The 46633-nt window shown below is 74.4% G+C and carries 31 protein-coding genes, 3 tRNA genes and 2 pseudogenes; 14 read left to right on the top strand and 22 right to left on the bottom strand.

Going from position 1 to position 46633, the window contains the following annotated elements; all coding sequences use genetic code 11:
- Positions 1–20 precede the first annotated feature (20 nt).
- Both ABT263_RS29435 and ABT263_RS29440 read right to left on the bottom strand, forming a co-directional pair.
- Positions 21–94: transfer RNA gene (locus ABT263_RS29435), tRNA-Lys, on the bottom strand.
- Positions 95–241: 147 nt separating this feature from the next.
- Positions 242–1150, bottom strand: a complete 909-nt coding sequence (locus ABT263_RS29440; RefSeq protein ID WP_352294932.1) for an NADP-dependent oxidoreductase — start codon at positions 1148–1150, stop codon at positions 242–244.
- Positions 1151–1407: 257 nt separating this feature from the next.
- Here ABT263_RS29440 and ABT263_RS29445 point away from each other — a divergent pair, with 257 nt between their 5' ends.
- Together ABT263_RS29445 and pgi are read left to right on the top strand one after the other, a co-directional pair.
- On the top strand, positions 1408–2991 hold the full coding sequence (locus tag ABT263_RS29445) for a Na+/H+ antiporter (protein WP_329487767.1): 1584 nt from the start codon (positions 1408–1410) through the stop codon (positions 2989–2991).
- A 257-nt stretch (positions 2992–3248) separates the two neighbouring features.
- On the top strand, positions 3249–4910 hold the full coding sequence (gene pgi / locus ABT263_RS29450) for a glucose-6-phosphate isomerase (protein WP_352294934.1): 1662 nt from the start codon (positions 3249–3251) through the stop codon (positions 4908–4910).
- A 110-nt stretch (positions 4911–5020) separates the two neighbouring features.
- On the opposite strand, the gene ABT263_RS29455 is transcribed toward pgi, so the two are convergent.
- The 6 genes from ABT263_RS29455 to ABT263_RS29480 all read right to left on the bottom strand — a co-directional run bounded on the left by ABT263_RS29455 (position 5021) and on the right by ABT263_RS29480 (position 10930).
- Positions 5021–5094, bottom strand: a tRNA-Lys gene (locus tag ABT263_RS29455).
- Positions 5095–5238: 144 nt separating this feature from the next.
- Positions 5239–5892, bottom strand: a complete 654-nt coding sequence (locus ABT263_RS29460) for a bifunctional DNA primase/polymerase (RefSeq protein WP_465606359.1) — start codon at positions 5890–5892, stop codon at positions 5239–5241.
- Between the two features lie 78 nt (positions 5893–5970).
- Positions 5971–6378, bottom strand: coding sequence for a DUF8844 domain-containing protein (locus ABT263_RS29465; RefSeq protein ID WP_329487764.1), 408 nt, complete (start codon positions 6376–6378; stop codon positions 5971–5973).
- A gap of 213 nt (positions 6379–6591) precedes the next feature.
- Entirely contained in the window at positions 6592–7947 is a 1356-nt protein-coding gene (locus tag ABT263_RS29470; RefSeq protein ID WP_352294981.1) for an AAA family ATPase, read from the bottom strand.
- A gap of 8 nt (positions 7948–7955) precedes the next feature.
- A complete protein-coding gene (locus ABT263_RS29475; RefSeq protein ID WP_352294936.1) occupies positions 7956–9605 on the bottom strand; it encodes an ATP synthase subunit B family protein in 1650 nt (549 codons plus the stop codon).
- The gene (locus ABT263_RS29480) at positions 9602–10930 is read right to left on the bottom strand and encodes a hypothetical protein (RefSeq protein ID WP_352294938.1); all 1329 of its coding nucleotides are present in this window, start codon (positions 10928–10930) and stop codon (positions 9602–9604) included. Before ABT263_RS29480 ends, ABT263_RS29475 begins: the two co-directional genes overlap by 4 nt.
- A 236-nt stretch (positions 10931–11166) precedes the next feature.
- Here ABT263_RS29480 and ABT263_RS29485 point away from each other — a divergent pair, with 236 nt between their 5' ends.
- Entirely contained in the window at positions 11167–11817 is a 651-nt protein-coding gene (locus ABT263_RS29485) for a histidine phosphatase family protein (RefSeq protein WP_352294940.1), read from the top strand.
- A gap of 81 nt (positions 11818–11898) precedes the next feature.
- Here the strand turns inward: ABT263_RS29485 and ABT263_RS29490 are convergent, their stop codons facing one another.
- Positions 11899–13506, bottom strand: coding sequence for an NsdA family TPR-like regulatory protein (locus ABT263_RS29490; RefSeq protein WP_352294942.1), 1608 nt, complete (start codon positions 13504–13506; stop codon positions 11899–11901).
- A 477-nt stretch (positions 13507–13983) separates the two neighbouring features.
- Between ABT263_RS29490 and ABT263_RS29495 the strand changes: the two genes are divergently transcribed.
- Both ABT263_RS29495 and ABT263_RS29500 read left to right on the top strand, forming a co-directional pair.
- Positions 13984–14505 (top strand): hypothetical protein, encoded by a 522-nt coding sequence (locus ABT263_RS29495; protein WP_352294944.1) that lies wholly within the window; start codon positions 13984–13986, stop codon positions 14503–14505.
- A gap of 195 nt (positions 14506–14700) precedes the next feature.
- On the top strand, positions 14701–15645 hold the full coding sequence (locus tag ABT263_RS29500; protein ID WP_502885884.1) for a spermidine synthase: 945 nt from the start codon (positions 14701–14703) through the stop codon (positions 15643–15645).
- Positions 15646–15786: 141 nt separating this feature from the next.
- On the opposite strand, the gene ABT263_RS29505 is transcribed toward ABT263_RS29500, so the two are convergent.
- The 5 genes and pseudogenes from ABT263_RS29505 to ABT263_RS29525 all read right to left on the bottom strand — a co-directional run.
- Complete coding sequence (locus tag ABT263_RS29505) at positions 15787–16815, bottom strand: hypothetical protein (RefSeq protein WP_352294948.1); 1029 nt, start codon at positions 16813–16815, stop codon at positions 15787–15789.
- A 132-nt stretch (positions 16816–16947) separates the two neighbouring features.
- Positions 16948–17394 carry a DUF4442 domain-containing protein gene (locus ABT263_RS29510; RefSeq protein WP_329487756.1) on the bottom strand — a complete coding sequence of 149 codons (447 nt, stop codon included), beginning with the start codon at positions 17392–17394 and terminating at the stop codon, positions 16948–16950.
- 142 nt (positions 17395–17536) lie between these two features.
- Positions 17537–17612, bottom strand: a tRNA-His gene (locus tag ABT263_RS29515).
- Between the two features lie 183 nt (positions 17613–17795).
- The gene (gene orn, locus ABT263_RS29520; protein WP_352294950.1) at positions 17796–18398 is read right to left on the bottom strand and encodes an oligoribonuclease; all 603 of its coding nucleotides are present in this window, start codon (positions 18396–18398) and stop codon (positions 17796–17798) included.
- Between the two features lie 799 nt (positions 18399–19197).
- Positions 19198–20197 (bottom strand): annotated as a pseudogene (locus ABT263_RS29525) (helix-turn-helix domain-containing protein); the annotation flags it as partial.
- A gap of 1149 nt (positions 20198–21346) precedes the next feature.
- Between ABT263_RS29525 and ABT263_RS29530 the strand changes: the two are divergent.
- Positions 21347–22165 carry a GNAT family N-acetyltransferase gene (locus ABT263_RS29530; protein WP_352294952.1) on the top strand — a complete coding sequence of 273 codons (819 nt, stop codon included), beginning with the start codon at positions 21347–21349 and terminating at the stop codon, positions 22163–22165.
- A 236-nt stretch (positions 22166–22401) separates the two neighbouring features.
- Here ABT263_RS29530 and ABT263_RS29535 read toward each other — a convergent pair whose 3' ends face one another.
- On the bottom strand, positions 22402–23313 hold the full coding sequence (locus ABT263_RS29535; protein ID WP_352294954.1) for an HAD family hydrolase: 912 nt from the start codon (positions 23311–23313) through the stop codon (positions 22402–22404).
- Between the two features lie 1117 nt (positions 23314–24430).
- Here ABT263_RS29535 and ABT263_RS29540 point away from each other — a divergent pair.
- A pseudogene (locus tag ABT263_RS29540) lies at positions 24431–24865 on the top strand (universal stress protein); the annotation flags it as partial.
- A gap of 300 nt (positions 24866–25165) precedes the next feature.
- Here the strand turns inward: ABT263_RS29540 and ABT263_RS29545 are convergent.
- The 4 genes from ABT263_RS29545 to ABT263_RS29560 all read right to left on the bottom strand — a co-directional run bounded on the left by ABT263_RS29545 (position 25166) and on the right by ABT263_RS29560 (position 31924).
- On the bottom strand, positions 25166–26356 hold the full coding sequence (locus ABT263_RS29545) for an acyl-CoA dehydrogenase family protein (RefSeq protein WP_352294956.1): 1191 nt from the start codon (positions 26354–26356) through the stop codon (positions 25166–25168).
- 179 nt (positions 26357–26535) lie between these two features.
- Positions 26536–27522, bottom strand: a complete 987-nt coding sequence (locus tag ABT263_RS29550) for a hydroxymethylglutaryl-CoA lyase (protein ID WP_352294958.1) — start codon at positions 27520–27522, stop codon at positions 26536–26538.
- A complete protein-coding gene (locus ABT263_RS29555) occupies positions 27519–29918 on the bottom strand; it encodes an ATP-binding protein (RefSeq protein ID WP_352294960.1) in 2400 nt (799 codons plus the stop codon). Before ABT263_RS29555 ends, ABT263_RS29550 begins: the two co-directional genes overlap by 4 nt.
- A gap of 272 nt (positions 29919–30190) precedes the next feature.
- A complete protein-coding gene (locus ABT263_RS29560; protein ID WP_352294962.1) occupies positions 30191–31924 on the bottom strand; it encodes a carboxyl transferase domain-containing protein in 1734 nt (577 codons plus the stop codon).
- 133 nt (positions 31925–32057) lie between these two features.
- Between ABT263_RS29560 and ABT263_RS29565 the strand changes: the two genes are divergently transcribed.
- Together ABT263_RS29565 and ABT263_RS29570 are read left to right on the top strand one after the other, a co-directional pair.
- Complete coding sequence (locus tag ABT263_RS29565) at positions 32058–32714, top strand: TetR/AcrR family transcriptional regulator (RefSeq protein ID WP_352294963.1); 657 nt, start codon at positions 32058–32060, stop codon at positions 32712–32714.
- A 605-nt stretch (positions 32715–33319) separates the two neighbouring features.
- Entirely contained in the window at positions 33320–37183 is a 3864-nt protein-coding gene (locus tag ABT263_RS29570; protein WP_352294985.1) for an ABC transporter ATP-binding protein, read from the top strand.
- 48 nt (positions 37184–37231) lie between these two features.
- On the opposite strand, the gene ABT263_RS29575 is transcribed toward ABT263_RS29570, so the two are convergent.
- Positions 37232–38236, bottom strand: coding sequence for an ATP-grasp domain-containing protein (locus ABT263_RS29575; protein ID WP_352294965.1), 1005 nt, complete (start codon positions 38234–38236; stop codon positions 37232–37234).
- A gap of 162 nt (positions 38237–38398) precedes the next feature.
- Here ABT263_RS29575 and ABT263_RS29580 point away from each other — a divergent pair, with 162 nt between their 5' ends.
- Positions 38399–38929: an NUDIX hydrolase gene (locus ABT263_RS29580; protein ID WP_352294967.1), complete on the top strand. Its 531-nt coding sequence runs from the start codon at positions 38399–38401 to the stop codon at positions 38927–38929.
- A gap of 83 nt (positions 38930–39012) precedes the next feature.
- On the opposite strand, the gene ABT263_RS29585 is transcribed toward ABT263_RS29580, so the two are convergent.
- The gene (locus ABT263_RS29585) at positions 39013–40293 is read right to left on the bottom strand and encodes a hypothetical protein (protein WP_352294969.1); all 1281 of its coding nucleotides are present in this window, start codon (positions 40291–40293) and stop codon (positions 39013–39015) included.
- Between the two features lie 142 nt (positions 40294–40435).
- Positions 40436–41536, bottom strand: coding sequence for an ABC transporter substrate-binding protein (locus tag ABT263_RS29590; protein ID WP_352294971.1), 1101 nt, complete (start codon positions 41534–41536; stop codon positions 40436–40438).
- A gap of 440 nt (positions 41537–41976) precedes the next feature.
- Between ABT263_RS29590 and ABT263_RS29595 the strand changes: the two genes are divergently transcribed.
- From ABT263_RS29595 to ABT263_RS29610, 4 genes are all read left to right on the top strand, one after another.
- Positions 41977–43434 (top strand): APC family permease, encoded by a 1458-nt coding sequence (locus ABT263_RS29595; RefSeq protein ID WP_352294986.1) that lies wholly within the window; start codon positions 41977–41979, stop codon positions 43432–43434.
- A gap of 175 nt (positions 43435–43609) precedes the next feature.
- Complete coding sequence (gene trpS / locus ABT263_RS29600; RefSeq protein ID WP_352294973.1) at positions 43610–44725, top strand: tryptophan--tRNA ligase; 1116 nt, start codon at positions 43610–43612, stop codon at positions 44723–44725.
- A gap of 98 nt (positions 44726–44823) precedes the next feature.
- On the top strand, positions 44824–45780 hold the full coding sequence (locus tag ABT263_RS29605; RefSeq protein WP_352294975.1) for a S66 peptidase family protein: 957 nt from the start codon (positions 44824–44826) through the stop codon (positions 45778–45780).
- A gap of 33 nt (positions 45781–45813) precedes the next feature.
- Positions 45814–46488 (top strand): nucleoside/nucleotide kinase family protein, encoded by a 675-nt coding sequence (locus ABT263_RS29610; protein ID WP_352294977.1) that lies wholly within the window; start codon positions 45814–45816, stop codon positions 46486–46488.
- Positions 46489–46633: the final 145 nt, after the last annotated feature.

Here is a 46633-nt window from a genome sequence, read left to right on the forward strand (position 1 = left end):
AGGGGCCTTCCGGCTGTCTGTGCGCCGCCAGGGACTCGAACCCCGGACCCGCTGATTAAGAGTCAGCTGCTCTAACCAACTGAGCTAGCGGCGCCTGCTGACGCGGAGAACATTACCTGGTCAGCAGCCGAAACTCACAATCGGGGGGCCGAACGGCCCCGCGCCCGGCCCGCCGCCGGGGATCGGGGGCCGGGGATCGGGGGCCGGGGCGCGGCGTCCGGGGATCGGGGGCGCGCCGGGATCACGGGGTGAGCACCACCTTGCCCCGGACGTGGCCGGTGCCGACCATCCGGTGCGCCTCGGCCGCGCGCTCCAGCGGGAAGGTGTCGGCGATCTCCAGCCGCAGACCGCCCGCCTCCCAGAGTTCGACCAGCTCGGCCAGCCGGGCCGCCGTCCGCGGCCCCCGCAGCATGCGCAGGCCGAGCCGCGCGGCGGTCGGGAAGTCCACGATGGTGCCGATCCGGTCCCGGTCGGCGACCAGCTCCACGGAGGCCTCCAGGGCGCCGCGCCCGGCCGCGTCGAAGGCCGCGTCCACCCCCTGCGGCGCCACCGCCCGCACCCGCTCGACCAGCCCGTCCCCGTACCCGACCGGGATCGCGCCCAGCTCACGCAGATAGGCGTGGTTGCGCTCGCTCGCGGTGCCGATCACGGTGGCGCCCCAGGCGCGGGCGAGCTGGACGGCGACCGTGCCGACTCCGCCGGAGGCGCCGTGGACCAGGACGGTGTTGCCCCGGCCGACCTCCAGCAGGGTCAGCGCGACATGGGCGGTCTGCCCGGAGGCGGACAGCGAGCCCGCCTGCTCCCACGGCATCCCGGCCGGCTTGGGGACCAGCTGGGAGCCGTCGACGGTGACGAACTCGGCGTGGCTGTTCAGCGGCCGGAAGCCCAGCACCTGGTCGCCGACCGCCCAGCCCCGGCTGTCGGGGCCGAGCTGGTCGACCACCCCGGCGAACTCGTTGCCCGGGACGGCCGGCAGCTCGACCCGCACGCCCGGCGGCGCCCAGCCCTCCCGGACGGCGAGGTCGGCGGGCTGCACCCCGGCCGCGTAGACCCGGACCCGCACCTCGCCCGGTCCGGCGGCGGGGGTGGGTACCTCGGTCACCCGCAGTACCTCTGGGCCGCCGAACCGGGGGACGGTCACAGCCTTCATCTGGAGCTCCTGCCTCGTGGTCTGCGCTCTCGGTCCTGCCTGCGCCCCGATCATCGAAGGTGAAGCGGACTTGAGGTCAAGGGCCCTCCGGCGTGTTGCGTCAACTGAGCGCATTGTCGGATTTATCCTCGACGGCGGCCCGAGTCGCGCCCGGCCGCCCCCGTCGTCCGCCACCCGCCCGTCGCCACCCGCTCTCCGCCAGCCACCCTCCGCCACCCGCTCCCCGCCACCGATCCGCCGTCGAGAGGAACCTCCCCGTGGGCCAGCTGCCCCTGCTCTTCGTGGTGCTGCTCGCCTCCGTCGTGACCATGCCGCTCGCCCGGCGGACGGGCGTGCCGCAGCCCGTGCTGATGACCCTGCTGGGCATCGTCATGGCGCTGGTCCCGCAGATCCCGGACGTCACCCTCGACCCGGACCTGATCCTCCCACTGGTCCTGCCGCCGCTGATCTTCGCCGTCGCCCGGCGTTCCTCGGTCCGCTACTTCCGGGCCAACATCCGTTCCATCCTGCTGCTCGCGGTCGCGCTGGTGGTGGTCACCACCACCGCGGTCGCCGGCACCGTGCACGCCCTGCTCCCCGCGCTGCCGGTCGCGGCCGCCGTCGCGGTCGGCGCGCTGGTCTCCCCGCCGGACCCGGTCGCCGCCGTCGCGGTGGCCGGCAGCATCGGCCTGCCGCGCCGGCTGGTGTCGATCCTGGAGAGCGAGGGCCTGTTCAACGACGTCACCGCGATCGTCATCTACTCGCTGGCCATCGACGCGGTGGTCAGCGGCGACTTCTCGCCCGGCCACGCGGTGCTGCGCTTCGTGCTCTCGGCCGTCCTCGCCGTCATCATCGGCGTCGGCCTCGGCTGGCTCAACGCCAAGCTCGCCTCCTTCCTGGAGGACCCCACCCAGCAGGTCGCGCTCAACCTGCTGGTGCCGTTCGCCGCCTACACCCTGGCCGAGGAGATCCACGGCTCCGGTGTGCTCGCCGTCGTGGTCTGCGCGCTCTACCTGGCGGAACGCGCCGCGGAGGCCGACGCCGTCTCCTACCGGCTGGTCGGCAACGCCTTCTGGGAGATCGTCGAGATCCTGATCACCGGGGTCGCCTTCGGCCTGATCGGCCTGGAGCTGGCCACCGTCCTGAAGGAGGCCGGCACCGGCTGGACGAGCATGCTCGGCGACGCGGCCGCCGTCATCGCCGTCGTGGTCGTGACCCGGCTGCTCTGGCTGCTGCCGGCCGGCTGGCTCTCCCGGAAGCTGCGGGCCGACGTGGAGGAGGACACCCCGATCAGCTGGCAGGAGAGCGTGGTGCTCTGGTGGTCCGGGATGCGCGGGGTGGCCACCGTCGCGCTCGCCCTGGCCGTCCCGCTGACCGTCGACTCCGGCGAGGGCTTCCCCGAACGCGGCCGGCTGGTCTTCATCGCCTTCAGCGTCGTCCTCTTCACCCTGCTGGTCCAGGGGCTCACCCTGCCGTGGCTGGCCAAGCGGCTGCACCTGGACATCGACCAGGACAAGCACGAGCAGGCGGTGCGCGAGCTCTGGTGGCGGGCCGCCCGGGCCGGGCTCGAACGGCTCGGCGAACTGGAGGAGCAGGACAAGCTGCCCGCCGAGGTCGCCGACCGCCTGCGGGACCGTCAGCACGACCGGCTGGCCCGGCTCTGCCCGGAGAAGTACGCCGAGGAGGAGGCCAGCGAGGCCAAGCTGCGGCTGAGCCAGTGGCGCGCCGCGTACAGCGTCGAGCAGGAGATGATCGCCGCCTCCCGGCGCGAGATGCTGGCCGCCCGCAGCGAGCTCGGCGCCGACCCGGAGCTGGTCGACCGGGTGCTGCGCGGGCTCGACCTCCGCTCCGAACGGAAGTGACGCGCCGTCCGGGGGCGCCGGCGGCGCCCGCGCAGGCGGCCCGGGGGCACCCCGGCGGCGGCCCGCCGGGCCGGTGGGCCGCCGGGCCACGGAGCGTCCCCGAACGGAATGTGCGCAGGTGGTCCCGACGTTGCATAGGCTGGCCCCGGGCAGGCCGTCAACGGAGTCGGCGCACCATCAGTACCCGCACGACCTCGCGAAAACCCTCCCGCCTGGCCCTGCCGGTATCTGCACCCAGATGAAACGAGGAGCCACCGATGTCGGAGACCCGTGCCGACTCCCGCACCCCCCTGGACCGCACCCCGCAGTGGGCCGCCCTCGGCAAGCACCGCGCGGAGCTGGGCGAGACGCACCTGCGCGAGCTGTTCGCCGCCGACCCGGAGCGCGGCCGCCGCTACACCCTCCAGGTCGGCGACCTGCACGTGGACTACGCCAAGCAGCTGGTCACGGACGAGACGCTGACCCTGCTGCGCGAGCTCGCCGAGGCCACCGGCGTCGCCCGGCTGCGGGACGCGATGTTCCGCGGCGAGAAGATCAACAACACCGAGCACCGCGCCGTCCTGCACACCGCGCTGCGCGCCCCGCGCGGCGCCGTCGTCGAGGTGGACGGCGAGAACGTGGTGCCGGCCGTGCACGCCGTCCTCGACAAGATGGCGGCCTTCGCCGAGCAGGTCCGCGCCGGCGACTGGCGCGGCCACACCGGCAAGCGGATCCGCACGGTCGTCAACATCGGCATCGGCGGCTCCGACCTCGGCCCCGCGATGGCCTACGAGGCGCTGCGCTCCTTCGCCGACCGCGACCTCGACGTCCGCTTCGTCTCCAACGTGGACGGCGCCGACCTGCACGAGGCCGTCCGCGACCTCGACCCGGCGGAGACGCTCTTCATCGTCGCCTCCAAGACCTTCACCACCATCGAGACCATCACCAACGCGGTCTCCGCCCGCGGCTGGCTGCTCGCGGGCCTGGACGCCGGCACCGAGGCGGTGGCGAAGCACTTCGTCGCCCTCTCCACCAACGCCGAGGGCGTCGCGGACTTCGGCATCGACACCGCCAACATGTTCGAGTTCTGGGACTGGGTGGGCGGCCGCTACTCCTACGACTCGGCGATCGGCCTCTCGCTGATGATCGCCATCGGCCCGGACGCCTTCCGCGAGATGCTGGACGGCTTCCACCTGGTCGACGAGCACTTCCGCACCGCTCCCGCCGAGGAGAACGTCCCGCTGCTGCTCGGCCTGCTCGGCGTCTGGTACGGGGCCTTCTTCGACGCCCAGGCGCACGCGGTGCTGCCGTACTCGCACTACCTGTCGAAGTTCACCGCCTACCTCCAGCAGCTGGACATGGAGTCCAACGGCAAGTCGGTGGACCGCGAGGGCAACCCGGTGAGCTGGCAGACCGGCCCGGTGGTCTGGGGCACGCCCGGCACCAACGGCCAGCACGCCTACTACCAGCTGCTGCACCAGGGCACCAAGGTCATCCCGGCCGACTTCATCGGCTTCGCCCGGCCGGTCGCCGACCTGCCCGACGGCCTGGTCGCCCAGCACGACCTGCTGCTCGCCAACTTCTTCGCCCAGACCCAGGCGCTGGCCTTCGGCAAGACGCCGGAGGAGGTCGCGGCCGAGGGCGTGCCGGCCGAGCTGGTCCCGCACAAGACCTTCAAGGGCAACCACCCGACCACCACCATCCTGGCCGGGGAGCTGACCCCGTCGGTGCTCGGCCAGCTGGTCGCGCTGTACGAGCACAAGGTGTTCGTCCAGGGCGCGATCTGGAACATCGACTCCTTCGACCAGTGGGGCGTCGAGCTCGGCAAGGTGCTCGCCAAGCGGATCGAGCCGGTGCTGCTGACCGGTGAGGGCGCCGACGCGCTGGACAGCTCCACCGCGGAGCTGGTCGCGCGCTACCGCTCGCTGCGCGGCCGCTGAGCCCGCGGGGTGCCGGGCGGGATCGACCCGTCCGGCACCCCGTACCTGCCCCAGGGACCGGAAAACGCCGGAAGGCCCCTCGCTCTCGCAAGGGGCCTTCCGGCTGTCTGTGCGCCGCCAGGGACTCGAACCCCGGACCCGCTGATTAAGAGTCAGCTGCTCTAACCAACTGAGCTAGCGGCGCCTGCTGACAGAGAAGACTTTAGCAGCGGCGCGCGGCCCGGCCAAAATCGAATACCCGGGGCCGGGGGCGGCCGCGCTCGGCCCACCGGCAGTGCCGGGCTCAACCCACCGGCCGACCGGGCTGAGCCCACCCGCGAGGCCGGGCTCAGCCCACCGGCAGGGCCGTCGAACCGGCCCGCTCGGCCGACTCCCGGGCCGCCCGGACGCAGGCCCAGAGCACCACCGAGGCGCCCGGCAGCCACGGCTCCCTGGCCTCCGGGGCGACGATCCACCGCCCGGCACCCAGACCGGGCGAGTCCGGGCTGTGCAGCATCCGCTGCACCGGCGGGACGGTCACCGCGTCGCCGCGGCCGTGGCAGAGCAGCGGCGGGACGTCCCGGGCCCACTCCTCCCAGGCGAGCAGCCGCCGCAGCCGGGCCGCCGCCCCGGGCCGGACGAACAGCAGCGTGCGCCCCCGGTACACGGCGACCGGGCCGCAGCCGGGGCCGGAGGTCCACAGCTCGTCCAGCACCCGTCGGCCGAACAGGGACGGCATGCTGATCACGTCGAAGGCGCGGCCGCAGGGCAGCACCGAGGGCGCCCACGGGCGCGACTCCCAGAGGGCGCGCATGCTGCGGGGGTACTCGCTGGCGGAGGCGAGCCAGGCCTCCCCGGCCACCGTGACGTACTCCACCGACTGATAGGTCCAGATGTCCACGGACAGCAGAGTGGGGTGTCCGCCGGGTGTCCGGGAGGGAAAGCGTGGTTCGCCGGACAGCACGGCGGGGAGCGGCGTACCCTGCCGCGCCGCATATGCCACTGGCGAGGTTGCCGCCCCGATCGCGGTCCCGCCCCGATCGCGGTCCCGCCCCGATCGCGGTCCGGCCCCCGGGAGGGGTCAGCCCTCGTGGCGGCGGGGCTGGAGCAGGCCGCGGCCGTACTCGATCATCTTGGTCGCGTAGTCCGGCGTCCAGTCCGCCCGCTCGGCGATCTCGGCCTCGGAGAGCGCGTCGAACCGGCGGGTGTCCGCGAGCTGCGCGGCGGCGACGGCCTGGAAGTCGGTGGCCCGCTCGGCGGCCGCGCGGAAGGCCAGCGCCAGCTCGGTGGAACGGCGCAGCAGCTCGGCCGGGTCCTCTATCGACTCCAGGTCGAAGAACCGCTCCGGCTCCGGCTCGGCGAGGTTCGGCTCGAACAGCAGCTGGACCGGGCGCCGGCGGCGGGCGGGCGCTTCACCGGCGCCTGCGCCCGGACCGGCCGGCACGGTCGAACGGCTCGGGTCGGACGCCTGGGCGTGGGAGTCGGGCATGGACGGACACCTCCGGGGGCTCGGTGGGGGCGGACGGCGGCGGCCGGGGAGGACGCCGCCCGGTCCTGGCCGCCGTCCATTGTCTCGCGGCGACTGCCGGTAACGGAACGGTGCGAGTCCGGGCGCTATTCCCTCCCGGCGCGCCGGGGGCGTGCACCCGGCGGGAGGCGCCGCCGACCTGCGGGAGCCGGCCACCGCCCGCGGCCGGCCCGCTCAGCGCGCCAGCCGTACCCGGTGCCCGGCGAGGTGCTGCAGCACCTGGTGGTTGGCCTCCCAGCCGTCGGGGAACTTGACCGAGACGCCCAGCTGGACGGGTTCGGTGGCCGGGTGCTCGTCCAGCAGCTCGGCGATGCCGGCCCGGGCCACCACGATGCACGCGTGCCGGTGCCGGGAGGCGAGCACGCAGAGCCGGCCCGTCTCCAGGTGGAAGGCGGTCGCGTCCGGCCGCCCGGAGAGCGGGTGCAGCACCACCGTGACGTCGTACTCCCGGCCCTGCAGCCGGTTGGCGGTGTCCACCGTGACGGCCGGGCCGGTCGTCGGGTCGACCGGGACACCGGCCTTGACCAGCGCCGCCCGGACGGCCGCCGCCTGGTCCCGGTGGGCCGTGCCGACCGCGATCCGGCCGGGGGCGAGCGGGACGGCGCCCTGCTCGGAGTGGGCCGTCAGACCGCGCTCCAGCAGCCGGCGGACGGTCGCCGCCACGGCGGCCACCGCCTGCGGATCGGTCCGGACGGTGTGCCGGGCGGGCAGCTCCAGCAGCGCCCACCCGTGCTCGGCCGCCCGGTCGATCGCCGCGTCCAGCGCGGAGCCGTCCGGCCGCACCGAGGCGGTGAGCAGCCGGTCGCCGGGCCCGGTGCCGGACCGGAACGGCGTGTACGGGTAGAACGCGTCGGAGATCAGCGGCGCCGCGCTGGCCGGCAGCCGCCAGGAGACCGGCAGCCGGTGCGGCTCGATCTGCGGGTTGTGCGCGAGCAGCGTGACCACGGCGCTGCTCGACGGGTCGTACGACAGCCCCGCCCACTGCTCGGTGCCGACCACCGTGAACGGGTCCAGCTGGCCCGGGTCCCCCACGAACAGGGCCCGCTCGAACAGCCGGGCCACCGCGAGCAGGGCGTCCGAGCGCATCTGGTACGCCTCGTCGACGATCGCGTGCCGCCACGGCGCCTCGGTCCTCACCCACTGCCACTTGGCGGCCGTCGAGACCACCACGTCGTGCTCGGCCAGCTCCGCCACCTTGTCGGAGGGCGTGACGTTGGGGTGCCGCAGCACCTCGGGGCCGGGCCGGGAGTCCGCCGCGTGCAGCCGGCCGATCGTCAGCCCGGGCGCCTTCTCGGCCAGTCGGTCGACCAGGTCGTCCACCTGTCCGTTGGTCTGCGCGACGATCATGAGGCGCTCACCGGCCTCGACCAGCTCCCGGGCGGCCCGCACCACCAGGGTGGACTTCCCGGCGCCGGGCGGGGAGTCGACCACCACACCGCGCGGGGCGCCGACGGCCGGGCGGACGGTGGCCTCCAGGATCCTGGCCACCGCGGCGTCGGCGGCCGCCCCGGGGGCCTGCTCGCTGTTCATCGGCCGGGTCACTCCCACTCCTCGACGGCGGTGGCGGCTGCGGCGCCGGCGGCGGCCGGCCCGGGGGTGGCGGCGGCGCCGGGCGGGCCGCCGTGCGTCCACGGCGTGTCGTCCGGCTCGGGCAGCGGCGCGGACTGGCGGACGGTCAGTTCGAACAGGGTGAAGGTGATCCGCTCGCCGGGCTCGGGCAGGCTGCCCGGCTCCGGCTCCTTCCGGCGCCCCATGCCGGACAGCACCCGCAGGGTGATGGTGCCCGCCACCGGGTCGACCGCGGTGATCACCGCCTTCTGCGGGCTCGGCGCGGCACCGGAGTCCGCGAGGGGGGAGGCCCGGACCCGGTGCGCCTCCCGGCCGAGGTCCGCGTGCGGGCGGTCGGCGGTCCGGACGGTCACCAGCGGACGCGGCTTGGGCGAGCGCCCCGAGGTGTCGTAGTCCGGGACCACCTCGGTGACCACACCCGCGAAGGCCTCGCCGGCCAGCCGGTGCTCGGCCATCGCCAGCGGGTCGTCCAGGGCCTCCTGGACGTCCAGCCGGGCCTGCTCGCGCTCGCGCTGCGCCAGCTTCCGGGCGGCCGTCACGGCGTCGTCCTGCCGGGGCTGCGGCGGCTCGCCGGCCGCCAGCCGGTCCCGGTGGCCGGTGTAGGACCAGCGGTCGCCCGTCCAGCGCTCCGCCAGGTGCCCGGCCGGCGGCAGCTCGCGGAGCAGGTCCAGGCCGTGCCACACGTCGTGCCAGGTGGGCAGCAGCACCCGGGAGAGCACCGCGCGCAGCTGCTCGACAGCCGTCCGGACGGCGGCCCGGGCCTGCTCCGCGTCGGTGCCGCCGGGCTCCTGGGCGGCGTGCGCCAGGGCGGCCGCGGCGGCGTCGTAGCGGGCGATGGCCGGGCCCAGCACCAGTTCGTCGAAGCGCGGGTCGGTGGCCGGGCCGGCGGGCGGGTGGAGCAACTGGCCGGCCCCGTCCCGCGCGGACTCGGCCAGCTCGGCGGCCTCGGCCCCGGTCAGGCCGGCCGGCGGCGCGTGCCAGGCCAGCCGGGCGGCGAGGTGCTGGTCCTCCAGGTGGCTCTGGCCGGTCGCCCAGTGCCGGGAGAGCAGGCCGGTCATCGCCAGCAGCAGGCTGGAGCCGGGCACCTGGGCCCGGTCGGTGAGGTGGGTCAGCCAGCGGCCGAGCAGCGGCACCCGGGCCGGCGCCGGGTAGGGGCCCGGCTCGTCGTCCTCCACGGTGCGGCGGAAGCGGGTGGAGCGGCCGAGCAGGGCGAGGTGGTGCACGCCCGCGGCGTTGGGCACGATCAGCTGCGGCGCGTCGGTGCACAGCTCCCGGAAGACCTGCGTCTTCTCGCCGGTCTCCGGATCCTTCTCGGAACCCTCGACCTGCTCCACCTCGTCGGCGAAGGACTCCAGGTAGGGCAGCAGGTCGGCGGCCAGTTCGGCCAGGAAGTCGAAGCGCAGGGTGCGGTTGAGCGGCTGCGGGACGATGTGCAGCCGGGGCGCCGAGCGGTCGGTGCCCAGCAGCACGGCCAGCGGCGCGCCCGCCTCGCCGGCGGCGGTCAGCGGGACGACCACCATCGGGCGTTCGGCGAGGTGCCGGTGGCGGACGGTGGCCAGCGGCTCGGCCCGGCCGCTGCGGACGGCCTCCAGCCGGGCGAGGGTGCCGAGCAGGCTCATCGGGCGGCTCCGGCCCCGGCGAACGCCTCCGCCGGCGGCTCGGCGAGCGGCCGGCCCAGCGCCTCGGCGCGCAGCGCGGCGGCGTACGCGAGCCGGGCAGCGGCCTCGTCGTTGCCGTCGCCGCTGTCGTCCTCGTGGTTGTCGTCGTGGCCGGCGTCGGCGGGGCTGGCGTCGGCGGCCGTGGTTTCGGGGTGGGCGGCCTCGGGGCGGGGGCCGGTCTCCTCGGCGGCGGCCAGTGCCTCGGTGACGGTCCGGATACTGCCCAACTCACCGCGCACGCCCCGGCCGAGCTGCTCGACCCGGTCCTCGCAGCGGGCCCGGGCACGGCAGTGGAAGCCCAGCTCGCAGGTGGAGAGGCAGTCCGGGCTGTACGCGGCCGGCACCGCCTCGACCGACTCCGCCAGCTGCTCGGCCGAGCGGGCGGGGGCCCCCGTCGGATCCGACGCGAGGTCGAAGCCGGCTCCCGGCGGCAGCGCGTCCAGCAGCCGGCCGATGCCGGTCATCCGGCTGAGCTGGCGGCGGGTGGTGGCCAGCTCGCGCCGGACGTCCACGGTCACCGCGGTCGGCCGGTTGCTGAAGTCCTTCGGGCAGACCAGCAGCACGCTCAGCCGGGGGCTGCCCGGCAGCCGCTGCTCCACGTACGGGTTGCGGTCCGGCTCCCGGCCGGCCAGCGCGGCGGCCGTCTCCTGGAGCGCCAGGACGTAGACGGCGGCCTGGCGGGCGGCGGCACCGACCTTGGCCGGGTCCGCACTGCCGTCCAGCACCGGGAAGGACTTGATCTCGATCACGGTGCACCGCCCGCCGTGCACCACGACCGCGTCCGGCTCCAGGTAGGCGGTGCTGCCGGCCACGGTGAGCCGCAGCAGCGGGTGGTCCAGCAGCGTCCAGGCCTGCGGATCGGCGGCGGCCTCGGCCAGTGCGGCGGTCGTCCGCTCGGCCCGGACCGCGGGGCCGGAGCGGCGCAGCAGATCGGGCACGGCGAGCGGGGCGCCGCCGTCGGCCGGCAGGCCGAGGTGGCGGCGCAGCGGCTCCAGCAGCGCCGTGTAGTCGTCCTCCTTCAGCCGTGACTCGAAGATCACGCCGCGGGCGAGGGCGAACGGGGACTGGCCGAACGGGGCGGGCCGGCCGAGCCGGGCGGCCAGCGCCGACTTGTCGACCCCGGCGGCGTCGAGCACGGCGCGGCGGTGACAGCCCGGATTGGCGGCGAGCGCGGCGAGCGCGCGGGCGTTCAGGCTGCGCTGCGGTGCGGGACCGCGCAGGTCGGCGAGCCGCTGGGCGAGCGGCTCAAAGTGCCCGTGGGACGGGACGTTCGTCGAGACGTTCATGGTGCGGCCCAGTGTCGCACCCGGGTCCGACAATCCGGTCCGGTCCGGCCATCCGCGGCCATCCGCGCCGATTCCGGGCGGCGGGCGGGCGGGTGTGCCGGTCGCCGCCCACCCGGGGGCCGACGCGCTGCGGCGGCGCCCGGGCTCGTAGGAGGTCCGCAGGTGAGGGATCATGGAGTGCCGGTGCTCAATGGTGAGACCGACCGTTGCCACCGCCCCGCTGCGAGGAGCCACTCATGCCCGCCCGAATCGTCCTGGTCCGCCACGGCGAGACCGAGTGGTCGGCCACCGGCCGCCACACCGGCCGGACCGACATCCCGCTGACCGAGGAGGGCCGCGCGATGGCCCGGGCGCTCGGCGCCCGCCTGGCCGAGGCCCCCTGGAACGGCCTGCCGGACGCCCTCGTCTACACCAGCCCGCTCGGCCGCGCCAAGGAGACCTGCGCCCTGGCGGGCTTCGGCGAGCGTGCCGTGGACCAGCCGGAGCTGCTGGAGTGGGACTACGGCCAGTACGAGGGCCGGACCGGCCCGGACATCCGCGCCACCGACCACCCCGGCTGGCTGATCTGGCGGGACGGCGTGCCCGGCGGCGAGAAGCTGTCCGAGGTCGCCGCCCGGGTGGACGGCTTCCTCGCCGGCCTCAACGACGAGCACGGCGTGCCGGACGAGGCGACCACGGTCATGCACGGCGCCGACCGCGACGTGGTGCTCTTCGCGCACGGCCACCTGCTGCGCATCCTGACCGCCCGCTGGCTCGGGCTGCCGCCCGAGTACGCCCAGCGCTTCAAGCTCGGGACGGCGGCGCTCTGCGTGCTGTCCTGGGAGTACGGCGCACCGGCGGTCGAGGTCTGGAACGACCTCAGCCACCTGGAGGGCCTGCAGCACTGACCGGCCGCCGCGCTCCGCGTCCGACGGTCGGTCAGGGGCGGGGCGCGGCCGCGGTACCGGCGATCGCCGGCCCCGGCCCGCTCAGGCGGCCGCCGCGAGGTCGTAGTCGGTCAGGAACCGGCCGACCTCCGGCACCGTCCGGTGCGGGCGCAGCCGCTCGGCGGTGTCCGCCAGCATGCTGCGGATCCGGGCCGAGCGGACCTCGCCGAACAGGGCCACGGCGGCCGTGCCGTGGCCGGCGGCGCCGGCCACGTCCCCCTGGCCGAGGCGGTCGTGCGCCAGCTCGGCGGTGTACAGCACGCGGTTGCGCACGAAGTGCGGCTCCTGGAGGGCTATGGCCAGCCCCGCCTGTTCGCTGGCCCGGTCCCAGTCGCCGAGCGCGGACCAGCACTGGGACTGCAGCCCGGCGATCTCGGCCTCGCCGAAGAAGGACATCCACTCGGGGTCGGCCTCGGAGGGGCCGCGGTCGAACAGCGTGTACGCCCGGCCGAGCGCCCGTTCGCAGGCGGCCCGGTCCTGCAGCAGCGCCCAGCCGCCGGCCTCGCGCATGGCCAGCAGGGAGAGCAGCCGGTCGGAGTCCAGCTGCCGGGCGGCGGCCTGCCCGGCCTGGGCGGCGCGGAGCGCCTCGCGGGGGCGTCCGGCGTCCCGGGCGAGGAAGGCGCTGTTGCAGAACACGTGCGCCTCCAGGGCGGAGTCGCCCGCCATCCGGGCGGTGGCGAGCGCCTCGGCGTAGAGCGACCGGGCGTCCGCCAAGCGGTTCGAGTCGTGCGCCAGCCAGCCCACCGAGATCGCGAGTTCGCCGGCACCGGCCTGAAGTCTTCGCTCCGTCTCGGCGCTGTACTCGCCCTCGTTGAGCAGCACGTAGGCGGTGCGCAGCGACTGCCCGGCCAACTCGAACAGGGCGTCGGCGCCGTACACGTCGTCGGCCAGCCGGATGTCCCGGACGGCCTGCTCGACGTCGAGCACCTCCGCGGCGCCGATCCGGCGGGGCGGAGGCACCGGCCCGGGGCGGCCCGGGACGAAGCCGGTGCCCCGTTCGGGGTCGAACAGGCCCGGGGCGGCGCCGAGTCGGGCGGTCTCCTCGGCCCCGGGTGTGCCCGGGGCGGCGCGGTCGGCGGCCCAGGCCGGCCGGTCGATGCCGATCACGGTGGCCAGCGCGGCCGGGCCGCCGGCCAGGAACGTACGGCGACGCACGTCGTCGTTCTCCTCGTCGAAATGGTGCGGTCCATCGGGACCCCGGAGTGACGCCGGGGACCTCGGCGACGCAGGTCCGTCCGGTGGGGGTGGTTCCGCGTACGGCGAGGCAGCGTACGGGAGTTGGATGGAGTGCGGCGAGCGCGGGGCGGGCAGGGGCGGGAACTGCGGGTGGAGCCGGGGTGGTGCGGAGCCCGCACCGCCGTCCGCCGAGCGGCGGCGGACGGCGGTGCGGGGGGCGAAGCCGAGGTCGGCCAGCGAGCGGTCCGGCCACATGTGCCGGAAGACCCGCTCGTAGGCGTAGTTGGGGCAGCGGATCTCGCCCGCCTCGACCCGCCCTACGTAGCGGGCGTCGCAGGAGACGTGCTCGCCGATCTCGCGGGCGGCCCGTCGTACGGCCATCGCGAACTCGCCCGGCGAACGGTCGCCGCGCAGTGCGCGCATCACGGTGTTGGGTGACGGGCGGTTCGGCTCGGCCGGTGGGGTGGCTGCCATGGTGCGCTCCGTGGTCGTGCGGGGTGCTGGTGCGAAGTGGGGCGGTTCCGGAGGGTGTCGGTCCTGGGTACGGTGGTTCGGCCCGGTGGTGCCGTGCGGCCGGTCGGCCGACCGGGGCCCGCTCGGTCGCGTGGACTCCGCTCGGCCGCGGGTGGCCCGGTGGGGTCGGCCACCGGTGGGCCCCGGTGGGGCTGGATGGGCCCGGGCTCGCCACCGACAGTACCCGGAGTCACCGACTGGACACAGCGCGTTTGTGGATGATGTGCTGTCAATTGCGGTCAAACCGGGCGCTGTTGCCTGGATCTGCCATGAAATGCCATGCCTTGCTGTAAGGCGCCCCGTGGCCTCGACCGTGTCCCCGGCGTTGTCCTGTTACGTGGAAGCCCCGGTCGTCGCCCAGGCCCACCGCCCGCAGTGGCGGCCCCCGCCCCGGAGCAGCGGCACTTCCGATCGGACGAGGTGACAGGAGAGCCCGTGATGGCCATCGGAGTACCGCAGTACCACCGCCTGGTCGCCGGAGGGGTGCTGGCGGCCGCCGCCCCCGCCCTGCTGCCCGAGGCGGCCGACGACCGCGGCCCGGGCCGCGGGCCCCTGGAGGGCGGCCGGGCCCCGTGCGGCGGCGGCAGCGGGCCGGCCCGCCGGCTCGGCGCGGAGGGCGGTGTGGTGGTCACCGGCTGCGACACCGTCACGGTGGCGCTGCGGCACGGCCTGGAGACGGTCGACATCCTGCGGCTGCGCCGGGCCTGCGGTGCGGCGCTGCAGAGCCGCAACGGCAGCACGGTCTCCTTCTTCGTCCCGGCCGGCACCTGCGAGACGTGGCACCTGCCCGGCAGCTCGTGTACCGCCGGCGCCCTGCTCCTGCCCGCCACCGATCCGCGCTGGGTGATGCCACCGGTCGGAGCGGACTTCGCCGCCCGTCCCACCGACCCCTGGGTCCTGCGTTCGGCGCTCTGCGAGGCCGCCTGCACCCTGACCGCCGGCGGCCTCGGACCGTTCTGAGACCCGTTCCGAGGCCCGCCCGGAAGGCCCGTATCGAACGGTGCCGCCCATGCTGCCCGGGCCGCGGAGACACGTCGTGCCCGTCGTCGGGCGGGGCCACCCGGACCGCTTCCGGACCGGCCACCCCCTCTCCTCCTTCCGCCGGTCCCTCGCTGAGCTGCGGAGACCTTCGGCACGACGGCGATAATGGCCGGTATGGGACGAAGCAGCAGGGCCGGCCGCGGCACGGACAAGGGCCGTACCGACAAGGGCCGTACGTCGGCGGAGCCGCAGCCGGCGGTCACCGGCCCCGGCGGCCGCACGCACGCCCAGGGGGCGCTCGCCCGTCCCGTCGACTCCGGGCTGGCCGAACTCCGCCCGGACCGCGACCGTTCCGCCGCCTGGTCGCTGCTGATCGACGGCGCCCCGCAGTCGATGGTCGACCTCGCCGACCCGACCCACCTGGGCTTCGAGTACCAGCGCCGGCTCGGCCACCTGATCGACCTGGTCGCCCCGCCCGGCCGGCCGGTCACCGTCCTGCACCTCGGTGGCGGCGCCCTCACCCTGGCCCGCTACGTGGCGGCCACCCGTCCGCGCTCCCGCCAGCAGGTCGCCGAGATCGACACCGCGCTCACCGAGTTCGTCCGGACCGAACTCCCGCTGGAACGCGGCTGGCAGATCAAGGTCCGCGGCGCGGACGCCCGCAGCGTCCTGGAGCGGACCCCCGAGGGCACCGTCGATCTGGTGATCGCCGACGTCTTCTCCGGCGCCCGCGTCCCGGCCCACTGCACCACCGTCGAGTTCACCGCACTGGCCGCCCGCGCGCTCGTCCCGGGCGGCTGGTACGCCGTGAACATCGCCGACGGGTCGGCCCTGTCCTTCGCCCGCTCGCAGATCGCCACCCTCGGTGCGGTCTTCCCGGAGCTCTGCCTGGTCGCGGACCCCGCCGTGCTGCGCGGGAAGCGGTTCGGGAACCTGATCCTGGCAGCCGCGCACACGTCCCTCCCGATCGCCGAACTGAGCCGCAAGGTCGCCTCGGACGCCGCCCTCGGCCGGGTCGAACACGGCCGCGCGCTGGCCGACTTCGCCGCCGGTGCGGCGCCCGCCACCGACGTCACCGCCGCCCCCTCCCCGGCCCCGCCGCCGGAGGTCTTCCGGTAGACGTCGGGGCGCGCCCGGCCTGCGCCGCCCGGCTCTCGTCCCGCCCGTCTCCCGCCCGCCCGTCTCCGGGCGGTCGGCGGGAGCCTGAACGCAGGTCCTGGACGCCTGCACATCTCAGCGCCTGGGCGCGCAAGGGCCGGCTCAGTGCCCGCGCGGCAGCCCCCGGTGCTTGCACATCGCGGCACCGGTGAGCAGCAACCCGGCCGCGATGGGCGCCAGGACGGCTGTCCCGGTGCCGGAGAGGCCGTGCCCGGTGAACTCGGCGGCCGTGCCGGTCACGGCCGGGCTCTCGTGCGGCGCGGACCGGTCGGCGACGGCGGTCCGGGCGCTCTCGCCGCCGCCTGCCCCGGAGTGACCCGCCGCCTGCGCCCGACGGTCGGCGGCCTCGTGGTCGGGCAGCGGAGCGGCGGAGCCGTGCGACCCGGTGGCCGTCGGGGCGGACGGCCCGGCCGGAGCGCCGCCGCCCCCCGTCCGACCGGGTTCGGCGGCCGGCTCGCCGGTGTCGGCGTCCCGGGAGGCGCGGGTCTCGGCGGAGCGGGTCTGGACCGGCGCGGCGGCGAGCAGTCCGGAGGCGATCGCGAAGGCGTCCGGGACGGAGGCCCGCTGACCGGGCAGCGGCAGGTCGCCCGCTCTGATCCGGTCCTGGAGCAGGCCGGTGACGGGTGCGGCTGCGGCGCTGAGAGCAGGCACGGGCACGGCCGCGGTGGCCGGTTCGGCGAGCCGGCCGAGGACGCCGGGCGACGCGGCCAGCCCGGGCGGCGTCCGGCCGGGGGCCGCCCGGCCCGAGCCCGACTGTCCGGCGGGTGCCAGATCGGCGGGTGCCAGATCGGCGGAGGGCCGGCGGGCGGCTGCCTGCCCGGTCGGCACCGGACCGGGGGAGTGCGACGCCGCACCCTGACCGGCCGCGTCCACGGGGTGCCCGGCTGACCCCCCGTCGAGGACCGGGCCGCCGTCCAGCGTCCGGCCGACGGTGCGGCTGACGGGTTCCGGCAGCGGCCCGGCCGCCGCCGCGTAGGCGCCGGCCGCTCCCAGGCCCCAGAGCTGTGCGAGGAGCGCCCCGCCCGCGGCGACGACACGCGGGCGGGGCAGCCACCGGCCGCCGGGGCGCCGGGCGGCACCGACGGCGCGTCGGACGGGTTCCGGGGCCTTGGTCGCGTGATTGGCTCGCACGTGAGTTGAGAACGAGCGAACGGGCCGTGAGGTCACGGGCGTCGTCACGGACAGTCATCACGCGGACCAGGTGTCATCGGCTCGCCGGTCCCGCCGGCGGACCCGGTGACCGGGCCAGGGCTCCTGCGGGGATCAGGAGTTGGGGCGCAGCGTCCAGATGACGGTCATGATGCCGGTCACGGCGCCGTCGGCACGGGTGATCTCGACGGTGACGGGGAACTCCGGCCGCTCGCCCTTGTCGAGCTCGGCGACGATGTCCGCGGCCGGACGGCCCAGCACCGCGGTGGCGGTGACCGTGCCCATGGCCAGCTTCTTGTAGGAGATCTCGGCGCTCACCGCGAGCGGCACGGCCCGCGAGAGCTGGTCACCGAAGGCGCCCAGCACGATGCAGCCGCTCGCCGACTCGGCGAGGGTGAACATCGCGCCGGCGTGCGGGCCGCCGACGTGGTTGTGGTACTCGGGCTGGTCCGGCAGCCGGAGGACGGCACGCTCCGGCGTCGTCTCCAGGTACTCCAGCTTGAGGGTGCGTGCCATCGGCACGGTCGAGTCGAGGAGCTGGCCGATCGAAGGTGTGGTCATGGCAGCAATGTTACTAGTCGGTAGCTTCTGGCGGCAGACCTCCCGGGAGGGAAACCACGGGAGTCGGGGGGAGGCGGGAGGCCGCGGGAACGCGAAAACGCCTGAGGGGCCGATCTCTTGAAGAGATCGGCCCCTCAGGCTCTGGGGTGAGTGACGGGACTTGAACCCGCGGCCACCTGGACCACAACCAGGTGCTCTACCAACTGAGCTACACCCACCATCTGTCCGGCTCGTTCCCGCTCTTCGCGTTCCCGTTCCGACAGGAAGAACAATACAGGATCCGGAAGGGTGCTCGCGCCAGGGTTTCCATCAGCCCGGTGCGGGCCTTTCCATCAGCCCGGTGCGGACCCCTCCCGGGGCGGGCGGCGGCCTTCGCGTCCGGCCCGGGAGGTGCGGACGGGTCAGTCCGTCGGGGCGTGGTACTTCTCGGCGATCGCGCGCGCGGTGTCGGTGTCCGGGCCGGGCTGGGGGACGAACACCGCCTCGCGGTAGTACCGCAGTTCGTCGATGCTCTCGCGGATGTCCGCGAGCGCCCGGTGGTTGCCGCCCTTCTGCGGGCTGTTGTAGTACGCCCTCGGGTACCAGCGGCGGGCCAGCTCCTTGATCGAGGAGACGTCGACGATCCGGTAGTGCAGGTGCCCCTCCAGAGCCGGCATGTCCCGGGACAGGAAGCCGCGGTCGGTCGCCACGGAGTTCCCGCACAGCGGCGTCCGCCCGGCCTCCGGCGCGTGCTCGCGCACATAGGCGAGGACGAGTGCCTCGGCCTCGGCGAGCGTGACGCCCCGCTCCAGCTCGTCGAGCAGCCCGGAGGAGGTGTGCATGGTGCGTACCACCTCGGGCATGTTCGCCAGGGCCTCGGCGGGCGGGCGGATGATGACGTCGACGCCCTCGCCGAGGACGTTCAGCTCGGAGTCCGTCACCAGCGCCGCGACCTCGACCAGGGCGTCCCGGTCGAGGTCGAGGCCTGTCATTTCACAGTCGATCCATACCAAACGGTCATTCACGCCACTCACCCTACGGCGCGATCACGCGCCACGGGCACCGAAGGAGCCGAGCGGGGTGCCGGGGCGCAGGACTCGGAGCCGTGCGCGTCCTGACCGTGGCCGTCCGGCTCGTGCGCCTCCCGGGCCGTACCGGCCTGGTGGGCGGGGTGGACCGGGTGCGCCTGGTGACCGTCCCGGGCGGGACGGGGGTCACGCGGCTCACGGGCCCCGTCCGGGCTCGCGGCCCGGCCGCCCTGCGGTCGGACCTGGGGGCCGCGGGCCTGGCGGGCCCGACCCTCCGGCGTCGCCGGCGCGGCCGACGCCGACGCCCGGCCGGTGGCCGCACCGTGCCCCCGGCCGCCGGAGCCGTCCTCCGACGGTCGCTCGGCCGCGCTGCGGTGCCCCTGCCCCTGACCGCGGGCCCCGGGCTGCGGCTGACCGTCCTCCGCCGCGGCGTGCTCCGCCGTGCGCGGCGGCCGGCCCGCCCCGGGACCGGCCTGCGGCGGGACCAGGGGCGGCCGCGCCGGGCCCCGCCCCGTCCCCGGCTGGCCGGAGTGCGGCTGGTGGGCCGCCTGCGGATGCGGGTAGGGCTGGGCGGCACGAGCGTGCACCCCCTGCCCGGACGGCTGGCCGTGCTGGCCCGGGCCGCCGGAGGGGTACGGCAGTGCGGGTGCCGGCCCGTGCTGGCCGGGGACCACCCCGCCCGCCGCCGTGGCGGCGGCCGCCAGGGCCGCCGCGGCATGGGCCGCGGCCGACGCCGGCACGGCACCGGCCAGCCGGAGGTCACCGGCGTGCAGCGGCGCCGGCGTCGGCGAGGCCGAGCCGGGGCGACGAGCCCGGTAGCTGGTCCGGTACGCGGCCGGCGAGACCCCGAGCTGGCGCCGGAAGTGCCCGCGCAGCGCCACCGGCGACCGGAAGCCGCAGCGGCGGGCGACATCGTCCACCGACAGCTCCGACGTCTCCAGCAGCCGCTGCGCCTGGAGCACCCGCTGGGTGATCAGCCACTGCAGCGGGGCGCTGCCGGTGAGCGTGCGGAACCGGCGGTCGAACGTCCGCCGGCTCATGTAGGCACGCGCGGCCAGCACCTCGACGTCGAACTGCTGGTTGAGGTTCTCCAGCGCCCAGGTGACCACCTCGGCGAGCGGGTCGTTGCCGATCTCCTCCGGTAAAGACTGATCGATGTACTGGGCCTGGCCTCCGCCGCTGCGGCGGCTGGGCACCACCAGCCGGCGGGCCAGCGCGTTGGCGGCCTCGGCGCCGTGGTCGCTGCGCACCACGTGCAGGCAGAGGTCGATGCCGGCGGCGGTGCCGGCCGAGGTCAGCACGTCACCGTCGTCGACGAAGAGCTCCCGCGGGTCGACGTGGACCCGGGGGTAGCGCTTGGCCAGGGTCGGCGCGTACATCCAGTGGGTGGTCGCGGGGCGGCCGTCCAGCAGGCCGGCGGCGGCGAGCACGAAGGCGCCGGTGCAGAGGCCGATGATCCGCGCGCCCTCGTGGTGGGCCTTGCGCAGGGCGGTGATCGCCTCGACCGGCGGCGGCTGCGAGATCGAGCGCCAGGCCGGGACGACGATGGTGCCCGCCCGGGCGAGCGCCTCCAGCCCGTACGGAGCGGAGAGGGTGAGGCCTCCGGTCGTGGCCAGCGGCCCCTCCTCGCCGGCGCAGACCAGCAGGCGGTAGCGGGGCACTCCGGCGTCCTGGCGGTCGACGCCGAAGACGGAGAGCGGGATCGAGCTCTCGAAGATCGGGGCGCCGCCGAAGATCAGCACCGCGACGGTCTCGCGCCGGCGCCGGCCCGAGAGCTTCCGGGGGGCGGCGGACATCAGGGGGACCGAGGGGCCGTTCAGGCCGGACCCGCCGCCGGCGCCGTAGCCGCCGTGGCCGTTGACGCCCTGGCCGCCGTGGCCGCCCTGGCCCTGGCCGTTGGGGCCGCCGCCGTTCGCGTTCTGGCCGCCGTGGCCGCTCTGGCCGCCCTGGCCCTGGGAGCCGGGGCTGTGGCTGTGGGGGCCGTGGAGGTTGGGGCTGTGGCCGCCCGAACCCTGCCCGCTCGGACCCTGGCCGAAGGTGCCTCCGGGCAGCCCGGCGGGCGTCGTCGCGGCGCTCGGACCGGTGGAGGCCGGGAACGTCGCGTCCGAGCCCGGATGGCCGAGCGCCCGGCCGAGCTGGTGCCCGCCGGGCTGGGCGCCGGACTGAGCTCCGGGGTGACCGCCAGGATGGCCGGGAACCGACGGGCCGGCATGCCCGGCCGTCCCCTGGCCCTGGAGACCGCCATGGCTGACGACGGGTCGGCTGACGGGCCGTCCGGCATGCTCCGGGGCGCCCGAGAAGGTGCCTGGACCGGAGCCCGCTGGTGCGGAGGGGGTGTGTGAGGCCAGTGAGGCCGGAGTGTTCACCGAGGTGTACGGGACGTATGGGGCGGCGCTGGAGGTGCCGGCGGAGCGGGGGTTGGCAGCGGTGGCCGAAACGCCGGTGCCTCTCACGGACCGACCCGCGATATCGGCCACGGCCTGGTCGCTGTCAGGACCCGCGTCGCTCCTGCTCACCCTGCTCAAGGCGCTCAAGCCCCCTCGGTGGTGTGGTGTGGTGGTGCGGCACTGCTGGCCAAGATCGAATCTATCGGGTGGACCGTTGCCGTTGTGACAAGTTCACCATCCGACGCTATGTCGACATGGCAATTTGGCGTGATGCATTCGATCACGAAGCGTGGCACCCGTCGACCCTTCTGGGAAGGGGGCCGGTACAACGGTGGCTGGTTGTCGCGGGGCCGGTCCTGGGGTGCCCCGCTTCGGCGTACCCGGCCGGCGGGTCTGGGCTGCGGCTTTGCCCAAGGGCGAGGGAGTCGCACGAGATTGACCGAAAATAGGCGGTGCACGGGAGGGCGCACGCCTCTCGAAGTGTGCGCCTCCCTGGCTCCATCCGGCCAGTGCCAGGGCCGCGGATCGGACGCCGGGCGCCCGCGCTACCGTCCTGTCGTGAACAACCTCAGCCGGCTCGAACAGGCCAACGACAACGCCGCCGCCTTCTGGCTCGCCCAAGCGCGCGCCCACGGGTGGCAGCACCTCATCCGTCCCGGGTTCACCGCGGTCCGCTGCGCCCGGACCCCGGACGACGCCCACCGCATCGTGGTGACCCGTCCCTATGACCAACCAGCCGTGCTGGAAGACGAACTGGCGGCCCTGCTGGAGGAGTGGTCCACCACCCGGCTCACGCTGGAGGACCCCTACCTCGGACTCGACATGTCGCGCCACGGTTGCGCGCACGGCCGGGCGATGCCCGTGATGGTCCGTGAGCCCGGCGCGCTCGAAGCACCCTTGCTCGGCGCGCTGCCGTCGACGGGCGCCCGGGTCGGCGGCGACCTGACGGTCGATGAGGCGCTGGACGCCGACGCCTTCGCCGAGGTCGAACACGCGGTGGTCGACGGCTTCCCGATCGAGGACCGCCAGCCCTGGATACGGGGTGTGATGCTGCCCGAGCGCCTCCTGCACGAGCCCGGTTGCCGGGCCTGGCGGGCCAGGATCGCCGGTGAACTGGCCGGCGCCTGCCTGACCTTCGACGACGGCCGCGCCACCGGGGTGTACTGGGTCGCGACACTCCCCGAACACCGCTCCCGGGGTGTGGCCCGCGCCGTCCTGGAGACGGCCCTGGCCGCCGCGAACCCCGACCGCCCGGCGACCCTGCTCGCCACCGCCCTCGGTGAACCGCTGTACCGCAAGCTCGGCTTCACCGTGGCGGGCCGTAGCCACTGGTGGACGAGGACGGCCCCCGCGGAGTCGGCCCCCGCGCAGCCGTAGCAGGCCGCATGCCCGGTCCCGTGTGCCCGGCCCCGTGTGCCCGGCCCCGCGCGCCGAGGTGAAGGTGGCGAGCAGGGCCGGTCGGTCGCCGCGGTCGGTCGTCGGGCGGTCCGGCGCCGGGCGCAGTCGGGCCCGGGCCGTCCGTCCGGCCGGCGACTCACCCGGCCGGTGTTCCCCGGACGCTCCTTGGCGGTAGGTCGGCCACGGGTGACTGCGGCAACTCCGGCTGAACGGTTTCAGACACGGACGGCCACCACGGCGGCCGGAGCGCCGCTGTCCGGGCGGCCCCCGGGAACAGGCGCACGCGGGCCGTCCAGGGCGGAAAGCGGGGCCTGCGCGCCGGTTCGCGCGCCGGACAGCGCTGCTGCGGGCGCCGCCCCGTCGGCGGGCCCCCGGAGCCGCCGGCTGCCCCCCATCGCGGCCGTGCCCACTGCCCGCCGGTGGCCCGGTCCGGCGGCCCGGATGCCGGGCCTGGGGCCTGGCGCGCTGCGTGCGGCGAGTACCTGCCCGACGGCCTCCGGCAGACCGGCCGCCTTGAGGGTCGGCCGGTAGCCCGGCTCGGCCCAGGGGCGGCCGTGGTGCAGCCAGACGCTGCGCAGCCCGGTCAGCTCCGCGCCGGCGATGTCGGCGGGGGCGTGGTCCCCGACCATCCAGGTGTTCGAGGCCCAGTCGCCGGTGGGCGCGATGCCGCACCGCTGCGCGGCGATCTCGAAGATCAACGGGTCCGGCTTCACGCACTCCGCCTCCTCCGAGATGACCCAGCCGTCGACCATCGGTCCCAGCCCGGTCCGGCGGATCTTCTCCAACTGCGGCCGGGTGTTGCCGTTGCTGACGATGCCGAGCGTCCACCCGGCCGCACGCGCCGCCCGCAGCGCGTCGATGTTGCGGGAGGGGCAGTGGATGTGGGAGTTGATGCCGCGTCGGAAGTGGGCGAGCAGGAAGTCGAGAGAGTCGTCCAGGCCGTAGCGGCGCTGGATCGCGGACAGTACGGTGCTGCGCGGCACGTACCCGCCGCCGTCGATGGTGACCAGCCAGTCGAGGTCGTCCGGCGGGAGGCCTCGCTCGGTCAGGAAGTCCCGGGCCCAGGCTCGGAAGGCTGCGTCCCTGGGGAGCAGCGTGTTGTCGAGGTCGAACAGGAGCAGCGGCATGTCGTGCATGGTGCCAGCGGCTGCGGGTATGCACGTGGCAAATGCCAGGCAGCGTCGCGAACCCGTGCGAATTGGCTGAAACGGATAGCGGCAGGCGTGGCAGGGATGGGGCCGGGGTTGGAGTGCGGGGCAGCTGCTCGGGGCGGGGAGACGATCCGGGGGAGGTGGAGGTGGCCACAGCGGTTCGGCGGCGGACCGGTCGGCGCGAGGCCCACCGGGAGCGGCCCGACGGTGGAACGCTGCGCGCCCCGGAGCCGGGCAGAGGACGGCCTGCCGTCGATCCGGACGCGGCGCGGGGGTGGACCCGGATGCGGCCCGGTCCGGGGGGCCGAGGGATGGCGGCCGGGGGACGGCGCAGAGGGCGCGGCACGGCGCACGGATTGTGGGCCGTGGCGGCCTCGTTCGGACGCCCTGCGACGCCGGTTGCCGATGTCGGGCGGCGACGGATCGTTGTCGATCAATGACAGTCCGGTCACGGTGTCCCGGTGGCCTGTTGCATCGCTCCGTTCGCTCAGTCAAGCTCCAGAGACCCTCCTTAGCCGGAGGGGGCGCGACCGCGCGCTGGCAGGGGGCGCATCGCCGGCGGCGGGCGCATCCTCCATTCGCGGTAACAAAGCCGTTCCGAGGCTTTGCCGCTGGGCTGAGTCTCCTGCCCGTCGTACTCTGAAAGGAACAGGTCACAAACGGTGGTGCTCGGCGCAGACCGACGTCTTCCCGCGTGCGGGCCTGCTGCCCGGGCAGCGTTGTCCTCTCTTGTCGGCCCATCTTCCTCGAAGAGCCTTGAGCCATGGCTGGTTTTGAGTCCTCCCGACCGGTTGAACCGGATGCGGTCCGCAGCGCGGGCGCAGTGCCCGGGGGAGACAGTGGTTGTGCACAGACCGGAGTCGGCGCGGACCCTGACGTGGGCGCGGACGCCGTGGATATCCGGGGATTCTCCCGCCTGCTTCGCACTATCGCGCGCCGGGGCCGCTCCGGCTCCCGCCAGCAGCGGGGCGACCACCGGCCCGACCCGGCGGAGTCCGCGATGACGGGCCGCCTGGGGCCGGGTGCCGACCACCCAGGAGGCTCCGGCCTGCCGAGCGCCGCCGGCGAACCCACGGTGCAGCAGAAGCCCGGCGGCTCGTGCGACCCCGCCTTCCAGCACGGCGTGGTGGTGGGATTCGACGGCTCGCTGTCGAGCGAGCGTGCCCTGGCCTATGCGGTGGGCATGGCTCGTCGCTCGAAGTGCGGGCTGGTGATCGTGCACGTGGCCAATCGCCTGCCGGCCACGGTGTGGGCGGGCTGCGAACCTCCCGTCTTCGTCGACCTTCCCGATCACCGGACCGAGGTGCTCGGTCTGGAGCTCGCCTGCGCGGACTTCCTCGCCGGGGTGCCCTGGATCCTGGTCGAGCGGGGCGGTGACATCTGCCATGAGATCGAGGAGGTCGGCCGCGAGTACGCCGCGGACGCGATCGTCGTCGGCAGCACGCACGGCCTGCTCGGCAAGATCTTCGGATCGGTCTCCGGTCGGCTGGCCCGTCGCGCCAACCGTCCGGTGATTGTGATCCCCTGACGGTTCATCGGCTATTAGCGCTGATTCGGCGGCTCCGCACCGAGTGCCCGGTGGCGGTGCCTTCCGCCGTCGTCGGCGCGTCCGCCCGCTGTGCTTTCGTCCGGTGCCTCGGGTGCCTCCTCTCCGGTGGGCCGGATGTTCATGGATCTCTGACGACTGCCGTGAAGGGCAGGGCGGTCTGGCCGGGCCCCGCTGTCTCTCGTGTCTCTCGGCGGCGTCTCTCGGCCTGCCGGTGCACCGGCAGGCCGAGAGACGGGGAGCAGAGGGCGCCGACGGCGCCCCGGAGCTGGTGCGGGTGCCTCAGGAGGTGACGCCGAGCTCACGGGCGATGAGCATGCGCTGCACCTCCGAAGTGCCCTCCCCGATCTCCAGGATCTTGGAGTCGCGCCAGAAGCGCGCGACCGGGAATTCGTTCATGAAGCCGTACCCGCCGTGGATCTGGGTCGCCTCACGGGCGTTGTCGACGGCGGCCTCGGACGAGTACAGCTTGGCGATCGCGGCCTCCTTCTTGAACGGTTCGCCGTGCAGCAGCCGGGATGCGGCGTCCCGCCAGGCCAGGCGGGAGGTGTGGGCGCGCATCTCCATGTCGGCGAGCTTGAACTGGATGGCCTGGTTGGCGCCGATAGGACGGCCGAAGGCCCGGCGCTGGCCGGCGTAGAGGACTGACTGGTCGACGCACCCCTGGGCCAGGCCGGTGGCCAGGGCTGCGATCGCGATGCGGCCCTCGTCGAGGATCCGCAGGAACTGGGCGTAGCCGCGGCCGCGCTCGCCCAGCAGGTTGGCCGCGGGAACGCGGCAGTCGGTAAAGGACAATTCGCGGGTGTCGGATGCGTTCCACCCGACCTTCGAGTACTTCTTGGACACCTGGAACCCCGGGGTTCCGGTGGGCACGATGATGGAAGAGATTTCCCGCCGTGGCGAGGGGAATTCGCCCTCTTCACTCGAACGAGCGATCGGTTCGGTGAGCGCGGTGACGGTGACCAGGCCGGTGATCTCGGTACCGGAGTTGGTGATGAAGCACTTGGTGCCGTTGATGACCCACTCGTCGGTGGCCTCGTCGTAGCGTGCCGTGGTGCGGGTCGCGCCGGCGTCGGAGCCGCCCTCGGGCTCGGTCAGGCCGAACGCCCCGAGCAGCTCGCCCGAGGTCAGCCGCGGCAGCCACTCGCGCTTCTGCTCCTCCGTCCCGAAGCGGTAGATCGGCATCGCGCCGAGCGAGACCGCGGCCTCCAGGGTGATCGCCACCGAGGAGTCGACCCGGGCGAGCTCCTCCAGGACCAGGCAGAGCGCGAAGTAGTCGCCGTCCATGCCCCCGTACTCCTCGGAGAACGGCAGGCCGAAGAGGCCCATCCGCCCCATCTCACGGACGATCTCGTAGGGGAACTCGCCCTGCTCGTAGAACTCGCCGATCTTCGGCGCGACCACGTCCTGGGCGAACTCGGCGACGGTGCGCCGCAGCTCCTCGTACTCGCTGTTCAGCCGGTGATCGAGCATGGTGATCCTCCTGGGGCCCGGCCGGGGTGGCCGCGGGCGTGATCGGGATGACCGCATGTCGGTCCGATGATGTGACGGACATGCGGGCTGTCGAGCGGGTCGGGTGGTACGGAGAGATCCGGCCGGACCGGGTCGCGGCCGACACGGGTCCTCGCGGGGTCTCGAAGCGTGCGGGGCGGTCAGTCCCGGCCGTCGCCGAGCAGCGCCTGGACGGTGCGCGACGGGCTCGGCCGGCCGAGTTGCCGCGCCATCCAGCCACTGGTGGAGACGAGGGCGCGGAGGTCGACGCCGGTCCGGATGCCGAGGCCGTGCAGCATCCAGACCAGGTCCTCGGTGGCCAGGTTGCCGGTGGCGCTCTTGGCGTACGGGCAGCCGCCCAGGCCGCCGGCCGAGGCGTCGACCGTGGTCACGCCGCCGCGCAGGGCGGCCAGGGTGTTGCTGAGCGCCTGGCCGTAGGTGTCGTGGAAGTGCACCGCGAGCCTGTCGACCGGGACTCCGGCCCGGCCGAAGCCGTCCAGCAGCGCGGTGACCTGGCCCGGGGTGGCGACGCCGATGGTGTCGCCGAGGCTCAGTTCGGTGCAGCCCATCTCCAGCAGCCGCACGCCGAAGCGGATCACCTGCTCGGCCGGCACCGGGCCCTCCCACGGGTCGCCGAAGCACATCGAGAGGTAGCCGCGCACGCGGACGCCGGCGCCGGTGGCGCGTTCCACCACCGGGCGGAACATCGCCATCGCCTCGTCCGCCGAGCGGTTGAGGTTGCGGCGGGCGAAGGTCTCGGTGGCGCTGGCGAACACCGCGATGTCGGTGGCGTGGTGGGCGAGCGCGCGGTCCAGCCCGCGCTCGTTGGGCACCAGGACCGGCAGTCGCAGCCCGGGGTGGCGCGCGGGCAACCCGGCCAGCCGGGGCGCCAGTTCCTCGGCGTCGGCGAGCTGGGGCACCCACTTCGGGTGGACGAAGCTGGTGGCCTCCACCGTGCGCAGGCCCGCACCGGCGAGCCGGGCGATGAACTCGGCCTTGACCTCCACGGGGACGAGGGCGCTCTCGTTCTGCAGGCCGTCGCGCGGCCCGACCTCGTGGATCCGGACCTCCTCGGGCAGGCCCGGGTCGCGGACCTCGGCGGGCAGGCCCAGGTCGAGCGCGTCGGGCTCGGGCGCGGCGGCGGTCATGACCGCACCTCGGCGGCGACCGCACCGAGCGCGGGGCCGTCCGCGGGCGATCCGGCGGAGGCCGGTCCGCCCTTCCCCGGTTCCTCCCCGCCCGGTCCGTCCTCGGCCGGGGTGACCACGACCAGCAGCTCCTCCATCGCCACCGTGGCTCCCGCGGTGGCCCGCAGCTCGCTCACGGTGCCGTCGTGCGGGGCGGCGATCACGTGTTCCATCTTCATGGCCTCCAGGACGAGCAGCGGTTGGCCCTTGCGGACCAGCTCGCCGGCCGTGGTCTTCACGACGGTGACCGTGCCGGGCATCGGGGCGGTGAGGGCGCCGTGGTGGGCCGCGCCGGCGGTGGTGCTCTCGCCGACCGGGTCGTACCCGTGCACCGGCCAGGCGTCGCCGTCGATCCCGAGCCAGGTCACCGGGCCGGTGGCCGTGCCGGTGGCCGTGCCGGGGGCGCCGTCGGCGGCCAGGGCGAACGTCGTCTGGAGCCCGTCGGCGGTGAGGTGCAGCCGGTCGCCCGACCGGACGGCCCGGGCCCGGTGGACCGGTCCGGAGCCGAGCCGGATGTCCACCTCACGGGTGATGCCCGGGGGAATGTCAGTGGCCTCGGCTACGTTGCCGACAGTGATCGGACGGATGCTCACCGACACCGGGTCCTGGCCGGGGGTGCGGAGTCGATGGGTGGTCCAGGCCGCTTGGCCGCCGATGCGCCAGCCGGAGGGAAGGGAGAAGGGATCGGTCCAGCCGTCGCCGTCGGCGGTGGGAGTGAGGCTCAGGTGCCGCGCGAGCGCGGCCGCGTAGTAGAGGAGGTGGGCGGGCGTCGGAGCCTCGGTGGGCCGGGGGTCGGTGCCCCCGGCGGCTTCGTCGGAGTGGCCGGGGTCTGCGTCGGCGGCGCCGGTGTCGGCGGTCGGACCGGTGGAGGCCGCGTTGGCCGGAGCGTAGGGCGAGGCGAGCAGTGCGGGCTGCTGCTGCGCCGTCTGCTCCACCAGCCCGGTGTCGAGGCGGCCGGCGACGACATCGGGGTGGGCGAGCAGTCGCCGCAGGAAGCCCGTGTTGGTGGTCACGCCCAGGATCCGGGTGTCGGCCAGCGCGGCGCGGAGCCGGCGCAGCGCGGTCGGGCGGTCGGGCCCGTACGCGATGACCTTGGCGAGCATGGGGTCGTAGGAGCTGGTGATCTCGGTGCCCGGGGCGACACCCGAGTCCACCCTGATGCCTTCGCCCTGCGGCTCGTCGAGGACGAGGATGCGTCCACCGGTGGGGAGGAAGTCCCGCTCCGGGTCCTCCGCACAGATCCGGGCCTCGATGGCGTGGCCCAGGAAGGAGATGTCCGGCTGGGTGAAGGCGAGGCGCTCGCCCGAGGCGATCCGCAGCTGCCACTCGACCAGGTCCAGTCGTCGCTGCTGGGTGCCGCCCGTTCCGGCGGAGCCGTCGGTGGTGCCGCCGACGGCCACGGCGAGTTCGGTGACGGGGTGTTCGACCTGGAGGCGGGTGTTCATCTCCATGAAGAAGAAGTCCCGTACCCCCTCGGTGGGGACGGGGGAGTCCGGGTCGAGGCCGGGGACGATGAACTCCACGGTGCCGGCCCCGGTGTAGCCGCAGGACTCGGCGGCGCGGACGGCGGCTGCGCCCATCGCGGCGCGGGTCTCGGCATTGAGCAGAACGGAGGGTGCTTCTTCGATCAACTTCTGGTGGCGGCGCTGCAGGCTGCACTCGCGCTCGCCGAGGTGGACGGTGGTGCCGTGGGCGTCGGCGAGTACCTGGACCTCGATGTGGCGCGGCCGGTCGATCCACCGCTCCAGCAGCAGGGTGTCGTCGCCGAAGGCGGTGCGGGCGACCCGCCGGGCGGCGGCGATCTCGGTCGGCAGCTCGGCCCGGTCCCGCACCAGGCGCATGCCCTTGCCGCCGCCACCGGCGGACGGCTTGAGCAGCACGGGGAAGCCGATCTCGTCGGCGGCCGCGACGAGTTCCCCGTCGGTGGGCGCGGTGGCCTCGCTTCCCGGGACCACCGGTACGCCGGCGGCCCGTACGGCCTCCTTGGCGTTGATCTTGTCACCCATCAGCTCGACCGCAGCGGGAGGAGGACCGATGAAGACCAGGCCCGCGTCGGCGCAGGCGCGCGCGAAGGAGGAGTTCTCGGCGAGGAAGCCGTAGCCGGGGTGAACGGCCTGGGCACCGGTGCGGCGGGCCGCGGCGAGGATCTGGTCGGTCCGCAGGTACGTCTCGGTGGCCGAGCTGTCACTGCGGTCGGCCGGTCCGAGCCGTACCGCGACATCGGCCTCGCGGACGTGCGGTGCGTCGGCGTCCGCGTCGCTGAAGACGGCGACGGAGCGCACGCCGAGCCGCCGCAGGGTGCGGATCACCCGGACGGCGATCTCGCCACGGTTGGCGACCAGAACTGTGTCGAACATGGGAGGCGATCCTCCGGGTCGAGGGGAGCCGTGCGAAGGAGGTGGTGGGAGGCGGCAGCAGCAGCGACGCGTCGTGCGCGGCCGGGGTGGGCCGCCGTCGGGCCGGGGCCCGGCCCGGGTCGGCACGCCCGGTGCGGCACGCGGGCCGACGAATTGGCCGACGAGCGGGTCGAGCGGTCCGGCGGCTCGGGTCTGGCGGGTGTGCCGGGCCCGGGAGGGCCGCTCGTCCGGAGGAGGCTCCGTGGTGACGCGCGGCCCTGCCCGGGCGGCCGTCACATCCGGAAGACGCCGTACGGGCCGGGCGGCGGGAGCGGGGCGTTGGCGCAGGCGGTGAGGGCGAGTCCGAGGACGGTGCGGGTGTCCATCGGGTCGATCACTCCGTCGTCCCAGAGCCGTGCGGTGGCGTAGTAGGCGTTCCCCTGGCGGTCGTACTGCTCGCGGACGGGGCGCTTGAACTCCTCCTCCGCCTCGGTGGGCCAGGACTCGCCGTGGGCTTCGAGCTGGTCTCGCCGGACGGTGGCCAGCACCGAGGCGGCCTGCTCGCCGCCCATCACGGAGATCTTCGCGCCCGGCCACATCCACAGGAAGCGGGGCGAGTAGGCCCGGCCGCACATCGAGTAGTTGCCGGCCCCGTACGAGCCGCCGATCACCACCGTCAGCTTCGGGACGCGGGTGGAGGCGACGGCGTTCACCATCTTGGCGCCGTGCTTGGCGATGCCGCCCGCCTCGTACTGCCGCCCGACCATGAAGCCGGTGATGTTCTGGAGGAAGAGGAGGGGGATGCCCCGCTGGTCGCACAACTCGATGAAGTGGGCGCCCTTGAGGGCGGACTCCGCGAAGAGCACACCGTTGTTGGCGACGATGCCGACGGGGTGGCCGTGGATCCGGGCGAACCCCGTCACCAGGGTCGCGCCGTACTCGGCCTTGAACTCGGCGAACCGGCTGCCGTCGACCAGCCGCGCGATCACCTCGCGGACGTCGTACGGCGTCCGGGGGTCGACCGGGACGGCTCCGTACAGACCCGCCGGGTCGACGGCGGGCGGCTCGGCCGGGGCCAGCGGCCACGGCCTGGCCGCGCGCGGGCCCAGCCCGGCGACGATGGTGCGCACGATGGAGAGGGCGTGGGCGTCGTCCTCGGCCAGGTGGTCCGTCACGCCGGAGGTGCGGGAGTGGAGGTCGCCGCCGCCGAGCTCCTCGGCGGTCACCACCTCGCCGGTGGCGGCCTTCACCAGCGGCGGTCCCCCGAGGAAGATGGTGCCCTGGTTGCGGACGATGACGGCTTGGTCGCTCATCGCCGGTACGTACGCGCCGCCCGCCGTGCAGGAGCCGAGCACGGCGGCGATCTGCGGGATCCCGGCGGCGGAGAGGCGGGCCTGGTTGTAGAAGATCCGGCCGAAGTGGTCGCGGTCCGGGAAGACCTCGTCCTGCATCGGCAGGAAGGCGCCGCCGGAGTCCACCAGGTAGACGCAGGGGAGCCGGTTCTCCAGCGCGACCTCCTGGGCGCGCAGGTGCTTCTTCACCGTCATCGGGTAGTAGGTGCCGCCCTTGACGGTGGCGTCGTTGGCGACGACGACCACCTCGCGCCCGGCGACCCGGCCGATGCCCGCGATCACGCCGGCCGCCGGAGCGGCTCCGTCGTACATCCCGTCGGCCGCCAGCGGCGCCAGTTCGAGGAACGGCGAGGCCGGGTCGAGCAGCGTGTCCACCCGGTCGCGGGGGAGCAGTTTGCCACGGGCGGTGTGGCGCGCCCGGGCCTTGGCCCCGCCGCCGAGAGCGGCCGCGGCGAGCTTCTCGCGCAGCTCGCCGACCAGCGCACGATGGGCCTCGGCGTTGGCCCGGTAGGCCTCCGAGCCCGGGTCGGCGGCGGTGCCGAGCCGGGGGGCGGGCGCGGCGGCGCCCGGTGGAACGGCTCCGGCAGCCGCGCCGTTCGTCGCGCCGCCCGCCGTGGTTCCGGCCGCTGCGCCGCCGTGGACGCCGGTGGGTGCACCGGCGGTGGAGATGACCATTCCAAGAGCTCCCTTGCTCTCGGCACCAGGTGGGCAGCAGAGCCCGGGTGTGCCTGCGACCCCCACGTTAATGAGCGTTAACTCGTGCCGCCCAGGTTAACGGGCGATAACCCGACTGTCTACGATGGGCAGCATGCCGAACGTCCCAGGCGCCTCCGCGCTCCCACGCCGTGACCAGATCCGCAGGGAGGCCGCGCGGCTGTTCGCCGCCCGGGGCTTCCTGGGCGTGGGTGTCGACGAGATCGGCAAAGCCGTCGGCATCAGCGGGCCGGGGCTCTACCGGCACTTCGCCGGCAAGGACGCGATGCTCGCCGATCTCCTGATCGGCATCAGTGAGCGCCTCCTGGAGGAGGGCCGCCGCCGGGCGGGTGGCGGCGACGGCGGCGCCGAAGCGCTGGACGCCCTGATCAGGGGGCATGTCGACTTCGCGCTGGACGACCGCGACCTGATCACCCTGCACGACCGCGAGCTGCTGAACCTCAAGGACGAGGACCGCCGGACGGTCCGCCGGCTCCAGCGCGGCTACGTCGAACTGTGGGTGGACGTGGTCCGCCGGGCCCATCCGTCGCTGGCCGTGCCCGATGCCGAGCCGGTGGCGCGGGCCGCGGTGCACGCCGTCTTCGGGCTGATCAACTCGACTCCGCACAGCCTCGGCCCGAGTCCCGCCCAGGAGGACCGCGGCGCGCAGGAGGACCGCGTCGCCCTCCAGCGCGACAGCATGGCCGCCCTGCTGCACAGCCTGGCGCACGGCGCCTTCTCGGCAGCCGCCGGCACGGCCGCGCGCAGCTGAATCGAGCGGCGCGGCCGACCGGCCCCGGCCGGGGGGCGCCCGGTCGTGTGCCGTCGCACCGAACGGTCCGACGGCAAGCGGTCCACGGCAAGCGGTCGACGGCGAGCGCTCGACGGGGCCGGGCCGGGTCCGGCTGACCACCCGCTGGACCACCGGGGTCGGTCGTCCGGCCTAGGCCCAAAGGACGGCGCCGGGCTGCGTCGGCGGCCGGTGGGCGTTCGGCGCGATCTCGTTCACCCTGGAGGGTGACGGCCGAGGCGCGCGCCCCGGCCGGGAATCACCGCAGGCCGCAGGCTGTTGGTTCCTCAGCCGGGCCGGTTCACCCGGCCTGCCCTGGCCTGAAAGTCCATGGCGGCCACCGGACGAAATGGTTAGCATCCCTAAATATGCCTGAGACTCATGGATCTACGGTGGAGCTTTCCCCGAGCGGCACCCGGACCGGCCCGCGAGGCACGAAGGGGCGGCGGGGCGGCACCGGCCTGCCCGGCGGCAAGCACGGCGGGCAGACCGCGGACGGAACCCGGCCGGACGGTGCCGGGGCCCCGGCCGACGGCGGCGGGAGCCCGGGCGAGGGTTCGGCCGCCGACGGGACCGGCACGGGCTGGCTGCGCCGGCTGATCGGCTACTGCTGGCGCTCGCGGCGCAGCGTGCTGCTCGCCTTCGGCGCCTCGATCGTCGGGATGGCCGTCACGGCGCTGGTGCCGCTGGTCACCAAGCTGATCATCGACGACGTCATCACCGCGCACACCCGCTCGCTGGCTCCGTGGGCCGTGGTGCTGCTGGCGGCGGCCGCCCTGGTGTTCGCCTGCACCCAGGTCCGCCGCTACTACGGGGGCCAGCTCGCCCTCGACGTCCAGCACGACCTGCGCAGCGACCTCTTCCGTTCGCTCGGCCGGCTCGACGGCCACCGGCAGGACCGCCTCGACACCGGCCAGGTGGTCGGCCGGGCCACCTCCGACCTCCAGCTGATCAACGGCCTGCTCTCGATGCTGCCGATGATGACCGGCTACCTGCTGATGTTCGTCATGTCGCTGGCCGTGATGCTCTGGCTGTCGCCGCCGCTCACCCTGATCGCGCTGGTCATGGGTCCGGCGCTGTGGTGGGTCTCGGTCCTGAGCCGCAAGCGGCTGTTCCCCGCCACCTGGGCGGCCCAGCAGGAGGCGGCCGCCGTCGCGGGCGTGGTCGACGAGTCGGTCGGCGGCGTCCGGGTGGTCAAGGGCTTCGGCCAGGAGTCCCAGGAGCTGGACAAGCTGGCGGCGGCCTCGCACAACCTGTTCGCGGCCCGGCTCCGGTCGATCCGGCTCAACAGCCGCTACAACCCGGCGATGCAGGCGATCCCGGCGCTCGCCCAGGTCGCGGTGCTGGCCTTCGGCGGCTGGCTGGCGGTCGAGGGCCAGGTCACCCTCGGCACCTTCGTCGCCTTCTCCACCTACGTCGCGCAGATGACCGGTCCGGTCCGGATGCTGACCATGGTCATCACCGTTGGCCAGCAGGCCCGGGCCGGTGTGGAGCGGGTGCTGCAGCTGATCGACGAGCGGCCGCTGGTGCAGGAGCGCCCGGACGCCGTCACCCTCGACTTCACCCGCGCCGACGGCTCCCACCCGGCCCACGACGACGCCGGACCGACGCCGGCCGCCGCCGACGACCGCTTCGGGTGGCCCGTCGGCCCCCGGACCGCCGAGGTGGCGCTGGAGTTCGACCAGGTCGAGTTCCGCTACGACCCCGAGCACCCCGCCCCCGTCCTGCACGGGCTCACCCTGAAGCTCGCCCCCGGCGAGACGCTGGCCCTGGTCGGCGCGTCCGGCTCGGGCAAGTCGACGGTGGCGCAGCTGGTTCCCCGGTTCTACGACCCGGCGGGCGGCGCGGTCCGGCTCTACGGCCACGACCTGCGCGACCTCACCCTCGACTCGGTGCGGTCGGCCGTCGGCATCGTTCCCGAGGAGAGCTTCCTGTTCTCCGAGACGGTCCGCACCAACATCGCGTACGGGCGGCCGGACGCCACCGACGAGCAGGTCGTGGCGGCCGCCCGGGCGGCGCAGGCGGACGAGTTCGTCCGGGAGCTGCCCGACGGGTACGCGACCAAGGTCGGTGAGCAGGGTCTGACCCTCTCCGGCGGCCAGCGCCAGCGCATAGCCCTGGCCCGGGCGATCCTCACCGACCCGCGGATCCTGCTGCTCGACGACGCCACCTCGGCGGTCGACCCGCAGATCGAGGCGGAGATCCACGACGCCCTGCGGTCGGTGATGGCCGGCCGCACCACACTGCTGATCGCGCACCGCCGGTCGACCCTCCAGCTGGCCGACCGGATCGCGGTCCTGGACCACGGCCGCCTGCTGGACATCGGTACGCACGAGGAACTCGACGCCCGATGTCCCCAGTACCGCGTCCTGATCTCCGACCCCGAGGCCGGCCGGACCAAGCCCCCGACCGCCACCGCCGCCGGGGTCGCCACCGCCGGTGCCGTCACCGCCGAGTCCGACACCGAGACCGAGTCCGAGCCCCGGACGGGCGCCCCCGCACAGCCGCCCGCTGTCACCCCGCCGACGCCCGCCCCGCCGTCGCCCGCCCTGGCGACGCCCGCGCTGGCCAAGGCGGCCCGCACCGCGGACCCCGCCCTCCTCGACAAGGTCGCCGCCCTCCCGCCGGCCACCGACACCCCGGCGGTCGCCCGGGCCGAGGCCGAGGCCGGCGACCCGGACTTCAGCCTCCGCCGCCTGCTGCGCCCGTTCCGCCGCCCGCTCGCCCTCGCCCTGCTCCTGGTCACCCTGGACGCGGGCGCCGGGCTGGTGCTGCCGATCCTGATCCGGCACGGCATCGACGACGGCGTGAGCAAGGGCCTGATGTCGGGCGTCGCCGCCGCCTCGCTGGTGGCGCTGGTGATCGTGCTGCTGGACTGGCTGGTGCAGAGCGCCGAGAGCCGGGTCAGCGGCCGCACCGGCGAGCGGGTGCTCTACACCCTCCGGCTCAAGATCTTCGCGCACCTCAACCGGCTCGGCCTGGACTACTACGAGCGCGAGCTGTCCGGCCGGATCATGACCCGGATGACCACCGACCTGGACTCGCTGACCTCCTTCCTGCAGACCGGGGTGGTCACGGCGGTGGTCAGCCTGCTGACGTTCCTCGGCATCTTCGCCGCCCTGCTGATCATCGACGCGGGCCTGGCCCTGGTGGTCTTCGCCGTGCTGCCGCTGCTGGTGGTGGCGACGCTGGTGTTCCGCAAGAAGTCCAAGACGCAGTACGAGATCTCCCGCGACCTGATCAGCACGGTCAACGCCGACCTCCAGGAGAACGTCGCGGGCATGCGGATCGTCCAGGCCTTCCGTCGGCTGGACGCCAACACCGACCGCTTCGTCGCCCGGGGGATGGCCTACCGCGAGGCCCGGGTGCGGGCGCAGCTCTACATCTCGCTGTACTTCCCGTTCGTGCAGTTCCTCTCCAGCGTCGCCGCCGCACTGGTACTGATCGTGGGGGCCTCGCGGGTCGACGCCGGGACGCTGACGGTCGGCGCCCTGGTGGCGTACCTGCTCTACATCGACCTCTTCTTCGCACCGGTCAACCAGCTCTCGCAGGTGTTCGACGGCTACCAGCAGGCCGCCGTCGGTCTGGGCCGCACGCGTGAGCTGCTGCGGACCCCGACCACCACCGCCGAGGCCGCCGATCCGGTGCCGGTGACGGCGGCGCTCCGCGGCGAGATCGAGTTCGTGGGCGTCGGCTTCGCCTACAACGGCGGCGCCGACGGGGCCCGGGAGGTGCTCACCGGAGTGGATCTCCGGATACCCGCCGGCCAGACGGTGGCGCTGGTCGGTGAGACGGGCGCCGGCAAGTCGACCCTGGTCAAGCTGGTCGCCCGGTTCTACGACGCGACCTCCGGCACCGTCCGGGTGGACGGCGTCGACCTGACCAGGTACGACCTCGCGCAGTACCGCCACCGGCTCGGCGTCGTGCCGCAGGAGGCCTACCTGTTCGCGGGCACGGTGCGCGAGGCGATCGCGTACGGCCGGCCCTCGGCCACAGCGGCCGAGGTGGAGGCGGCGGCCCGGGCGGTCGGTGCGCACGACATGATCCGCCACCTGTCCGACGGGTACGACCACGAGGTCACCGGCCGTGGGCGGAACCTCTCGGCGGGGCAGCGCCAGCTGATCGCGCTGGCCCGGGCCGAACTGGTCGACCCGGACATCCTGCTCCTGGACGAGGCCACCGCCGCGCTCGACCTGGCCACCGAGGCGGCGGTCAACCACGCGGCGGACCGGCTCAGCGGCGGCCGCACCACGCTGGTCATCGCCCACCGCCTCACCACCGCGGAACGCGCCGACCGGGTCGTCGTCCTGGACCACGGCAGGGTGGTCGAGGACGGCACGCACACCGAACTGCTCGCGCGGGGAGGCATGTACACGCGGCTCTGGCAGGCGTTCATCGCCGACAAGCACCCGGTGCCCGACGAGGCGGCGGGCCAGGTCCTCGGCCGCTGAGCCTCCCGGTCCCGCAGTCCGCCGCCCGGCCGTCGCGCCGAACCGGCGTCAGGCCGCGATCAGCGAGGTGAGCAGCGCGGAGGCGTCGATACCGCGCGGCAGGTCGCTGACCTGACCGTCACCCACCTCCACCACCCGCCAGCCGGAGCCGTCGGCCCGGCTGGCGAGGTCGGTGGTGACGAAGCGGCAGCCGAGGGCACGGACCAGCGGCCGGACGTCGGTGAGGTCCGGTTCGGCCGACTGGCCGGGCGTGTCCGGATGGGGACCGACCAGCACGGGTTCGCCGTCCAGCCACCAGACCCGGGCCTCCACCGCCCGCTCGTCCCCGCCCCGGCGGGCCCCGGAGGCACCGTCGCTCGCGCCTTCCCCCGGTTCCTCCGGCCCGTCCCCGTTCCCGCCGCTCCCGTTCTGCCCGGTCCCGTTCCGCCCGCTCCCGGCGCCCCCGGCCCGTCGGAACTCCTCGTACCGGCGCAGCACCACGCCGCCGGTGAGGTACTCGCCCTGCAACTCGACGAAGCGCGCCACCACCCGCCCGACGGCAGCCAGGTCGGCCATGTCGGGGACGTAGCAGGCCTCGTGCCACTCGTGCTTCCGGGACTTCACGTAGTCCTTGACGATCGCCGGACCGCGCCCGCCGAGCCGCTCGACGGCGGCGGCGAGTTCCGCCGGCTCCGGCCGGGCCGCCGTCCGCACCGGAATCCAGACGCTCGGCGGTGTCGCCCCCTCGAACACCCCGTACCAGCCGGGCAGTTCGTGCGCCGAGGCGTACCCGGCCGCGCTGGTCAGCAGATGGGCGCCGCGCCCGGCCAGCGCCCGGGCGAAGGCCGCGTAGTCGGCCGACGGAACCATCCAACCCCGGTACCAGAGCGGGCCGCAGTCCCGCGGTACCTGACGGACCGCCTCCTCCGCGTTCCCCGCGAGCAGTGCGTCGTGGTCGACGAGGTACAGCTCACCACCCAGGCCCCGCAGGACACGGGCCTCCCAGGCGAAGTGCGGATCGGGCCGGTGCGGGTTGAGCGGGTCGGCCGGGAAGAGGAGCGCGGGTGCGGGCATGGGCGTCAGGCTACGTCCACCGGCCGTTTCCGGCGGTGCCAACACCCCTTCTCCGCCGGGGCGATGCCGTTCCCGCGGCCCACCGTCCGCTCGACGCCGCCCGCCCATCGACCCGCCCGCAATCCGTTCGACGCAGCCGGGCCGAACTGGGAAGGTGACCCGATGCGAAATCTGTGGCAACGCGCGAAGCGAACCCCGAGGCAGGCCGCCCGGACGGTGGTACTCGACGAGAACGGGTCGGTCTTCCTCCTCCGCTCGGACAACAGCGAGGTCGGCGTCCACTGGACCATGCCCGGCGGCGGCATCGAGAAGGACGAGACGCCGTGGACCGGCGCCCGTCGTGAGCTCTGGGAGGAGACCGGCTGGACCGATCTCGAACCCGGCCCGTTGCTCTGCACCTGGGAACACGACTTCACCTGGCACGGCATACCCGTCCGCCAGCACGAGCACATCTACCTGACCAGCGGGCCGCACCGGGAGCCGGTGGGCGACCTCAGCGCGATGCACGCCGCCGACCGGATCCTCGACTGGCGCTGGTGGACGGCCGACGACCTCACCGACGAAGGCGCCGACGCGGTCTGGCCGCCTCGGCTCGCGGAGCTGCTGGCCGACGTCCGGGAGGGCTGGCTGGCCGACCGCCGCGAGCCGGTGCCCGTCGAGTTCGGCTACGTCCCGAACGCGCCGAGGGTCTGACGCGCCCGCCGCTTCGGCGTCCTAGACGAGGCGGCGCCCCTGGCGGCCGGCCCGGTGGCTCCCGACGGCCCGTCCCCCGCAGGCTACGAGGGCTGCTGCTGCCCGCCGCGTCGGCCCGCCCGCCCGGCCGGGCCGACCTGCCAGCCGTGCAGGTCGAGCTCCCGGTCGTGCAGCGCGCCGGGGTTGATCAGCACCGAGAGCTGCGCGGAAGCCAGCTGGTCGAGGGCGAGGCCGGTGGCGGACAGCAGGTGGTCGGTCGACACCGAGACGGCGATGGCGGGTCGCCAGCCCGGCAGGATCACCAGACTGGTGCCGCGGCCGATGCGCACGGGCTCGGCCGCCACCCGGACCGGCCGCCGTTCTTCGGGGCGGCCGACGGCCTCGGGGAGCTGGGGGGTGCTGCCGATCAGGATGCCCAGCGGCGTCTCGGCGCTCCCGCCGGGGGCGCTCCCGTCGTTACCGTCCGCCTCCCCACCGGCGCCGGCCACCGGCCCCGCCGCCCCGACGAGCGGGTCTGGGGTCGTCGGCGGCAGGAGGAGCGCAGGAGCGGCGGCCCCGGCGCCGGAAGCCTCCAGCAGCCGGTCCGGTCCGGGGGCCTCCGGGTGCATCCGGCGTAGCCGCCGGGAGGGGGAGGGCCGCTTGGACAGGACGGTCCGCAGCTCCGCCTGAGCGGCCCGGAGCACGGGGACGCTGCGTTCCTCCGTCGGCTCCGGCGCCCGGAGCCGTACGAACGCCTCCGGGCCGGTGGTCGACGCGGTCCGGGGCCCGTCCGCCGCTCCCGCTTCGGTGCCTCCGAGGGCTTCGGCGAGCAGCGCGCGGACCTCGGCGACCGGCCGACGACAGGCGGCGGCCAGCTCGGCGAGCGAGCGGCCCTGGCCGTGGGCGGTGCGCAGCCGGTCGGCCAGCCCCGCGCGGAGCCGGGCGGCCGCCTGTCCGTTCGCGTCGACGGCACGCCCGGCGCCACCCGGGCCATCGCCGCCATCGCCGCCGACACCGCGTCTACCGGCGCCTTCACCAGGGCTTTCAGCAGCGCCGGTGCCGGAGTCCCGGACGTCCTCCCCGTCGGCCCCACCGCCCCGGGGCCGCGGCACGGACCCGTCGGCGGAGGCCCCGCCGGCACCGTGGTCGCCGGCCGGGGCCGCCAGCGTGCAGCGCGAGTCCACGGCTGCGGTGCTCGCCCCGGTTCCCGGTATGCCCTCGGTGGCAGGCGTCCGGTGGGACCCGTGGGACGCGCAGGCCACAGCACCGCCCCTGGGCACGCCGCCCCCGGGCACGCCGACCGCGAGCGCGCCGACGGAGGACGCGCCGGCGGTGGGTGGGCCGGACGGGGGCAGGTCGGCGGCGTTCTGATGGAGCGTGGTCATCGGCAGGTGCCCTTCGGGGTACGGTCCCGATGATCCTCCCGCACGCCGGGACCAGCTCCAAGCGCCTTACCGGCGGGTGTGTGCGAGGACACCGCCCTGGTCAGCTCCGCTCCCGCTGTGCCGCCCGCCGTGCGGTCCGGGCTCAGGTGCCCGGTGCGACGAACCCCTTGAGGTCGGCCAGCACGGCATTGGCCGCCAGGACGCCGAGCCCGAGGAACCAGGTCTCGTCCGAAACCGGCCGCGCCTGGCCGGACTTGGTCGCCCCGAGGGTCTTCCAGAGCGCGCCGCCGAGCACCGCGTCCTGGTTGGTGGAGCTGGGGCTGCCGTACACGCCGTAGAAGATCCAGTCGGCGTCGGCCTTGTCGATCTGCTCGGGGCTGATCTCGACCGCGAGTTCCTTGACCTGCTCGATCTTGGGCTGCGGCAGCGGCACGTCGGTGAGGATGGTGCCGATGAAGGAGAGCTCGGCGTAGAGCCGGGTCTTGCCGGGCATGAAGCGCAGCGGCGTGATGGTGGGCCGCTTGTCGCCCAGCCCGGCGCCGATCGCGGTGGCCGCGGCCTGGTACGCGTCGAGCTGGGCCTGAGCCTGCGCCTCCAGCCCGAACGGCGCGGCGTTGAGCTTGAAGTTCTGCTTCCAGGGGTAGCCCGGGCGCAGTGAGAAGACGGTCGGCGCGATCTTGGAGAGCTGCGCGTACTGGTCCTGCGCGCGCAGCTGGCTGCCGAGGATCAGGTCGGGCTTGAGCGCGGCGATGGCCTCCAGGTTGAGGCTGTTGACGGTGCCGACGGCGGCCGGGCTGCCGACCGCGTCCTTGAGGTAGGCCGGCATGCTCTTGGAACCGTCGGTGTAGACGACGCCGACCGGCTGGATGCCCAGGGCGACGACGTTGTCGAGCTCGCCGGTGTCCAGCACCACGACCCGGACCGGCTTGGCCGGGATGACGGTCTCGCCCATGGCGTGCTTGACGGTGCGCGGGTAGACGCCGGGGGCGGCGTCGGTGCCGAAGTCCTTCATCTTCTCGATCACGGCGGCGTAGTCGTCGCCGCCCTGCTTGACCGACTTCTGGTTCGGCGAGGAGCCGGACGAGGCCTGCGCCGACCCGCTCGCGGCTCCGCCGGAGCTGCCACAGGCGGTGAGCAGCCCGCCGAGGCCGAGGACGGCACCACCGGTGAGCCCGGCGGCGAGGAACCGCCGGCGGGACGGGGTGCGGCTGACGAGGGTCCGGTCGGCGGGGTGGGGGGCCACGCGACGCTCCTTCTCGATCGATCGATGTTAGGTGAGGCAAACCTATCCGACGGTTCGGACCGGATCGATCGAGGGTTCGGAATGCGGGGAGAAATCGTCTCAACCCATGACATAAGGGATAAATCAAATCGCCCTCGGTCCTTGGAAACCAAGGTACATGAGTCTCACTGCCGTGATTCCCCTGCTCAGTCTCCATTTGTGGCGAAGGAATCGAAGCGAGTGGCTCAGATCACCAAGGGTTGGCCTACACAACCTTCGACGCCTCCACCTAGGGTGCGCAGGTGTTTGATCAGCAGCTCTCAGAGCACGGAAGCAGCGGACGGGCAACGGCGCCCGCCGCTCCGCAGGGCGCCCCGGACAGTGGCGCCAGTGGTGGAGTCCCCGACCGGGGGGCGGCGGGGGCAGCGGGGGACAAGGGCCTACGGGGGAACTCGGTAGGCCTGTTGAGCAGCGTGGTCCTGGGCCTCTCCACGGTCGCCCCGGTCTACTGCCTGACCGCGACGCTGGGCCCGACGGTCACGGCCGTCGGCGTGCAGATGCCCGCGGTGTTCCTGGCCGGCTTCCTGCCGATGCTGCTCGTCGCGTTCGCCTACAAGGAGCTGAACAAGGACTTCCCGGACTGCGGCACGTCCTTCAGCTGGACGGTCCGGGCCTTCGGCCCCCGGGTCGGCTGGATGGCGGGCTGGGGCCTGACGGTCGCGACCATCATCGTGCTCTCCAACCTGGCCGGGGTGGCGACCGACTTCCTCTACCTGATGCTCGGTGAGATGACCGGCAGCGGCGGGATCGCCGAACTGAACGACAACAAGGCCGTTCACCTGCTCACCGTGGTCGTGCTGATCGCCGCCGCCACCGCGATGAGCTACCGGGGGATGACGGCCACCAAGTGGTTCCAGTACAGCCTGGTCGGCCTCCAGCTGGCCGTCCTGGTGCTCTTCTCGGTCATCGCCATCGGCAAGGCCGCCGCCGGCGACCTGCCGCACTCGATCGGCTTCTCCGCCTCCTGGCTCGACCCGCTCCAGGTGAGCTCGTTCAGCGCGTTCACCGCCGGGCTGTCGCTCTCGATCTTCATGTACTGGGGCTGGGACACCTGCCTCACCATGAACGAGGAGACCCTCGGCAGCGCCAAGACCCCGGGCCGGGCCGCGATGATCTCCATGGTCACCCTGGTGGGCTCGTACCTGCTGGTCGCGATCGCCGCCCAGATGTTCGCCGGCGTCGGCGCCACCGGTACCGGTCTCGGCAACCCGGACACCGCCGACAACGTCTTCTCCGCGCTGGCCCGGCCGGTGCTCGGCTCGCCGTGGAGCATCCTGCTCTTCCTGGCCGTGGTCGCCAGCGCCGCCGCCAGCCTGCAGACCACCTTCATCCCGGTGGCCCGCACCCTGCTCGCGATGAGCTCCTACCGGGCCGTGCCGCCGCGCTTCGGCACCGTGCACCCGCGCTTCCGCACCCCCGGCTACGCGACGGTCGCCGCCGGCGCCGCCACCGCGGTGTTCTACGTCGGGATGAGCCTGATCAGCGAGAACGTCGTCCAGGACACCATCCTGGCGCTCGGGCTGATGATCTGCTTCTACTACGCCCTGACCGCCTTCGCCTGCGTCTGGCACTTCCGCGCCTCGCTGCGCACCAGCCCGCGGAACCTCGTGCTGCGCGGCCTCGCACCCCTGCTTGGCGGGGTGCTGCTCGCCGGTGTCTTCCTGCAGACCCTCACCGACGCCTGGGACCCGGAGTACGGCAGCGGCGCCGTCCTCGGCATCGGCTCGGTGTTCGTCATCGGCGTCGGCATCCTGCTGCTCGGGGCGGTGCTGATGACCTGCTACGCCGCGTTCCGGCCCGAGTTCTTCCGCGGCGAGACCCTGCACGCGGGAACGCCCGCGCTGGTCGTGGAGGACTGACGCTATCCTCGAACGCATGAAGCGCTTCGCAGGTCTCGACTGGTGGCCGTCCTAGGACGGCCACCAGCCACGCCTGAACAGGGCCGTCCGGATGGACGGCCCTGTCGCGTTCTCCGACGGGACGGGCCCGGAACCCCGGACGGCCGCCGCCACCGCCGTTCCGAGGAGAGATCCGATGACCACCACCGTCCCCGTCCCCGCCGCCACCGCCACCCATCCCGCCGTCGACCGGCCGACCGTCGACCATCCGACCGTCGACCGGCCCGGCGCAGATCTGGACGAGCTGATCCGCCGGGACCCTGGCGCCCACCGTGTCCTGACCGGCGACCGCCCCACCGGCCCGCTCCACCTCGGCCACTACTTCGGCACCCTGCAGAACCGGGTCCGCCTCCAGCGCCTCGGCACCGAGATGTTCGTCGTGGTCGCCGACTACCAGGTCATCACCGACCGGGACGTCGCCGACCGCCTCGCCGAGCACACCGAGAACCTCGTCCTCGACTACCTGGCCGCCGGGCTCGACCCGGACCGCGCCACGATCTTCGCCCACAGCGCCGTCCCCGCCCTCAACCAGCTCCTGCTCCCCTTCCTCAGTCTGGTCAGCGTGGCGGAACTGGGCCGCAACCCCACCGTCAAGGACGAGATCGCCCACTCCGGCCAGTCCGTGGTGAACGGGCTGATGTTCACCTACCCCGTCCACCAGGCCGCCGACATCCTCTTCTGCAAGGCGAACGTCGTGCCGGTCGGCCAGGACCAGTTGCCCCACCTCGAAGTGGCCCGCACCGTCGCCCGCCGCTTCAACGAGCGCTACCCGCACCCGGACGGCACCGGTGTCTTCCCCCGCCCGGACGCCCTGCTGTCCGCCGCCCCCATGCTGCTCGGCACCGACGGCGGAAAGATGAGCAAGAGCCGCGGCAACGCCGTCGCGCTCTCCGCCACCGCCGACGCCACCGCCCGGCTGATCCGCGGCGCCAGGACCGACACCGACCGCCGGATCACCTACGAGCCGGCCGCCCGGCCCGAGGTCTCCAGCCTGGTCCTGCTCGCGGCGCTCTGCCAGGACCGCGCACCGGAACTGGTCGCCGAGGAGATCGGTGACGGCGGCGCCGCCGCGCTGAAGCGCACGGTGACCGAGGCCGTCAACGAACGCTTCGGCCCGATGCGCGCCCGCCGCGAGGAACTCGCCGCCGACCGCGGATACGTCCGACAGGTCCTGCGGGACGGTGCCGAACGGGCCAACGCCGTCGCCGACGCCACCCTCGCCGAGGTCAGGGCGGTGATGGGATCGGTCTGAACCGAACGGGGCATACCACCTCCGGGCGGCTCCGGCCGGTCTGAGCGCGCGTCACCCCTCCCCACAGCGCCACCCGCACCCCTGGAAGGATCCCGGCCATGGACCAGTACCCGACCACGCCCGGCCGTGGGCTGACCCGCCCGCCGCAGCTCCGTCCGGGGGACCACGTCGTCGTGGTCGCCCCCAGCAGCCCGATCGACCCCGAGCGGCTCACCGCCGGGTGCGCGATCCTGCGCTCCTGGGGGCTGCGGGTCACCGTCGCCCCGCACGTCCTCGACACCCACCCCACCCTCGGCCACCTGGCCGGCACCGACGCGGACCGGGCGGCGGACCTCCAGTCCGCCTGGCTCGACCCCACCGTCGACGCCGTCATCTGCGCCCGCGGCGGCTACGGCGTCCACCGCATGGTCGACCTGCTCGACTGGGACGCGATGCGCGCCGCCCCGCCCAAGGTCCTGGTCGGCTTCAGCGACGTCTCCTCCCTGCACGAGGCCTTCGCCCAGCGCCTCGGCGTGGCCACGCTGTACGGGCCGATGAGCTCCGGCGCCTCCTTCATCGCCGACGGACCGACGGCCGAGCACCTGCGGCGCACCCTCTTCGACCCCTCGGCCACGACGGTCCTCACCTCGGCCACCGCCTCGGCCCTCGTCCCCGGCCGGGCCCGCGGCATCACCGCCGGGGGCTGCGTGCACGTCCTCACCGCCGAGCGCGGCACGCCCGCGGGCCGGCCGTCCTACGCCGGCAGCATCCTGATCCTGGAGGACGTCAACGAGCATCCGTACCAGCTCGACCGCCTCCTCACCCAACTGCTGCGCTCCGGCGCCTTCGAAGGGGTCGCGGGGATCGCCCTCGGCTCCTGGGAGGGCTGCGGCCGCCCCGAGCGGGTCCGGGAGCTCATGCTCGACCGGCTCGGGCCGCTCGGCGTCCCCGTCCTGTGGGAGCTGGGCTTCGGCCACTGCCCCTCCACCCTCACCGTCCCGCTGGGCCTGCCCGCCCTGCTCGACGCCGACGCCGGGACCCTCACCCTGGAGACGCCCGCACTCGCCGCCCGCTGAGGCCGGCCGCGCCGGGATCAGTAGGGTGCGGCCATGAACGAGGACACCCTCATCACCCTCGCGCTCGGCCTCCTCCGGGGGCCGGGCAGCAATGCCCGCGCCATCCTCGGACTTGCCGGCCCGCCCGGCGCCGGCAAGTCCACCCTGGCCCGGTACCTGGTCGCCGAGGTCGAGCGCCGGGAGGGACCCGGCAGCGCCGCCTACCTCCCGCTCGACGGCTTCCACCTCTCCGCCGCCCAGCTGGACCGGCTCGGCCTGACCCACCGCAAGGGCGCGCCCGCCACCTTCGACGCGCACGGCTACGTCGCACTGCTGCGCCGGGTCGCGGCGGACCGGTTCCAGCCCATCTACGTCCCCGACTTCGACCGCCGCCTCGACGAACCCGTCGCCGCCCGCCATGTCGTGCCGCCGCAGGCCCGCCTCGTCGTCACCGAGGGCAACTACCTCGCCGCCGCCGAACACCCCTGGCCGGACGCCCGCCGACTCATGCGCGAGCTCTGGTACGTCGACACCGACGACAGCCTCCGCGAGGAGCGCCTGGTCGAGCGCCACCGGGCCGGTGGCCGCGACGAGGCCACGGCCCGGCAGTGGGTCACCGGCAACGACCACCCGAACGGCGAGTACGTGAAGGCCGGCCGCTCGCTCTGCACGCGGACGGTGCCCGGCACCGGGTTGCCTCAGGCTCCGGACGGGCGTAGTGTTCTCTAGTCGCTCGGCTGGGAGCACCGGACACGTGTCTACGCGGACGGTCCCGGAGTGGCCAATCCCTTGAAACATCACTTCCCGGTTCGGGCTGGGTTGTGCTTTGTCATTTCGACGGCAGGCACGGCTCATGCCTTATTCGGTGTGCCTG

It is taken from the genome of Kitasatospora sp. NPDC001603, from assembly GCF_040298365.1.
Lineage (GTDB): Bacteria > Actinomycetota > Actinomycetes > Streptomycetales > Streptomycetaceae > Kitasatospora.

Coding starts and splice junctions, on each gene's coding strand:
- ABT263_RS29440 (WP_352294932.1), bottom strand. CDS start 1,150: ATGAAGGCTGTGACCGTCCCCCGGTTCGGCGGCCCAGAGGTACTGCGG.
- pgi (WP_352294934.1), top strand. CDS start 3,249: ATGTCGGAGACCCGTGCCGACTCCCGCACCCCCCTGGACCGCACCCCG.
- ABT263_RS29465 (WP_329487764.1), bottom strand. CDS start 6,378: ATGCCCGACTCCCACGCCCAGGCGTCCGACCCGAGCCGTTCGACCGTG.
- ABT263_RS29470 (WP_352294981.1), bottom strand. CDS start 7,947: ATGAACAGCGAGCAGGCCCCCGGGGCGGCCGCCGACGCCGCGGTGGCC.
- ABT263_RS29475 (WP_352294936.1), bottom strand. CDS start 9,605: ATGAGCCTGCTCGGCACCCTCGCCCGGCTGGAGGCCGTCCGCAGCGGC.
- ABT263_RS29480 (WP_352294938.1), bottom strand. CDS start 10,930: ATGAACGTCTCGACGAACGTCCCGTCCCACGGGCACTTTGAGCCGCTC.
- ABT263_RS29485 (WP_352294940.1), top strand. CDS start 11,167: ATGCCCGCCCGAATCGTCCTGGTCCGCCACGGCGAGACCGAGTGGTCG.
- ABT263_RS29490 (WP_352294942.1), bottom strand. CDS start 13,506: ATGGCAGCCACCCCACCGGCCGAGCCGAACCGCCCGTCACCCAACACC.
- ABT263_RS29495 (WP_352294944.1), top strand. CDS start 13,984: ATGGCCATCGGAGTACCGCAGTACCACCGCCTGGTCGCCGGAGGGGTG.
- ABT263_RS29500 (WP_502885884.1), top strand. CDS start 14,701: ATGGGACGAAGCAGCAGGGCCGGCCGCGGCACGGACAAGGGCCGTACC.
- ABT263_RS29510 (WP_329487756.1), bottom strand. CDS start 17,394: ATGACCACACCTTCGATCGGCCAGCTCCTCGACTCGACCGTGCCGATG.
- ABT263_RS29535 (WP_352294954.1), bottom strand. CDS start 23,313: ATGCCGCTGCTCCTGTTCGACCTCGACAACACGCTGCTCCCCAGGGAC.
- ABT263_RS29545 (WP_352294956.1), bottom strand. CDS start 26,356: ATGCTCGATCACCGGCTGAACAGCGAGTACGAGGAGCTGCGGCGCACC.
- ABT263_RS29550 (WP_352294958.1), bottom strand. CDS start 27,522: ATGACCGCCGCCGCGCCCGAGCCCGACGCGCTCGACCTGGGCCTGCCC.
- ABT263_RS29555 (WP_352294960.1), bottom strand. CDS start 29,918: ATGTTCGACACAGTTCTGGTCGCCAACCGTGGCGAGATCGCCGTCCGG.
- ABT263_RS29560 (WP_352294962.1), bottom strand. CDS start 31,924: ATGGTCATCTCCACCGCCGGTGCACCCACCGGCGTCCACGGCGGCGCA.
- ABT263_RS29565 (WP_352294963.1), top strand. CDS start 32,058: ATGCCGAACGTCCCAGGCGCCTCCGCGCTCCCACGCCGTGACCAGATC.
- ABT263_RS29575 (WP_352294965.1), bottom strand. CDS start 38,236: ATGCCCGCACCCGCGCTCCTCTTCCCGGCCGACCCGCTCAACCCGCAC.
- ABT263_RS29580 (WP_352294967.1), top strand. CDS start 38,399: ATGCGAAATCTGTGGCAACGCGCGAAGCGAACCCCGAGGCAGGCCGCC.
- ABT263_RS29585 (WP_352294969.1), bottom strand. CDS start 40,293: ATGACCACGCTCCATCAGAACGCCGCCGACCTGCCCCCGTCCGGCCCA.
- trpS (WP_352294973.1), top strand. CDS start 43,610: ATGACCACCACCGTCCCCGTCCCCGCCGCCACCGCCACCCATCCCGCC.
- ABT263_RS29605 (WP_352294975.1), top strand. CDS start 44,824: ATGGACCAGTACCCGACCACGCCCGGCCGTGGGCTGACCCGCCCGCCG.
- ABT263_RS29610 (WP_352294977.1), top strand. CDS start 45,814: ATGAACGAGGACACCCTCATCACCCTCGCGCTCGGCCTCCTCCGGGGG.